At 71.5% G+C, this 44917-nt stretch carries 34 protein-coding genes and 2 pseudogenes; 21 read left to right on the plus strand and 15 right to left on the minus strand.

The genetic code is table 11. The features are described from left to right. Nucleotides 1-3225: WD40 repeat domain-containing protein (locus tag ACWEN3_RS03885; RefSeq protein ID WP_452965364.1), on the minus strand; the 3225-nt coding region annotated here is incomplete at its 3' end. A gap of 82 nt (nucleotides 3226-3307) precedes the next feature. Beyond that, nucleotides 3308-4717 (minus strand): lipase/acyltransferase domain-containing protein, encoded by a 1410-nt coding sequence (locus ACWEN3_RS03890; protein ID WP_452965291.1) that lies wholly within the window; start codon nucleotides 4715-4717, stop codon nucleotides 3308-3310. Nucleotides 4718-5041: 324 nt separating this feature from the next. Here ACWEN3_RS03890 and ACWEN3_RS03895 point away from each other — a divergent pair, with 324 nt between their 5' ends. The 3 genes from ACWEN3_RS03895 (at nucleotide 5042) to ACWEN3_RS03905 (ending at nucleotide 8623) form a co-directional block, all read left to right on the plus strand. Further along, nucleotides 5042-5863, plus strand: a complete 822-nt coding sequence (locus tag ACWEN3_RS03895; RefSeq protein ID WP_452965293.1) for an alpha/beta fold hydrolase — start codon at nucleotides 5042-5044, stop codon at nucleotides 5861-5863. Nucleotides 5864-6161: 298 nt separating this feature from the next. Then, entirely contained in the window at nucleotides 6162-7496 is a 1335-nt protein-coding gene (locus ACWEN3_RS03900; protein ID WP_452965366.1) for a PP2C family protein-serine/threonine phosphatase, read from the plus strand. Nucleotides 7497-7597: 101 nt separating this feature from the next. Continuing rightward, nucleotides 7598-8623: an MASE1 domain-containing protein gene (locus tag ACWEN3_RS03905; protein ID WP_452965296.1), complete on the plus strand. Its 1026-nt coding sequence runs from the start codon at nucleotides 7598-7600 to the stop codon at nucleotides 8621-8623. Between the two features lie 110 nt (nucleotides 8624-8733). Here ACWEN3_RS03905 and ACWEN3_RS03910 read toward each other — a convergent pair whose 3' ends face one another. After that, nucleotides 8734-10875, minus strand: a complete 2142-nt coding sequence (locus ACWEN3_RS03910) for an ATP-binding SpoIIE family protein phosphatase (RefSeq protein WP_452965299.1) — start codon at nucleotides 10873-10875, stop codon at nucleotides 8734-8736. Nucleotides 10876-10971: 96 nt separating this feature from the next. Then, complete coding sequence (locus ACWEN3_RS03915; protein WP_452965301.1) at nucleotides 10972-12777, minus strand: hypothetical protein; 1806 nt, start codon at nucleotides 12775-12777, stop codon at nucleotides 10972-10974. 264 nt (nucleotides 12778-13041) lie between these two features. Between ACWEN3_RS03915 and ACWEN3_RS03920 the strand changes: the two genes are divergently transcribed. Next, nucleotides 13042-13245, plus strand: a complete 204-nt coding sequence (locus ACWEN3_RS03920; RefSeq protein WP_452965304.1) for a hypothetical protein — start codon at nucleotides 13042-13044, stop codon at nucleotides 13243-13245. A 527-nt stretch (nucleotides 13246-13772) separates the two neighbouring features. Here the strand turns inward: ACWEN3_RS03920 and ACWEN3_RS03925 are convergent. From ACWEN3_RS03925 to ACWEN3_RS03950, 6 genes are all read right to left on the minus strand, one after another. Continuing rightward, nucleotides 13773-15071, minus strand: a complete 1299-nt coding sequence (locus tag ACWEN3_RS03925; protein WP_452965306.1) for a DUF6895 family protein — start codon at nucleotides 15069-15071, stop codon at nucleotides 13773-13775. Further along, nucleotides 15068-15868 (minus strand): ABC transporter permease, encoded by an 801-nt coding sequence (locus ACWEN3_RS03930; RefSeq protein WP_452965309.1) that lies wholly within the window; start codon nucleotides 15866-15868, stop codon nucleotides 15068-15070. Before ACWEN3_RS03930 ends, ACWEN3_RS03925 begins: the two co-directional genes overlap by 4 nt. Further along, nucleotides 15865-16815 carry an ABC transporter ATP-binding protein gene (locus ACWEN3_RS03935; protein ID WP_452965311.1) on the minus strand — a complete coding sequence of 317 codons (951 nt, stop codon included), beginning with the start codon at nucleotides 16813-16815 and terminating at the stop codon, nucleotides 15865-15867. The genes ACWEN3_RS03930 and ACWEN3_RS03935 overlap by 4 nt, the downstream gene beginning before the upstream one ends. Before the next feature lie 26 nt (nucleotides 16816-16841). Further along, on the minus strand, nucleotides 16842-18200 hold the full coding sequence (locus tag ACWEN3_RS03940) for a lanthionine synthetase C family protein (protein WP_452965313.1): 1359 nt from the start codon (nucleotides 18198-18200) through the stop codon (nucleotides 16842-16844). Continuing rightward, a complete protein-coding gene (locus ACWEN3_RS03945) occupies nucleotides 18197-21397 on the minus strand; it encodes a lantibiotic dehydratase (protein WP_452965315.1) in 3201 nt (1066 codons plus the stop codon). Before ACWEN3_RS03945 ends, ACWEN3_RS03940 begins: the two co-directional genes overlap by 4 nt. Before the next feature lie 107 nt (nucleotides 21398-21504). After that, nucleotides 21505-21675 (minus strand): gallidermin/nisin family lantibiotic, encoded by a 171-nt coding sequence (locus ACWEN3_RS03950; RefSeq protein WP_452965318.1) that lies wholly within the window; start codon nucleotides 21673-21675, stop codon nucleotides 21505-21507. A 228-nt stretch (nucleotides 21676-21903) separates the two neighbouring features. Between ACWEN3_RS03950 and ACWEN3_RS03955 the strand changes: the two genes are divergently transcribed. The 7 genes from ACWEN3_RS03955 to ACWEN3_RS03985 all read left to right on the plus strand — a co-directional run bounded on the left by ACWEN3_RS03955 (nucleotide 21904) and on the right by ACWEN3_RS03985 (nucleotide 27321). Continuing rightward, nucleotides 21904-22461, plus strand: coding sequence for an RNA polymerase sigma factor (locus tag ACWEN3_RS03955; protein WP_452965369.1), 558 nt, complete (start codon nucleotides 21904-21906; stop codon nucleotides 22459-22461). 8 nt (nucleotides 22462-22469) lie between these two features. Then, a complete protein-coding gene (locus tag ACWEN3_RS03960; protein ID WP_452965320.1) occupies nucleotides 22470-23375 on the plus strand; it encodes a hypothetical protein in 906 nt (301 codons plus the stop codon). A 207-nt stretch (nucleotides 23376-23582) separates the two neighbouring features. Next, nucleotides 23583-24266 carry a hypothetical protein gene (locus ACWEN3_RS03965; protein WP_452965323.1) on the plus strand — a complete coding sequence of 228 codons (684 nt, stop codon included), beginning with the start codon at nucleotides 23583-23585 and terminating at the stop codon, nucleotides 24264-24266. Then, entirely contained in the window at nucleotides 24263-25054 is a 792-nt protein-coding gene (locus ACWEN3_RS03970) for a hypothetical protein (RefSeq protein WP_452965326.1), read from the plus strand. Before ACWEN3_RS03965 ends, ACWEN3_RS03970 begins: the two co-directional genes overlap by 4 nt. After that, nucleotides 25051-25953, plus strand: a complete 903-nt coding sequence (locus ACWEN3_RS03975; RefSeq protein ID WP_452965328.1) for an ATP-binding cassette domain-containing protein — start codon at nucleotides 25051-25053, stop codon at nucleotides 25951-25953. Before ACWEN3_RS03970 ends, ACWEN3_RS03975 begins: the two co-directional genes overlap by 4 nt. Nucleotides 25954-26082: 129 nt before the next feature. After that, nucleotides 26083-26439: a DUF2511 domain-containing protein gene (locus ACWEN3_RS03980; protein WP_452965330.1), complete on the plus strand. Its 357-nt coding sequence runs from the start codon at nucleotides 26083-26085 to the stop codon at nucleotides 26437-26439. Between the two features lie 120 nt (nucleotides 26440-26559). Beyond that, complete coding sequence (locus ACWEN3_RS03985) at nucleotides 26560-27321, plus strand: helix-turn-helix transcriptional regulator (protein ID WP_452965333.1); 762 nt, start codon at nucleotides 26560-26562, stop codon at nucleotides 27319-27321. 108 nt (nucleotides 27322-27429) lie between these two features. On the opposite strand, the gene ACWEN3_RS03990 is transcribed toward ACWEN3_RS03985, so the two are convergent. Both ACWEN3_RS03990 and ACWEN3_RS03995 read right to left on the minus strand, forming a co-directional pair. After that, entirely contained in the window at nucleotides 27430-28179 is a 750-nt protein-coding gene (locus ACWEN3_RS03990) for an ABC transporter ATP-binding protein (RefSeq protein ID WP_452965335.1), read from the minus strand. Nucleotide 28180: 1 nt separating this feature from the next. Then, a complete protein-coding gene (locus ACWEN3_RS03995; protein ID WP_452965338.1) occupies nucleotides 28181-28984 on the minus strand; it encodes an ABC transporter permease in 804 nt (267 codons plus the stop codon). 244 nt (nucleotides 28985-29228) lie between these two features. Between ACWEN3_RS03995 and ACWEN3_RS04000 the strand changes: the two genes are divergently transcribed. The 3 genes and pseudogenes from ACWEN3_RS04000 to ACWEN3_RS04010 all read left to right on the plus strand — a co-directional run. Next, nucleotides 29229-29528: a hypothetical protein gene (locus ACWEN3_RS04000; protein ID WP_452965341.1), complete on the plus strand. Its 300-nt coding sequence runs from the start codon at nucleotides 29229-29231 to the stop codon at nucleotides 29526-29528. A gap of 67 nt (nucleotides 29529-29595) precedes the next feature. Then, complete coding sequence (locus ACWEN3_RS04005; RefSeq protein ID WP_452965343.1) at nucleotides 29596-29829, plus strand: hypothetical protein; 234 nt, start codon at nucleotides 29596-29598, stop codon at nucleotides 29827-29829. A gap of 48 nt (nucleotides 29830-29877) precedes the next feature. Then, nucleotides 29878-30048: pseudogene (locus tag ACWEN3_RS04010) on the plus strand (thioesterase domain-containing protein); the annotation flags it as partial. A gap of 491 nt (nucleotides 30049-30539) precedes the next feature. Here ACWEN3_RS04010 and ACWEN3_RS04015 read toward each other — a convergent pair. The 3 genes from ACWEN3_RS04015 to ACWEN3_RS04025 all read right to left on the minus strand — a co-directional run bounded on the left by ACWEN3_RS04015 (nucleotide 30540) and on the right by ACWEN3_RS04025 (nucleotide 35639). Continuing rightward, nucleotides 30540-31868 (minus strand): class I SAM-dependent RNA methyltransferase, encoded by a 1329-nt coding sequence (locus ACWEN3_RS04015; protein WP_452965346.1) that lies wholly within the window; start codon nucleotides 31866-31868, stop codon nucleotides 30540-30542. A gap of 93 nt (nucleotides 31869-31961) precedes the next feature. Continuing rightward, nucleotides 31962-34013, minus strand: a complete 2052-nt coding sequence (locus tag ACWEN3_RS04020; protein ID WP_452965348.1) for an APC family permease — start codon at nucleotides 34011-34013, stop codon at nucleotides 31962-31964. Between the two features lie 285 nt (nucleotides 34014-34298). Continuing rightward, on the minus strand, nucleotides 34299-35639 hold the full coding sequence (locus ACWEN3_RS04025) for a PP2C family protein-serine/threonine phosphatase (protein WP_452965351.1): 1341 nt from the start codon (nucleotides 35637-35639) through the stop codon (nucleotides 34299-34301). 518 nt (nucleotides 35640-36157) lie between these two features. Between ACWEN3_RS04025 and ACWEN3_RS04030 the strand changes: the two genes are divergently transcribed. From ACWEN3_RS04030 to ACWEN3_RS04060, 7 genes and pseudogenes are all read left to right on the plus strand, one after another. Further along, on the plus strand, nucleotides 36158-39802 hold the full coding sequence (locus ACWEN3_RS04030) for a nitrate reductase subunit alpha (RefSeq protein ID WP_452965371.1): 3645 nt from the start codon (nucleotides 36158-36160) through the stop codon (nucleotides 39800-39802). A gap of 50 nt (nucleotides 39803-39852) precedes the next feature. Beyond that, nucleotides 39853-41475 (plus strand): nitrate reductase subunit beta, encoded by a 1623-nt coding sequence (gene narH, locus ACWEN3_RS04035; RefSeq protein WP_452965352.1) that lies wholly within the window; start codon nucleotides 39853-39855, stop codon nucleotides 41473-41475. Next, nucleotides 41472-42185, plus strand: coding sequence for a nitrate reductase molybdenum cofactor assembly chaperone (gene narJ, locus ACWEN3_RS04040; RefSeq protein ID WP_452965355.1), 714 nt, complete (start codon nucleotides 41472-41474; stop codon nucleotides 42183-42185). Before narH ends, narJ begins: the two co-directional genes overlap by 4 nt. Next, the gene (gene narI / locus ACWEN3_RS04045; protein WP_452965357.1) at nucleotides 42182-42925 is read left to right on the plus strand and encodes a respiratory nitrate reductase subunit gamma; all 744 of its coding nucleotides are present in this window, start codon (nucleotides 42182-42184) and stop codon (nucleotides 42923-42925) included. Before narJ ends, narI begins: the two co-directional genes overlap by 4 nt. Before the next feature lie 25 nt (nucleotides 42926-42950). Beyond that, entirely contained in the window at nucleotides 42951-43283 is a 333-nt protein-coding gene (locus tag ACWEN3_RS04050; RefSeq protein ID WP_452965360.1) for a cupin domain-containing protein, read from the plus strand. Nucleotides 43284-43516: 233 nt separating this feature from the next. Beyond that, on the plus strand, nucleotides 43517-44188 hold the full coding sequence (locus ACWEN3_RS04055; RefSeq protein WP_452965362.1) for an NAD-binding protein: 672 nt from the start codon (nucleotides 43517-43519) through the stop codon (nucleotides 44186-44188). Next, nucleotides 44188-44829, plus strand: a pseudogene (locus ACWEN3_RS04060) (potassium channel family protein); the annotation flags it as partial. The gene ACWEN3_RS04055 and the pseudogene ACWEN3_RS04060, both read left to right, overlap by 1 nt. Nucleotides 44830-44917 lie beyond the last annotated feature (88 nt).

Below are 44917 nucleotides of genomic sequence, written 5' to 3' on the forward strand. Positions count from 1 at the left end.
GGCCCAGAGGCCCCGCTGGTCGCCCCACAGCACGGCCTGCCGTCCGGCGCCCGCCTGCCAGGCGGCGAGCACCGGAGGACTCGCCCCCATCCTGGGCGGTGCCGTGTCGTCCGGGGCGGCCAGCCGGACGGCGGAGTGCTGCCGGTCGGCCGCGTCCCAGCGCCACACGGATCCGTCGGGGCAGGCCATGACCAGTTCGGCGCCCCCGACCGCGGTGACGGCCGCGAGCGGCTGCCGCAGGCTCAGCGTGTCCAGGTACTCGGGCACGCCCTCGGACACGTCCCACAGGACGATGTCCCCCGCCCGCTCCGCCACCGCCAGCCACTGCCGCCCCCGGGCTCCGGTGAGCGGGGCCAGCCCCACGACGTCACTGCCGGCGGCACTCGGCGCGGGCGACAGCCGTGCCTGCCCCGGGTCCAGGACCGCCACCCAGCCGGCGTCCCCGGCCACCGCGAACCGCCCGTCGGGCAGGGCCGCGAGCTGCCAGATCGTGTGGGGTGTCTCCACCCGCTGCGGCGCGGCCGGAGCGGGCGCGCCGTCGGCCCCGGTGTGCCAGATGTGCAGGACGCGGTCGTCATGGGCCGCGACGACCGGGCCCGCGCCCTCGGAGCCGCTCGCGGCCACCGCCGTCACCGGGCTCTCGCCGGCCCGCATCAGCAGGACGGGGACGTGGGTCCGCCAGGGTTCCCAGAGCATCACGGAGCCGTCGCGGGAGCCGCTCACCAGCCAGGGCCGCTCGGGGTGCGCGGCCACGGCCGTGACCATCTGCCCCGCGTCGAGCTGGAGATGCGGCGGTGTGCGCCGCACCGCTCCCCAGCGCACCTCCCAGGCCGCGCCGGTGCCGGCGGGACGCAGGGTGCCGCAGGCGCGCAGGCCGCCGAGCTGGCGCAGTCCGGGCCGGTCGGCGGCCTGGGACCGCTCGATCAGATGCGCCGAGGTGATGGTGCCCAGCACCTCGACGGGCAGGTCGGTGGGCGCCGCCCCTCCCCCGTGCCGGCCCGGGGCCAGGGCGAGACCGCACAGCACCGCGGTCCGCAGCCGGTCCAACACGGCCGGGTACCGGGCGAGTTGCCGCCAGCCCGGTGTGCCGCAGTCGGCGGCGTACTCGGCGAGCCGGCTCTCCAGGTGCGGGCTGAGCGGCCGTCGCTCGGCGGCCTGGTCGACGGCCAGGTCCAGCATCGCGGTGAGCATGGCCAGGCGCTGCCCGGGAGTGACGTCGGCGGCGAGCCGGTCGGCGTAGGTGCGGTGCGCCAGCCGGTAGACGCTGCGCCGGTCCTCCCCGTCCAGCAGGACGTAGGCCGCCGCCTTGGCCAGGAAGTCGGTGAGCGCCCGTTCGTCCGGCGGCCCGTCCGCGCCGGTGGCGTCCGCCGCGGCCAGGGCGGTCGCCGCCCGCAGCCAGATCCCGTCGACGCGCGGCAGTCCTCTGCCGTGGGCGAGGGCCAGGGCCCGCAGGAAGGGCAGGGCGGTCGGCTGATCCCGGGTGATGCGTTCTACGGCGGCTCCGAACAGGCCGGTCCGGTCCTTGCGCAGGAGGCGCTGGAGCGCGTCCCGCGAGGCGGGGTCCTGGGACAGCACCTGGGGGTTCTGCTCGATCTCCTGAACGAGCAGCGATACCTGGAGGAACTGCCAGGATCCGTCGCGCACATGCTGCTCGACGGCCTCGCGGACCGTCGCGGCGACTCTCTCCGGCCAGACGGGGTCGGGCACCGGATGCTCCCGCAGGACCCTGCGCACGCCGTCGGCGGCGTACTCGGCGGCCGCGACCGGGTCGGGCAGGAGTTCCATGACCCGCGCCCTTTCGGTGTTCGAGCCGAGCACGGTCGGAAGGTCGACCCGGCTGCCGTCGCCGTGCGGGGCGCCGTCGCCCGGTGCGGGGCGGGTGCCGATGATCAGGGTGACGCGGGGGTGGTCGGTCGCCGCGCGGAGCAGGAACGCCGTACGGACGGGGTCCCGTGCCTCGTCGAGCGCGTCGGCGAGAATGAGGAGCCTGTCAGCGGGACCTGACGGTGCGTCGGACGCGGTCGGCGCGTGGTCCCCGGACAGCACCCCCGACGCCCTTAACTCCGGTACCTGTTCGAGCCGGGTCCGGATCTCCTCCGGGGTGCTTCCGGTGAGCCGGAGCACGGCGCCGAGCCGGGGCCTCGCGGTGTCCCCGGGGCTCACCCGCCTGAGCCGCCGCAGCTCCTCGCCGAGAAAGGCGGACTTGCCGACGCCCGGCGCGCCGGGGACGATCAGGACGCGCTCGGTTCCGGGCTCCGCGCACCACCGCTCCAGCTCGGCGAGTTCCGCCGTCCGTCCGGTGAAGTGCGGTACCACCTCCAGGATTCCGGTGTGCTCCGGGTCCTGCGGCGGCTGCTCCGTGAGCGGGACGGCCAGGGGGGCGGCGTCGAACTCCCCCTGCAGACGCTGCTGTTCGGCCACCGTCGTCACGCCGGGCAGCGGGACGCGGTCGCGCAGCGCCAGCTTCAGCTCGTGGCACGACTCGCCGCCGAACTCGGCGTAGTGGCTGTCCTGTTTGAAGTGCCGTCGCAGGTCGTGGAGTTCGAAGACCCTGTCGTGGCTGGTGAGCCCGTCCAGGTAGGCGTCGAGCGTCTTCCGGAACGTCCCCAGGTACGCCTGCGCCGAGCCCTTCCCCGTCGCGATGAGCAGGATGGAGTAGGGGTCGTCGTCCGCTCCGGGCGGGCGGTCGAACCGCTGCTTCACGCCGGCGGCGAAGTCCGCCGACTTGCACGCCTCGATCACCACGATCGCCCAGTGGCCCTCTCCCGAACGGCGGTTGCGCCACTCGGTGAAGAGATGGTGGGCGAACATGTCCGGCGTGATCTGGGCGTGCCCCTCGCGTTCCCTCGAACCGGGGAGGAGCAGGGTCGGGCCCATGGTCCCGACGCGGCCGTGGCCCAGCCAGACCAGGGCAGACGGCCGGTCCTTGAGCTCGTGGCCGGGGTTGTCGCCGTACTCCCCGGACCAGCGGGCCAGTTCGTCGTCGGCGGCGCCGAGGGAGTCCACGGTGGCGGGCCGGGTCCCGGCCACCGGCTGCCCCTCGTCCGCCGGGCGGGCCGCCGGCTGTCCGCCGATCCGCCGCAGGACGTCGAGGACGGCCGTGGCCTCGGCCGCGGTGTCCGCGTCCGGGTACCCGGCGACGGGGCCGACGGACAGCACGTGCACGTCGAACGCGTCGGCCACCGTGCCGTCCCGGCCGGGCCCCGGCCGGCGCGGGACGGGCACGGGCAAGGCCTCGGGGCTCCCGGCCGGGTCACCTGCCGCGGTCGGCTCGAAAGCCGCCGACACCAATTCCGGTGCCATGGCGTCAGCCGTCGTGCACCGTGTCGAGCACCGGTACGAGCCGCCGCTTCGGCTCGTCGCCGCCGGTCACCTCGACCTCGTACATGCCCGGGCGGTCGGGGCGGCAGGCCGCGGCCAGGAGGCCTGGTCTGCCGGGTACGGGTTTCAGGGCCGGGTTCAGCACCTCGTCGAGGCCGTTGACCCCACGCACCGTGCACTCCAGGTCCGCCCCCCGTCCGACGCCGTTCACCTCGACGGCGAACGGCTCGTGCAGGGCGGCCCACTCGGGCGTGTGCAGCTCGAACTCGGCCTCGTCGCCGAGCATGGCGCCCCGCTCGCCGGGGTGGCGCAGCCCGTGCATCAGCCCGGAGGCCATGTCGAGGACACTGCGGCTGCGGATGAGGTGGCCGTGCTCGTGGTAGAAGTGCACCGGCCGTGCGGTGTCCGGGAGTTGGGCGGCGTGCTGGTAGACCGTGCCGTCGCCGGTGCGGCGGTCCCGCTGGGGCCGCCCGTCCGCGCCCGGGAGCAGCCGGCCGTCGTTGTAGCGCTTGAAGAGGTACCGCTCGAGTACGGCGGTGCCCTTGGTGAGCCGGTAGCTCGTCCAGGTGCGCTGCCCCATGCCGACCACCGTGATGTGCTCGGGCAGGGAGGTCCCGGCCCGGCTCGTCCGCCAGTCCACGGTCGCCTTCGCCAGTTCGCGCCGCCCGCCGATGGACACGATGTCCTCGACGCCCGGCACGCGCATGTCGCCGTCCACCTCGTAGGCCCGGTAGCTGGGCAGGAGGTCGTACAGGCCGGGCATGGTGGGAGCCACCTCGCGCAGTGCCTCGGGGGGCACGGGGAGCGGCATTCCCTTGCCGGAGTTGAGCATCAGGACGGCCTTGGCCGACCCGTTGAACGGGGTGCCGACGGTCATCACCGCGCGGATGTCGTCCCGGATCGCACGGTCGTGGTGCAGGACCTCGCGGGTGAGCAGGCCGCCCATGGAGTGGGCCACGAAGACCAGCCGGGCCGGGCCCGCCTCGGGGTTCTCGACGAGGTACTGCCGGTGCGCGGGATGGGCGCGCCACGCGTCCAGGTGCCGGCGTACCGCCCGGGCGAGCAGGGCCCCGTTGTACTCGACGGACAGCCGCCAGTCGTAGGGGAAGGCGAGGAGGGCGGCGCGGTCGACCACACTGCGCCGCATCTCGGTGACGAGGGCGCTGTACGGATGCGCGGAGCCGAGCCCGGGCAGCCACTCGGCGCTCTCCAGGAGTCCGGTCACCTCGACGCGTCCGGTGCGGCCCTCACGTTCCTCGTCGGTGACCGCGAGCTGCCGCAGGCGTCCCGCATGGGCTCTCGCGGTGTACTGGAGCAGTCTTCTGACGCCCCACAACGGTTTGCCGGTCTCGGCGTCCCTGAGTTCGCTGCCCATGATGCCGGGCACGATCACCACGGCATCATGCAACTTTCGCCCCGTGTTCTCTCGCATGAACTTCGCCTCGAACGCTCTGACGGCCTGCTTCCCCTGTGGCCGATGTCACGGACGGGTCCCCGAGGCTAGCACAGCGGACCACGCTCTGTGATCGCCTCAACTCACCCGACTATCCGGGTAGTTGCTCCCACCAGTTCGGTTGGATCACTCTGGTCCCAGGCGTCCCGCGACGGCCGTCCACCCGTGCGCACAGACGTGATGCACGGTGCCGGCCGGGTCGTCGCGGGGCGTCGGTCCCGCTCCGTGCGCTCCCCTGACGGAGCCACTCACCGAAGGGCGACCCCCTTGCCGAGCCCCTTGCTGAAGCAGCGCGAGAAACCCGGTCTGTGGACCGCCGGCCCCGACGACGGCCGTCCACTCGTCCTCGTGCACGGCATCCGTCTGTCCGCCCACATGTGGAGCGCAGTCATCGCCCGCCTGGTCCCGGACTTCCGGATCACGGCCTGCGATCTGCCGGGCCACGGCTCCGCGGGCGACCTGCGGTTCACGCTGGACGCGGCGGTCGAGACGATCGGCGCGGCCGTCGCCGAGGCCACCGCGGCGACCGGGCGCAGGCCCGTGGTCGCCGGCACCTCGCTCGGCGGCATCACGACCCTCGCCTACGGCGCGCTGGGCACGGGCGGTGCCACGGGGCTGCTGTGCCACGGCTGCACCCTCAGGCCCGACGGGCCGCTGCTCCTGCCCCACCGTGGCGCGGCCCTGCTCCAGCGTCTGCTCGGCGAGGACCGGGCCCACCTGCTGAACGAGTGGGCGCTGCGGGCGAGGCTGCCGGAGGAGAGCTTCCGCGGGATCACGGCCGGTGGCATCTCCCGGCACGCCTTCCCCGAGGTCCTCGCCGAGGTCGCCCGCTGGGACTCGCTGGACCTGGCCGCGCGGGTCACGACACCGGTCGTCCTGGCCAACGGGCTCGGCGACCCGCTGTTCCGTGTCCAGGAACGCCGGTTCCTGCGCCGGATCCGCGAGGCGGGCACTCCGGTCCGGCTCGTCCACGTGCCCGGCCCCCACCTGCTGTCGCTCACCGACCCGGACGTCTTCGGCCGCGTGGTCCGCCGTGGCGTCCAGGCGCTGTCGGCCATGGCGTCGGAGCATCGGCGGACGCCTTCCTGAGCGAACGCCGGCGCCGACACCCGGCCGGCCCTCCACGAGGCTGCTGCTGCCCGCATGGGCGGTGGCGCGGCTCGGCCGGTGCGGTGGCCTCGCCGAGACGACCTGCGGTTCTTCGCGTGCGGGCGGGAGCCGGCGTGTCATGCTGATTCTTGAGTGACAACCGTCGGCCCGACTCACCGTGCCACGCCCCGGCGCGATGACTCAGGGTCGCAGGAGGCGAAATGCACCGCTCAAGCGTGCGAGCGGACTGCCTGCCGAGGGTGACCGGGACCGGGCCTGCGGCCGTGGGGCGCCGATGATGGCAGGAACCGGCGAAGGGGCGTCATCCAGGCCGCCGTACGCTCCCGAACTGCACGAACGTCTGCGCGCCGAACTGGGCCGGATCAACGAGCAGACGCGGTCGCTGCTGGACGCCATGGACCGGCTCCAGGGCCTGCTGGACGCGGTGGTGGCCATCAGCCGGGAGGTCGAGCTGCCCGGGGTGCTGCACCGGATCGTGACCACCGCGATGGACCTGGTCGGCGCCCGCTACGGGGCCCTCGGCGTACTCGACGAGGCCGGAAACCACCTGGAGCAGTTCGTCGTCGCCGGTCTGTCCGAGCAGGAACACGCGGATCTGGCCGGGACCGGCTTCCCCCGCGGTCTGGGCGTCCTCGGACATCTGATCCACCACCCCGAGCCTCTGCGGGTGGAGAGCATCTTCGCCCATCCGTCGTCCGTGGGGTTCCCGCCCGGCCACCCTCACCTGCGCAGCCTGCTCGGCGTCGCCGTCACCGTCCGCGGGGAGATCTACGGCGACCTCTACCTCTCGGAACGGCATGACGGGCGGCCCTTCGACATCCACGACGAGAACGTCGTCGTCGCCCTGGCCGGAGCCGCCGGCATCGCGATCGAGAACGTCCGCCTGTTCGAACGGGTACGCGTCGGAGCCGAGCAGTTCCAGCGGCTCCTGCTGCCGACCCTGCCCGACCTGCGGCCCTTCACCGCGGCCGCCATCTACCGGCCCGCGGCCGAGCCCAGTCAGCTCGGCGGCGACTGGTACGACGCCGTACCGCTGCCCGGCAGCGTCGTGGCGGTCGTCATCGGCGACGTGGTCGGACACGATCTGCGGGCCGCGGCCGCCATGGCCTCCACCCGCAACATGCTGCGCGCCCTGCTGTACGAACGGGGCAGCACGCCCGGCGCGATCCTCGCCCAGCTCGACCGCACCCTGCAGGCCATCACGAACAACCCCGTCACCACCACCACGCTGGCGCGCATCGAGCCGGCCGGCACGGGCTGGCGCCTGCACTGGAGCACCGCGGGCCATGTCCCGCCCCTGCTGCTCGCCCCCGGACGCCGGGCCGAGTACCTCTTCGCCGAGCCCGGGCTGCCGCTCGGTGTCGACTCCGAGCAGCCCCGCCCCGACCACTCCCGGTTCGTGCCCCCGGGCGCCACCGTGGTCTTCTTCACGGACGGGCTGATCGAACATCCCGCCCGGGCCATCGACGAGAGCCTCGACGAACTCACCGGTCTCGCCGCCGCCTACGCGGCGCTTCCCCTGCAGGACTTCGTTCAGGCGCTGGCCGATCACCACCCCAGCGACGGTCACGACGACATGGCCGTCCTCGCCCTGCGCACCCCGCGCGCCTGACCTCGCCTCCTCGCCGGGCCGTCGGTCCGGCGGTGCCGTGGAGGATCGCGGGGATCGAGCGGATGATGGATTCCGGGGCGATGGCGATGCGGAGGTCGCCGATGACTGTCGCGCGGCGAGAACGGCTCCGGCACGGTGGTGTGGCCGCCCTGGAGATATGCGTGGTTGCCGCGCTGTACTACGGCTCGGCCGAGCTGGGACTCATCCAGCAGCTGGTGCGCGGCCAGGTCACCCCGCTGTGGCCGCCGACCGGTATCGCCCTCGCGAGCCTCCTGGTGCGCGGCCCGCGGGTCTGGCCCGGGATCGCGCTCGGCGCGCTCCTGGCCAACGTCTCCCTCGGGCCGTCGGTCCTGGCCGTGCTCGGCATCGTGGCGGGAAACACCCTCGCGCCCGTCTGCTCGTACGCCCTGCTCCGCCGCGCCGGTTTCCGTGTCGAACTGGACCGCCTGCGGGACGCGCTCGCGCTGATCTTTCTCGGCGCCTTCGCCGGGATGCTGGTCAGCGCGACGGTCGGCACCGGGACCCTCGCCCTCTCCGGTGCGCTGAGCACCGGCAAGTTCTGGCCGACCTGGTCGGTCTGGTGGACCGGCGACGCGATGGGCGTCCTGGTGGTGACGCCGGTCCTGCTGGTGCTCCGCACCCTGCGCCGGCCGAGGCAGGTTCCGGCGTACCGGTGGCTGGAGGGGCTGCTGCTGCTCGCGGCCACCGCCTGCGTCGGGTTCGTCGAGACCCGCGGCACGCCCCTGATGTTCCTGGGCTTCCCGCTGCTGATCTGGGCGGCCTTCCGGTTCCAGCTGGCGGGGGCCGCGCCCTGCGCCCTGGCCGTGTCGACCTTCGCGATCATCGCCGCCACCCGCGGATCGGGCCCGTTCCTCGGGCACGACCTGCTCACCGACATGATCACCCTGCAGGCGTTCAACGGCGCCTCCTCGCTGACCGCCCTGCTCGTCGCGGCGGCCGTCAGCGAGCGCAACCAGTCCCAGAAGGAGATCGCGCGCGCCTGCGCGTACCTCGCCGAGCTGGTGGCCAGGATCGCCGCGAGCGGCTACCAGCCGACGCTCGGCGTCGGCGCCGACCGGAAGGACGAGGCGCAGGAGCGCGGCGGACGGACCGGCAGACCGGCGTGACCGGCCCGGCTCCCCGGCTGCCCGGAGCGCTCCCGCGCACCCCGGCGTCCCGGTAGCCGTTCCCTGACTCCGAAGACCGTGCCCCGGTCTTCGGAGTCACCGTCCCGGGGTTATCCGCAGACCGGTGCCGGTGACCTGGCGGATTCGTCCAGCTCGGCCCAGACCGTCTTGCCGTGGCGGGCGTGGCGCGTTCCCCAGCGCGCGGCGAGCTGGGCCACCAGGAGCAGGCCGCGGCCGCCCTCGTCGTAGACCCGGGCCCGGCGCAGATGCGGGGTGGTGCTGCTGTCGTCGGACACCTCGCACATCAGGGTGCGGCCGTGGATCAGGCGCAGCCGGATGGGCGGCCGGCCGTAGCGGACGGCGTTGGTGACCACCTCGCTGACCACCAGTCCGGCCACGAAGTCCAGGTCTTCGAGGCCCCAGGCGGTCAGCTGCCGGGTGACGTCGGACCGGGCCCGGGAGACGGCGGCCGGATCCGCCACCAGCTCCCAGGTGGCGACCTGGCGGCCTCCTAGACCGTTGGTGCGGGCCAGGAGCAGCGCGACGTCGTCGTCCGGGCGGGCCGGCAGCAGTGCGTCGAGCACCGTGTCGCAGGCGGCCTCCAGGGAGTCCGCGGACCGGGCGAGGGCATCGCGCAGCCTGGTGATGCCGGTCTCGACGTCGTGGTTCCGGGCTTCGAGCAGGCCGTTGGTGTAGAGGGCGAGGACGCTGCCCTCGGGCAGTTCGAGCTCCACCGCCTCGAAGGGCAGACCGCCCAGGCCCAGCGGCGGACCGGGCGGCAGGTCGAGGAGGTCGACGGCGCCGTCCGGGGTCACCAGCGCGGGCAGTACGTGTCCGGCGCGGGCGAGGGTGCAGCAGCGGGCGACGGGGTCGTAGACGGCGTACAGGCAGGTGGCGCCGATGTCACCGGCGTCCTCCGCGTCCGGGTCGGCCAGGGCTTCGGCGGACAGCCGGATGACGACGTCGTCCAGGTGCGTGAGCAGTTCGTCGGGCGGCAGGTCGATGTCGGCCAGGGTGCGTACGGCGGTCCGCAGCCGGCCCATGGTGGCGGCGGCCCGGATTCCGTGGCCGACCACGTCACCCACCACCAGGGCGACCCGGGCGCCGGACAACGGGATGACGTCGTACCAGTCGCCGCCCACGCCGTGCTCGGCGCCTGCCGGCAGATAGCGGAAGGCGACCTCGACGGCGGACTGCTCCGGCGTGCACCGCGGCAGCAGGCTGTGCTGCAGGGCGAGTGCGGTGGTGCGCACCTGCGTGTAGCGCAGGGCGTTGTCGACGGCCACCGCCGCCCTGGCGGCGAGGTCCTGTGCGAACAGCAGATCCGAGTCGTCGAAGGGCTGGCGGCCGCGGTGCCGGACGAACTGGGCGACACCGAGCGTGGTGCCCCGGGCGAGCAGGGGTACCACCAGGCTGGAGTGGCCGGGACCGGCGTCCGCCGGGCGGTCCGGGAGGCGGGAGGTGTCGAGGTCGTGCCGGGAGGGGCGCCCGGTGCCCAGCGCGCGTTCCGGGGGTGATCCGGGCGGGTAGGTGTGGAGCTGCTGCGGGGCGATCGCGGGTTCCGTGCCGTCCCCGGCCGCCGGCCGCTGGGCGGTCCGCCGCAGCTCCGGCACGTCCCGCTCCGGGACGTCGGGTCCATGGAGCAGGGAGTCGAGCAGGTCGACGGTGACCAGGTCGGCGAACTCCTCGGCGGCGAGGTCCGCCAGCTCCTCGGCGGTGCGGGCGATGTCCAGGGTGGTCCCGATGCGCATGCTCGCCTTGTTCACCATCGACTGCCGCCACCGCAGTCTGCGGTCCCGCTCCTCCTGGAACGCGAGGACGCCCCGCTCGGAGGCGCGGTCCACGTACTCGGTCGCCGTCGCGAGCAGCCTGCGCGCCGCCGCGCTGACCAGCTCGGGATCGTCCGTCAGCCGGGGCAGCTCCTCCAGCAGGCGGTCGACGATGGCTCCCTGCCCCAGGTGAAAGGCCCGCAGCGTGACGCTGACCGACTTCCCGTGCCGGGCCAGCCGGCGCGCCCGCTCGGCGTCGGCCTCCGGCGGCTCGATGCCGCCCGCGCCGATGCCGTGCTCCAGGCCGAAGAGCACGCCGGCGACGTGGTCGGCGATGTTCTGCGACGCCATGACGTCCGGGTCCTCCCACAGCTCGGGCAGGTCCCGCCGCAGAACCTCCTCCACGTCCTGGGTCAGCGGGCCCGCCTTGAGGCTGAGCTCGTGCGCGGCAGGGGACAGCAGGCTGTCCGCGGAGTGGTCCACGTCTACGACGTTACGCCGGGCCCGCGGCCCCGCATGCGGTGCCGCGGCGCCGGCCGGCGGACACCGCGCGCGTCGTCAGGGAGGGCTGTGTCCGGGTCAGCGACCGGCATAGAGGAACCGCACGTAACACGCGTACGACAGCCCGCGCTGCCGGAGCTTGACGGCTTCGACAGAGGCGCTCAGCGCCCCGTGGAGTGAGCTGTTCTGCTGGAGCGCGACCGTGCGCCGGCTGAATTCCTGCCGCTGCTGTCGGGCATGGTCGCCCGCAAGAGTGTTCTCTCGGGTGAGCCGCTCCTGGCCGTCCTCCATCCGCTTCCGCGCCCTCACTCGCAACGCGTCGGTCTCGGACTCCAGAGCCTGGCGCTGGGCGGCGAGCCGGGTACGGCGTCGGGCGACGTCCTGTTCGACCGACTGCCGCTCCGACGCGCTGAGGGCGGTCGGCTGCCGGGCCTCGGCGGAGACGACCAGGTGTCTGCGCCAGGCATCGAGGGCGATGGCTTTGGCCTCGCCGATGCCGTGGACGTCGACGGCGCGGCCGCTGCTCAGCACGAGCACGGCGCCGGTGCTGTTGCAGTGGGTGTTCTGCACGGACCGGTAGCCCCTGAAGTCAGCTGCCGTCCGGATGCCCGCCGCCGCCAGACGAGCGGTGAGGATCGCCCCGATGCCGTTGGGCGGGGACTGGGCGATCAGCCGTCGACCGAGTTGTTCCCGGACGTATGCCGACTGCTTGTCGGCGAGCGCCTTGGCCAGTGCCTTACGGAGTTCCTCCGCAAGTCCGTCGATCTTCTTGTCTATGTCGCGCTGCTTGCGGACCTTGCCGTTCTCGGCGTCCTTGAGCTCGGCGTGGTACTGGGCTGTGAGCTTGCCCTGGGCTCGTGGGTAGGCGGCGGCCCGCTCCTTCTCCGCCGCGTCGAACTTCGCCCGGTCCTTGCGCAGCTTCTCGGCTTCTTTGACCGGGTCATCGAGCTGGGCCAGTTCCTTCGTCAGGTTGGCGAGGACGGCGCGTGACTGCGCTCGCTCCTGACGGCGGCTCCTGGCGAAGACGGTGAGCGCTACGGCGGCGACGAGGGGCACGCCCGGCCCGATCGCCGGCGCAGAGAACCCAGTGACGACCATCAAGGCGGTCGCGGCCAGCATGAGTGGCCGGAGCACGGCCGTAACGACATCCAGCGGCGTCCGGGTACGGAAACCGTCCGGCGAAGTGACCGAGGGCGCGACCGGCGGCGGCGTGACCTGCGGAGAAACGTGCCCTGCCATCCATCCGGGCAGTCCGCCCGTACCAGAGGGAGCGGCGGTGCCACTGGCCGAGACCGTCGAGGTCGTCGTAGCGGCGGTCCGTTGCCCGGGGACCGCTTGCGCGAGCGGAGGCAGCACGTCCAACGGCTGGTAGGCCAGGGACCGCACCTGGTCGGCGAGGCCACTCACCGTTCGGTCGGGATGGGACAGCAACGTCTGCAGCCTCGTGGATCCCCCCGGGCTCTTGAAGTCGTCCTCGGTGAGCAGCAGGAACTCACCACTCGGCTCATGGAGCCGATTCCACAGGGCGGGGTCGGAGGCGATCGCCTTGAGCGACAGGAAGATGACCCAGGCGGAGAACCGGTCCAGCGCCGCCCCGAAGTCATCATTTCCTCGCATGGGTGACTGGTAGTTGCGGTGCCCTCGCTCGGTGCCGCCCATGCCGGCCAGCGCGGGGACGTACATGCCGTCGTAGTCGACCAGGCGCAACGTGTCGTCGCTTGCAACGAGCAGGTTGCCGTGCTGGAGGTCACCGTGGGCTATCTCGTGGGCCGCCAGGTCACGGGTCAGTGCCTCGAACCGGTCGGCGAGACGGTCGACGGCGAACGGGTGGGCGTGGTTGTCGTCGAGCCAGGAGGACAGGGTGACGGCCTCGGTCCACTCCATCTTCAGGACCGGATAGCGATCCTGCCGGACACTGATGGCGTCGGGCAGGTACTCGAAGCCCAGATTCCACGGTTGGGAGAGTTCGGCCGGATCCAGCCGCCCGAGTCGAGCGCTGATGGCCTGGTAGCGGCGTTCCTGGTCCGGGACGTGGCGGGTGAAGCATTTGATCGCGTAACGCCGGCCTGAAGCGATCGAGGTCAGCGAGAAGACGCTCGCGAAGGCGCCGGAGATGGCGCGAGGCAGACTGAGCTTCTGAGCCCGGACATGTGGCGCGCCGCGCTGGACGCCGTACAGGCCACGCCGTCACTTGTCCTGCCCGATGTCGACCAGCGCGCCGTACGCGGCCTGAAGTTCTCGGCAGCGCTCCCCCAACGGCTGGCCGTGGCCAGCTTGTCCGCGCGACTGGCCGACATCGAGGGCGCCCGCTCGGTACTGGCGGAACCGAAGCGCTTCTCAACCGACCAGTGAGCCTGCGTCACTCCCTCCCCAACGGCGAACACCGATAGCGCAACCCCCGGCTCACGATCCTGAAGCGGCCGCGTCCCTGGCCACAGTTCAGGCGCCCTTCGCCGCAGGCTCCAGAATCGCCACGCACTCCACGTGATGCGTCATCGGAAAGATGTGGCATGAAACGGGATCCGCCATAACCGCAGGTCAACGCAGGTATGCGGCAGCCCAAAACCGCTGTTCGGCGGCCTGGAGCGTCCAACGAGCGTTACGAAGCAGAGTATCGTCCCAGCCGAATCAGGCGTGGCCACAGCACCCGGACCTCCATCAGGAGGATGCCGACCACTACGGCGATCGAACCGGGCTTCACCCTGTCCGCGTCGGAGCCCACACGGCGCAACTGACGCCTGGTCGCCCCGCACCCCCGCGGCACGGCGTGGCGGCCTCGCCGGCCACCGGAGTACTCAGGTCCCACCCGGGAGGCCACGCTCGCGGGAGGCGCTCCACGCATCGGTCGCCGGGTCGCGTGGTGCAGGTGAAGCCCGATGTCAGGGGTGTGTCTGCCACAGGCCGAGAAGTGTCGCCGCGGAGCGGACCAGTGGGTGGTTGCCCTGACCGAGGTGTTCGGCCGCGTGCAGGAGGTCCGTCAGGACGGCCCGGTCGCGTTGCCGGACGGTGAGCGCGAGCAGCGGGTCCAGGTGGGCGCTCCATGCTGCACGCGCCTCGGTTGTGGCGGTGGCGGCTGCTGTGGTCACCTGCCGTGCCCAGTGGCGGATTTCCTCGGGATCGGCGCAGGGCAGCGGGTGTGCGGTGCGGTGCGGGGTACGGACTTCTGCCGCGGCGGCATGCAGGCGAGCGACGGCGGCGAGGGCAGCTGCCTGGGTCGTGTGATAGCAGGTGCCGAAGAGGTAGGCCGTGGCCTTGTCGCCGTCGAGGCCCGCCAGGACCTCGGGGCGGTGCACGGGGCTGGGCAGGGCGCCGTCCGGTCGTTGCGCGCGGGCCAGCACGTTCCACGCCTGGTTCGTCAGCGAACCAGGGCCGTAACCGCCACCCAGGGCCGTTTCGCACAGCAGCAGTTCGGCGAGGAGGTCGAGGCTGCCGCGGGCGAGGTGGGAGCCGAGCAGGACCCGTACGGTCTCGCGCAGCCGGGTCTCCGACCCACCGCCCCCGAGCAGGTCGAGATGGTGGCCGAAGTCCGTTGTGTAGAACAGGACATGGGTGAAGGCGTACGTCTCGCTCTCGGTGAGCCGAAGGACGTCAGGGTCCAGGGCGGCGATGCTCTGGCGGTGGAGCGTGCCGAGGTCGGGCAGTCGCGACGGAGCCGTGAAGTGCCCGCGGTCGGCGAAGTAGCGCAGTTCGATCCTGTTGAGCGCGGGTTTGTAGGCGCGGCTGTGGCCGCCGGCGTCCGCTGCGAGCAGTGCCTGGCAGTCGGCACGCAGGGCCGCCCGAGGACGGCCGAGGAGTTCGAGCAGCCCGATGAAGTTGAGGTGGTAGGGGAAGAATTCGTCGGCGCGGCGCAGCCCGTGCCCGAAGTCCGGCTCGTCGGCGGTCTTCTGGGCGAGATCGAGCGCGTGCCTCGCGAGCGGCGCGCTTGTGGACAGGACGCCCGCCCGCTCCAGTATCCGGAGCAGGCCGAGGAGTTCCAGCAACGGCCCGGGCCGGAAGGGACGGCGGGGCAGGAACTCCTCCCAGCGCCCCGGTGCGAACCATTCCACGTGCGCTTCGAGCCATTGCAGCGCACCCGTCAGCACCTGCCGGGCCGCCGCGTCGTCGTCCAACGCCGACCCAGCCGCCCGGACGTGCAGGGGAAGCGGGGCCCAGGAGTCGGCGTCGGCCGGGGTGCTCATCGCCCGCTCCGTAGCCGCAGTACCGCGAGAACCAGCAGCAGGATGGCGCTCATCGCGCCGAGGTCCGTCCACCAGGGGAGCAGGCCTCCGCCGCCCAGCAGGACCTGGCGGGCCAGGTCGACCGCGTACGTCATGGGGTTGAGGTGCATGATCCAGCCCAGCCAGTCGGGAGCGTCCTGGGCGCTGAATACGGAGCCGGACAGGAACAGCATCGGGAACATGGCCAGTTGAACGGTGGCCTGGAGAGTCTGCACTCGTTTGATGACGGTGGCCAGGCAGAGGCCGATGACGCTGAAGACGACGGCGGCGAGGCCGTAGCAGCCCACCGAAGCGAGGAATCTGCCCGGCGTCAGTTCGACGCCGACCAGAGGGGAGAAGGCGAGCATCACCACGCTCTGTACGGTGACCATGCCCGCGCCGGCGGCAACCTTGCCCAGCGGCAGGCAGATCCTCGGTACCGGGGCGACGAGGAGTTCGCGGAGTACGCCGTATTCGCGGTCCCAGGCGTAGGTCTGGCCGGAAGCGACTCCGATCGAGACCACCTGAATGGCGATGATCCCGGGATAGACGTACGCGCTGAACGACACCGAGCCGACGGAATCGATCATCCCGTCGAAGCCCACCGCGTAGACCAGGACGAAGAAGAGGATCTGCACGGCCTGGCTGAACAGGACCCCGGGGCGTTTGGTCTGCCGCAGCAGATCGCGGTGGGCGATGACGCCGATGGCGCGCAGGGCCACCCTCAGCCGTCCGTCGCCCGCGGCGAGGGACGGGGCGACAGCGGTGGTTGCGGTCATGGCGTGCTCACACTCTCCCGTTGCTGGTACGGCCTGTCCTGCCCGGCAGCCGCCAGGTAGACGTCGTTCATGGACGGATGGCGCACGGAGACGGTCAGGCCCTTGACGTCCAGGGCACGCACCACTTCCGCGATCCGGGCCTCGGGGTCCGGGCAGTGCACCGCGACCCCGTCCGGCTCGACGAGCGGTTCGAAGCCCACCGCGCGCAACTGGCGGACGGCGACCTCGTCGTCCGCGCAGGTCACCACGATGCGAGAGGAGTCCAGGCTGCTCTTGAGCTGATCGACGCTTCCCTGGCGGACGACCCGGCCCTGCCGGAGGATGACGATCTCGTCGGCGTATTCGGCCTCATCCATGTAGTGGGTCGCGTACAGGACTGTGACGCCCAGTTCGTCGCGCAGCCGCAGCAGGTCTTCCCAGACGCCGGCGCGCGCACTGGGGTCCAGACCGTTGGTGGGCTCGTCGAGAATGATCAGCCCGGGACGGTGCAGCAGGGCACGCGCGATCTCCACGCGTCGGGCGAGTCCGCCGGACAGCTCTTCGATGGGCTGGCGGCGGCGCTCGGCGAGGCCGAAGAGGTCGAGCATCAGGCCGATCCGGTCCCGGGCGTCCTCCCGCTTCATGCCGAACAGCCTGGCGTGGAACCACAGATTGCGCTCGACGGAGAGTTCCTTGTCCAGGGTCCGTTCCTGGAAGACCAGTCCGAGACGCCGACGTGCGGCCATGGGCGCCTGCCGTACGTCGTGGCCGAAGATCCGGACCGTGCCCCCGTCGGGCTTCGCGGCTGTCGACAGCACCCCGAGCAGGCTGGATTTGCCGGCGCCGTTGGGACCCAGCAACGCGGTGATACGGCTTGGTGCGGAACTGATGGACACGCCCTGGACGGCGGTCACCTTGCCGTAGCGCACGACGAGGTCGGTCATCTCGAAGGCCGGTGTCTCGGACATGTGCGTTCCCTTCTCCTGGGACTCGGTCACACCAGGCCCAGCGTGCGGTCCCACGGCCGAGGACCGTCATCGACCGGCAGGAGCGAGAGCGCCACGCCCGCGGCGCCTTCGAGCATGCCCGCCGTGTCCACGGCCCGGTGCGGGATCGGTGCGCGAGCAGCGGCCGCGAAGCGCATGAGGTGGCGGAAGCCGAAAGGGGCCTCCTCGTCGGCGCAGGCCAGCACCCGGTCGGTGAGTCGCTCCCGACCGGCCTCCAGTTCGGGGTCGTCGACCACATGCGCGACCCGGGTCACGACCCGCAGGAGGCCGGCGTAGCCGTGGCAGACAGTGGCGCCTTCGATGGCCCACAGCGATTCGTCCCGCCGCAGTGCGGAACGCAGCGCCTCGACGGCGGCGGCGGACCAGTCCGGCCGGCCCATGACCTGTCCCGCACGGAGCAGCGCGGCGGCGACCCCGGGCGTTCCGTAGCACCAGGCAGTACGGGTGAACAGGTCCTGCGGACGCCGTGGAGCCAGTTCGTGCTCCAGGCCGGCGCGGGCGGGCCAGTAGGGTCCCGCGTCGTCGTGCAGTGTCCAGCTCAGCAGCCAGTCGGCGATGCGGTGTACGGCGTCGGCCAGGCCCGTGACGTCGTGCCCGGCCTCGTGCGCCGTGCAGAGGACCGCGAGCGGCCCGGTGATGCCGTGCGCCATGCCCAGGTTGAGGTCCCCGCGCGGATACATGGCCCGGTCCCGCTCGCTGAGTTGGAGTTCGACCGGCACCCACCAGCCCGGGACCTCGTAACCGTCGACCTGTACCGGTGCGGTGATGCCGACGAGATGGTGCAGGGAGGCGGTGAGGGCGGACTCGACGTCGAAGCCGGTCTCGGCGGGGTCGGCCGCCGAGTCGAGGAGGAGACGGGTCGTCCCCGAAATGCCGTTGATCAGGTCGTAGGCCGCCCAGTCGACACCGACGCCACCGTCCTCGGCACGGGCGCGGAAGACGCTCAGCCGTTCGGTCTGGTCCTCGGCGACCCAGGATGCCAGCTTTCGGCGCAACGAGCCGTAGTGGCCGTCGGGGCCGGCGCACGTCTGTGCGGCGGCGAGCAGCGCGGCCGGTCCGGAGAACAGACCGCGGCTGGGAGCCGAGTTCATCACCTGCCCGGCGGCGGCGAGGTGACGGTGGGCGACCGGGCGCCAGGCGTCGTCTGTGCGGGCCAGTTCGCCGTACAGGAGGGCCGTGCCGGGGAGACCGTTGGCGAGGGTCAGCGGCCCCCACATCACGGAGTCGTAGATGGGGTCACGATTGTCGTCGCGGGAGGCGACGGCGGCGACGTGCTCGGGGTCGGCGAGCCGTTCGGCCACGAGGGCGACGGCTTCCCGGGCACGCGAGGTGGTGTTGGCGTTCACGACTGATGCCTCCGGCGGTTGAGGTTGTCCTGTACCGCACCCCGGGCGATGCCCAGCACCGTCAGCTCCCGGGAGCCCTCGCCGCCGAAGAGGCGATTGCAGATCATGTGCAGAAGGCTGCCGACCACCCGGCCTTCCGGCGTGTCGCCGGACGTCTTCACGAAGGCGGCCAGTTGCCGCACCGCCTCGTCCCGTTGGCGGAGTGCGGCAAGGGCCCGGGCACCTGCCGGTTCCGCGGAGAACGCGGGCCAGCCGCCGAAGGGGTCGACGATGCCGCGCCAATGGGCCGACCGGGCGCGGAACGCGGCAGGCAGATCGCGGCGGGCTCCGGTCATGGAGAGCCAGGCCGCGGCGCCGTCGTCACCGCAGTCCTCGGTGACCCTCGGGTTGTCCGGTGAGGGCGGCCCGAAGGCGTGTGCCAGGGCGGCACAGGACACGACGGCCAGGTCGTCGACGCCGTAGTCGTTCGAGGGGTCCTTGGCCAGCCGCAGCAGTTCGATCGCGGCCTCGCTGTCGTACCGGAAGACCGCCTCGGCCAGTCGCTCGGCCGCGGGGCCGCCATAGCGCTCGGTTTCCGGGTCGTACTGGGCGAGCGAGTGGCTGCGCAGCAGCCCTTCGTCCTGCCACTGCTGGAACACCGCGCCGACCGCGGGGGCGACGGAGCCCCACAGCTCTTCGGGACGTGCGCCGTGCAGGCGCAGCCGCAGATGGTGTCCGCCCTCGTCGGTGTAGCGGATGAAGAACCAGCCGTCGGCGCCCTTCCGGCCTGCCAGCTCGACCAGGTGGGGAACGTGATCGCGCAGCAGGTCGTCCTGGGTGCGGGCGGAGCCGTGGAGTTTGAGATAGAGCCACTCACCGCCGAGGCCGTGCACGAGACGCCGGGTCTGGCGGTGCCCTGTGTACGAGCGGCGCGGCGTGGCGGTCCCCCGGCGCCGGGTCATGGGGACGACCAACTCGAAGGTGTGGCCGGCCAGCGGGCTGTCCAGCCAGTCCTCGTACTCGCCCGGGATCTCCTGGGCGATCAGGTCGGAGTGACGCAGCACTTGGTCGAGCAGCAGTTCGCGGTGCCAGTCGTCGTCGAGGTCGAGCAGCAGCCGCTGGTCGGTGGTGACGGCGAGAATCCGGCAGGGTACGTCCCAGGTGGCCCGCCAGTCGGCCAGCGCGCGCTCCCAGTCGGCCCGGTTGGCGTTGCCCGCGCGCAGTTCCTCCGCCTGTGCACGGATCACGTCCAGCCGCCAGACGGCGGGGGCGAGGACGAACCGCCCGTAGCGCACTCGCGGTACGAACGGTGCGTCGGCGAGCGGCCCCCAGTTCCAGGGCTCCCACAGTCGCTGACCCTCGAGACCGATCTCCCACAGCAGCCGCACTGCGTTGGGCGCCTGTGCGGGCGCGCTGACCATGTTCCCGAGTACCGGCACGATCTCCCGGCCGGTGGGCACATGGACGGCGGTCAGCCGGTCCAGTGTCGCGCCGATGCCTATGTCGCTCAGGCGCAGCTCCTCCACGCCGGGGACATCCGGCACGCCGACGCTGATGCGGCGACCGGTGGCAGGGGTGGTGTGGGCGAGGTTGGCGGCGCGTCCCGAACGTGTCCTGAACGCCAGATCGACGGGGACGGCGCCCTCGATGTGCACAGGGTTCTCCCGGTGCAGCGCCGCGAACTCGGCCCGCCAGCGGGGGTCTTGGTCGGCGAACCGGGCGAAGGTCGAGCCGGCCCGGTGCGAGCCCGGTGACGGGGAGAGGAACACACGGAAGTCGCCGTCGTCCATGGCCTCCACCGAGGGGGCGACAACCTGCACCGTCACCTCGCAGGAGTTGGGCAGGTCCGCACGGTCGGCGGTGTCGTGGCACAGCTCGTCGAGGTCGGCGTCGCCGAGCACGAACTCGCGCAGCCCGGCGCGCTGCGCCTCGGCCGTCAGCCGGGCCATGGCACGGTCCCGTCGAGCCGTGCGGAATTCTTCCGGGGGGATGGCCGCCGCCTCGCTGTTGGGCCAGCCGTAGCCCGCGGGGGCGCCCAGTCCTGTCGACTCGTCCAGCAGCTCCAGAACTGGCACCAGCCGGTCGGCCCCGTAGACGTCGAGAAAACGGCGATGGTAGTCACGCAGGGCGAACAGGCCCAGTTTGGGCCGGGACAGGCGCCACATCACACCGGTGGCCTCCTCGACCACCTTTCGCACCGCATACGGCAGGTGCAGGGAAGTGTCGATCCGGGTGTCGATGTGCAGGGGCGTGTCGTCGGGCTCCACCGACCGTGCCGTCTTGAGCAGTTGGCCCAGATGTTCGCGGCCCTCGCCCACCGGACGGGCGTCGTACGTCTGCCGCGCGTGCTCCACGGCCAGCAGCACCTCGTGTGTCCGGCGGGTCTCCTCCGAGGGGCTGGTCACCTGCTCAAGGAGTCCGAGGACGTGGTGCAGCGGATCGCCGCCGTCCAGCGGCGGGCGCAGCCCGGTGATGAGGATCTCCTGCTTCACCAACTCGGCGAGCAGCCCCCGGATCCGCTCGACAGGGGCCCCGGGGAAGGCCTCGGCGGTACGCTGGACGAGTTCTTCGTACGGAAGCGGGGCCACGGACTCGGCCAGGGCACGCTCGACGACGGGCGTCCTGCGCACCGACACCGTGGAACGGGCCTCGCCGCTCTCGCTGAGGCGTACGCCTTGCGTGGAGGACGAGGCGAGGACCAGCCGGCCCCCGCGCAGGACCAGGGCCTGGTGAGCCTGGACGGCGAGCGCGGACAACACGGCCGGGTCACTCTCCAGGCGATGTCCGACCCTGGTGAGCCACTGCATGTCGACGTGGGTGCGGGTGCGGTGTGCGCTGCCCCTCTCCGCCTTGGCGGCCGAGTCGAAACGGCCGGTCGCCACGCCCGCGAACAGTCCGAAGGGGGTGGGGCGGGTGCGCATCCTGATGTCGTAGCGCAGAACGGCGAGCGCGGCGCGGCGCAACTGCCCCGCCTTGGTGCCGGCGGCGCCGTGCTCGGCGACGCGGCGGACCATGGCGCTGAGGCTGGGGGAGGCGAGGTCGAGCGCCTCGCTCAGCACGTCGTCCGAGGGGACGGAGGCAAGGAGTTCGGCGCAGGCTCCCAGATCCCGGGGGCCCGCAGCCGGGAGAAGCAGACCGGGTCCGCCCGTTGCCAGCGGCGCTCGGTGCAGGAAGACGTCCTTCGCCTCGAACGGTGTCTCCTGTGACGGTTCCCCCACGGGTGTCCCCTTCTTCGTCCTTGTCGCTGTGTTCCCGGGAACGGCCGGTGGGGCCGGGCGGACGTCCTCCCGCCCCCACGGCGATGTGTCGTGCTGGACGCAGAACGTCAGCAGCAGTGGCTGCAGCCGGAGCCGCCGCCCTCGCTGGTGCAGCCCGGGGTGCACCACGAGACGCTCGTGATGGCGGGGCCGGCAACGGACTTCTCCACGCCGATCTCGAGGTCGAGGTCGAACAGGTTCGAGTCGTTCTGCGACAGGCTAGATGCCTTGATTCCCATGGTGACTCCTCTGCAGGAACCGAACGGATGTTCGTGGGTCGCGATCCGTGGATTACGCAATCACGATCCTTCGCGACCAATCAACGGGCTTGATCGGGCTTGGCAGCGTTGGCAGTTCCGTGACAGGCAGTAGGCGTCACCGTGCGTGCGCAGCGCATTCCGGCCGGAATTGATCACGTCTGTCCGTGCTCGGTGAACCGATCAGGGATTTCGGGATACGTACATGATGTGTGCTCGGACGAAGCTCTCCTCAGCGCCGTCGCCCGCGGCGACCAGGCTGCCCTGCGTGTCCTCTACGAAAGGCATGCTGCCGCCATGCTCCGGTTCATCCGAAGACTCACCTCGGACCAGGGAGTGTCCGAGGAGATCCTGCAGGAGGCCTGGCTGGCCGTATGGCGCTCCGCGGACGGCTTCCGAGGTGAGTCCTCCGCGCGGGGGTGGCTCATGGGCGTGGCCAGACGCCAGGCTCACAACCAGCTCCGCAAGTCACGGCCGCAACCAGCGGATCTGTCCGAGGCCCAGGATGTCCCGGACCCCGCACCCAGCGTGGAGGACCAGATCGTGAGGCAGGCCGAGCGCACCGAGGTACAGGCCGCGGTACGCGCCCTTCCCGGACATTTGCGCGAGGTTCTCGCGCTGGTACTGGTCGACGAACTGCCCTACCCGGAAGTGGCCACCGTGCTCGCCATTCCGGTGGGCACCGTCAAGAGTCGGATGTCCCACGCGCGAAGACGCCTGGGGAACATGCTCGCCGCCACGCGGCTGGAAGGAACGGGGCGACGATGACAGAGCACTTGGCAGACGACATCCTGGCGCGTCTTGCGTTCCCCGGGCCCGACGAGCCAGAGCGCAGACGGCACCTGGAGAACTGCTCCGACTGCTCGACACGGATGGGCGCTTGGCAGGACATCGGCTCGGCGATGCGCACCGAGGCGGCCGAATCGGTCGTCTCTCCGCCCTCGTTCGACGCTCTCCTCGGGTCCGTTTTGGCCGACGCCGGCCCACGGGACGCGGCCAAGCGGCCCGAGGCGGGCCCAGGCACATCCGAAGGCCCCGAACGCGTCCCCGGCCTGCCCCACCCCTGGCGGACGGCATGGCAACTGGCTGTGCGGCAGGGTGTGTTGATGCCGGGCACCTGGGCGCCGTTGAGCGCCGTCGGGTTCCTCGGGGCGACACTGCTGGCGTCGACATCCGTACAGGAGCGGTTCGCGGTGCGGCTGTTCGGCGCGGCGGTGGTGCTGCTGGTGATGTTCGGCGCACTGATGGCGGCATCCCCCCGGCGCGACCCCAGGCGCGAACTGCTCTTCACCCTGCCGGTGTCGCCCGCAGCGGTGTTTCTGGCCCGCCTGGCGGTGGTGCTCTGTGCCGACGTGGCGATGGCGATGGCCTCTTCTACGCTGGTGCACGGGCCCGGGTGGTGGGCAGTGGTGTCGGGCTGGCTCGGTGAGTCACTGCTCGCTGCCTCCCTCGCGCTCGCGCTGGCAGTCCGGTTCGGTCCCGCGCAGGGCGTCGCGGCCGGCGGCGCGTTGTGGCTGCTGGGCGTGGTGAGCGGTCCCGAGGGGGTGTTCTCCACCCCCGTCGACTCGCTGACGAAAGCCCTCCTGTCGACGACACCGTGGACATTGGTCCTGGCCGTGGTCCTCCTGGCCTGGGCCGCCAGCGCCATGCGGTCGTTCGGGCCGGCCACGCCGCCGCAATAGCAGGGCGGGGGTGGGGCGCACCTCCTCACGTACGAGCGGTATCGCACGCGTTGGCGATTCACTCATTGGAAGTGTGAACCGTTGCCGCTCGCGCCGCTACGTACGAGGTGTACGCCGCTCCTGCCCGGCGCCCCCGTAGCCGAGCATGGGCGGCGGTACACCCCGCGCTCACCGGGCGACCGGGCAACAATGGGAGGAGCTGGAAGATTGACCGCCGCGACGTGGTGGACGTACGAGAGACGCCGATGTGGCAGACAGGCTTTCGTCCTGCCGGTGCTGGCGGCGCTGCTCTCCTACACGGCGGTGGCGGCCGGCCCGGGCGGCGGCATGATGCTCGGCCGGGTGCTCCTGGACTGCGCGCTGCCCACCGGCGCGGCACTTGCCTGCGCGGCGGTGGTGGCGCGCGATGCTCTGCTGGAACTGCATATGTCGCTGCCCACCCCCTACCCGCACACCGTCGCCTGCCGGATCGCCTGGCCCGCCGCAGTCACGGCGGTGACCGCACTCGCCCTGGTGACGCTGGTGGCAGCCACCGGCCATGAGCTCGATGTCTGGTCCATGCTTCTGAAGCTGGCCGGGTTCACCGCACTGCTGAGCGGCGGTGCCGTGTGGGTGACGGTGCGGACCAGGTCGGCCGCTCCCGCCACCGGCCTGGTCGTCGCGACCGCCATGGCCAAGCTACTGCTGGTCGACCGGGTGGTGCCGGACGGGGCCGGGCAGGCGGTGCCCGCACTGGTGGCGGGGATCTGGCTGATCGCTCTGGCACTGCGGGACCTCGCCCCCGGCGGGCGTGCGGTGCGCGACGGAAGTGTCCTGGGCCGAAGGCCGAAAGCGGGAACCCGAGCCGGCCACAGCGCCGGAGAACTCGTCGGCGCCGAGGAGGCGACATGACCGTGCTGCTGTGGACACTGCGGTACGAGGCCCTCATGGCGGCCCGTCGCAAGGTGGTGTGGGGCACGGTCCTGCCCCTGGCCCTGCTGAGCCTGCTGCTGGCCGCGACCTCTCCGGTCGTCACCGGCCAGGGCGACCCGGCCACGCGGGTCGGCGCGGCCGCCGTACTCGTCAACACCTTCTACACCCTGGGTGTCGGCCTCGCGCTGGCCGACCGCCTGCGCCGCCGTGAGGAGTGCGGCATGCCCGATCTGCTGGCAGCCACCCCCGCCGGACCGTTGCAGCGGACCGCCGGGACACTGGCCGGTCCGCTGCTGACCGCCCTTGCCCCGGCCACCGCCCTCTTTCTGCTGTACGCGGTGGTGGTCTCGGCGGCCGAGGGGTCCCTGTCGCCGCTGAGCTCGGCCGCGGCCTCGCTGGTGTTGGTCATACTCCCGGCGTCTATGCTGGTCACCGCCTTCGCCGGACTGCTCGGCGTACTGCTGCCGGTGGCCGCAGCCCGCGCCGTCACGGTCGTGGTCTGGCTGTGGGCCTGCCACTTTCCGCCGGCGTTCTCGCCCCTGCCGACGGCAACCGGCACCGTCCTGTCCCCCCTCGGCGGCTACCCGCTGGTCGCCTGGGCGCACGCGCCGAAGGTGTGGGCGGCCCGGCAGGGCACCGGACCGCTGCGCCCCCAGGTCGGGGACGCGACCGCACTTCTGAACGTCACCCTCGTACTCGGCACGGCCGCGGCTTGTTACGCACTCGGCCATCTCGTCACCCGCATCAGAGGGCAGGGAACGTCATGAACATCACCACTGAACAACTGACGAAGGTTTACCCGGGTGGCCGCCGCGCGCTGGACGCCGTCGACCTGGACATCGAGAGCGGCACCGTCGGTCTGCTGGGCGCCAACGGCGCGGGCAAAACCACGCTGCTGCGCATCATCACGGGTGTGCTGCGCCCCACTTCGGGACGCGTGCTCGTCGCCGGGCACGATCTGTCGACCAGCGCCGGTGCCACCGCCGCCAAACGGTCCTTGGGCTATCTGCCCCAGGAACTGTCCTTGTACCCCGATCTGACCACGCGTGAGTTCCTCGACTACATCGGCGTGCTGAAGGGCATCGACGACAAACGTGAACGCCATCGGCAGGTCGACGACCGAATCGCCGCGGTCGGTCTGGAAGAGCGGGCCTGCGAGAAGCTGGCCGGATTCTCCGGCGGCATGAAGCGCCGGGTCGGCATCGCACAGGCGCTGATGGGCAACCCCTCCGTCCTGATCGTCGACGAGCCCACCACCGGCCTCGACCCGCACGAAAGGATGCGCTTTCGTACACTTCTCGCCGGCCTCGGCCACGGCCGTACCGTCCTCCTGTCCACCCACATCCTCGACGACGTCGCCCAGACCTGCCCCGAGGTGGCGGTGCTCGCCTCCGGCCGCCTGGTCTTTCACGACGACACCACCGCCCTCGTCAGCCAGGCAGTCGGCTGCACCTACGTGTACCCGGCCGTCGACCCCATCGCCGGACCACCGGCCGGCGCCGAGGTGGTGAACGCGGTGACCACCGCCCGGGGAACCGAGTACCGCATCGTCACGAACCATCCGCCCGCCGGTGCCCGTCCGGTCGAGCCGTCGCTCGAGGACGGTTACGCCGCCCTGCTCGGCGCCGACGGAGCGGCCCGCCGCACCAGCACACAACGACAGTGAGGGAGCAAGCAAATGACCGCGACATACCGGTGTACGACCACCACAACGACAACCGACGCCGACCCCTTACCCGAGTCGGCCACCGCTCGTCAGCGACCACGCCCGGCGGCTGCGCTCATGGTCTCGGCCGTGGCGGGCATAGCACTGCTCGCCCTGACCGCCTGCGGGAGCGGCGGTCGCACCCAACCCGAGACCAAGAACCCCGTGCCGCTGCCGAGCCCGACCTCCACCAAGCAGTCGATGAGCGAGAGGAACCTCGGCTATGCCTGGCCGCTGACCGTCGACCACGGCACCGCCGAGTGCCGTCGGGGGGACCAGGCGGTTTTCACCGTTCCCGACGGCACCACCTACGCGCTCAACGACCGGGCCCGGCGGGCCGGTTACCGCGACATCGAGCCCGTGCGCGCATCCGGCAAGGGTGGCGCCGAGGTGAGCCTCGGCACGCTGCTCAGCAGGTCCCTGAAGCTCTGTCGGGCCGGGAGATGACCCGGTCGAACCGGCCGCGCATCGACCGTGCAGTGATCGATATAGCTCTCAATTGACCAATATTGATCACGTAAATGATCGAGAATGACTACGGGGACGAACACCACGGGGGAAGTCGCCTTGCAGCGCCAGCGCCAGCACCACGACCACGATCCCAACACCACCGAACTTCGCGTCCTGATCCACTCCGGACTCAGGGCGCACTTCGACTTGCCGCACACCCCGCTCAGCCTGCTCCGCTCCGGCCTGGACAGTATCGAGTTCGTCGACGACGAGGACCTGACCGCCCCCGGAGGGACGCTCGATCTGCCGGTACTGATCCCGGTCACCAGCGAGTTCCAGGCCGAGGGGCTGCGCGCTGTGCGGGTGCGGCACCCCTTGTCCATGCTCATAGGCGTGACCAACGATGTCTCGGGACAGCGCACGTACTATGCGATCCGTTCCGGTGCGAACTTCGTGCTCAACTTCGCTATACCTGGCGAAAGCCAGATCGACATATTGTGCGCGCAGATCCGGGCGCACCGCCTGACCGCCGCCGACACCACCGCCGTCTGGCTCCCAGACATCCCGGGCGCCCCCGACAGCCGTGGGCTCACCGGCTCCGCACTGCATGAGGAGCTCGGTGCCCACGACGGCGAGAACCGGGAACGTCTGGAATCCGCGCATTCGATCCTGTCCCCCAGCGACAAGGAGCTGGTGCGCCTGCTCTGTACATCTATGACCGTGACCGAGATCGCGCGGCGCCACTACTGTTCCGAGCGGTCCATGTACCGCCGAATCCGTAAGCTGTACGACGGTCTGGGCGTCGGCGGCCGCACCGAGCTGATGTCGGAGGCCGCCGCACTCGGCCTGATCCGGCCGTTGACGGCGCACGCCTGCTGAGGTCCACCGACAGGCACCTTTTGCACAAACCGGAGCCACCAGACCCGGATCCGGCCCTCCGATGGCCCCGTGACGTTCGACGCCGGGGCCATCGACCGTCTCCGCCAGTCAGCGGATGCCCGCATCGGCGGTTTCCACCAGCCGGAAGAATCCGGCCTCCACGTCCCCGTCGACGGCAAGGCCCGCCAGTGGCCCTTCGTAGCGTGTGCGGCCGGCCACCAGCACCTGCACCCGGTCGCAGACGTGTGCGACCTCTGCCAGCTGGTGGCTGGCGATCAGCACAGCCACTCCCTCACCGGCGAGCGAACGGATGATCCCGCGCATCTCACGGATGCCGACGGGGTCAAGACCGTTCGTGGGCTCGTCCAGGACGATCAGCCTCGGCCTGGCAAGCAGAGCGACGGCGATACCAAGCCGCCAGCGCATCCCAAGCGAATACGCCCCGATCCTCCGGTCCCGCGCCTCCGTCATCTTGACCAGGCGTAGCGCCGGTTCGATCCACTCCTCGGGCACGCAGCGCAGTCGGGCGTGCACCTTCATCGTCTCGTCGGCCGTCAGCGTCGGCCAAAGTCCGGGCACTTCGATCAGTGCACCGACCTCGGCCAGCGAATCGCGCCCGATGGGCCTGCCGAAGATCTCGATGCTGCCCGACGTCGGGCGCTGCAGGCCCAAGAGCGCCTTCATGAGCGTCGTCTTACCGGCACCGTTGGGTCCGAGCAGGCCGTACACCTCTCCGGACTCCACAGTGAGGTCCACACCATCCAGGGCGCGGTGTGAGCCGTAGTGCTTGTGCAGCTGACGGATCGTGAGGGCCGGCGTCGCGTGCTGGCCCGACCTTCGGGGTGTCGCCGTGGTCATGTCAGATCTCCTTGCGCCTCATGTGCATACTGCCCGCCACCAGCAGGACCCCCGTCAGTACGACGGCGAGTCCCACGGCGAGCGGGATGGCGGACATACTGGTCACCGGGCTGTCCTTGGGCAGTGGCACACCGTTGGGCCCGATGCCGGCGAGCGGCAGCACCACCCGCATCGGCCAGGCGAACGGAACCGCATACCAGAAGACTTTGTCCGAGACGAGCGCCCCGCACAGCAGGCCCGCAACTCCCACTCCGATACTGGGCCCCATACCCCACACCACCGAGACCAGCACGGACAGGGCCGTCATGGAAAGCCCCACCAGCCAGGGCAGGTAGACGGCCGCGACCACCGTGCCCATGGCTCCGGGGAAACGTCCGCTGATCATCGCGCCGAAGGAGAGCATCACCACCAGCACGGTGGAGGAGAGGAAGCCAAGTACGCCCAGAGCGGTCACCTTGCCGATGAAGTACCTCTCGCGCGGCACGCCGTACGACAACAGCAGCCGCCAGGCGTCCTGGTCGGCACGGACCGACAGGGCAGCGGCCAGGCCCGCGGTCATCGGTACCAGCACACCCCAGAACTCCAGCGTCACATTCCGAAACACCTCGAAGGTGTGCCCCGCCTTGGCCTCAGGAGAGCCGAGAGCGCCGAGGAAGAGGGGAACGGTGATGATGACGGGCGCCAGGACGTGGTACCAGAAGAGGAATCCCCTTCTGTTGCGGGCGAGTTCGGTGCCCGTCACGGTCACCAGCGGAGGGTTGTCACGCTGCCCTGCGAGGGGTTGGACAGCTGCGCCGTTCGCCATGGTTGTCTCCTGCCTGGCCGCTTCTGATTACGCCGAGTACGTAGCGAGGAACAGCGGGCTGGTTCACGGTCGAGAGACCGCGGCAGTTGGCAGACAACTGACACCGGCCTGTCAACTGCTCCGACAGAAGCGGTTTTCGGCGTCCTCAGATGCGAGGGTCGTAGCTGTCGTCGGCCCGGCCGAGGCCCCGAGGGCCTTCGGACCGGCGCGCCCCGGCTCCACACACCGTCAGGGAGGAACAGCCTTGAAGACGCTCCGCCGCACGCTTGTCGCCGGTGCCATGGCGCTCGCCATCGGGGGCATCGTCGCGCCCGTCGCCTCTGCCACCACCATGTCCCACACGGCCGAGGCCGGAATCCAGCGGATCTGGCACGCCACGGTCCAGTGCCAGATCGTTCGCATCAGCGACAACCACGTCGTGGGTTACGAGAGGGCCGACGGCACGGGCAACACCGAGCAGGCGGCCATCAACGACGCGGCGCGCAACATCCCCGTTCCGGCGGGCCACTACAAGCGCCACTGCGACGCAAAGCGCACCTGGTAAAATTGGGTAAAAGGGGGGCGATTCATCTCGCCTCCCTTTCCTGCCCCTTGGACAAGATGGGTGAACCATGCCTGAAGACCCAAGCGTCTACGAACTGCGGCTGGGCGTGTACGCAACGCGGGAACAGGCCGAAGAGGTCAAGGAACGCATCGCCAAGCTGCTGTGCCCGGATCCTGACCACGCCCCGCCGTGCCCGATCCCGTGGTCGGTGTCCCTCCTCGACGCATCGGATCTCGATGATCCCGACACCTACGCGGATCTGGTCGAGCAGGCGAGGATCGAGAACCGCAGCCGCCCGTGACGTCGGCGGGCTGCCCAGGCCGCGGCCGGCGTCGCCGGCGTCCGGCGCAACGAGCCATTCTTCACCGATCTGCACGCTTTTGCCGACCTTCTGTTCGGTCGGCTACGGGAGTTGGCGGACCGCCCGATGGCATTCTTCGGCCACAGCATGGGGACGGTCCTGGCCTTCGAGGTGGCCCGGCGTTTCGAGCAAGAACTCGGGACGACAAGGTCCGATTGACCGACGACGGCCTGACCGGCGCCGCCGACCCCCGAACCTCCCACCGGGAGGCGGCCGCTCGGCGCGAGCACAGCACAGGCGCCTTCGACACCGGTTCGAATCCGCCCTGCGGGTCTTGCCAGAACCCGAGCGCCGGCAGTCGCTGCTGCCGCTGATCCACGCCTTCCGGTAACCCGGCACACCCGTCCGCGGCTCCGCCGTCCCATCCCAACGCTTCCAGCAAGCCGTCCGCGAAGCCGAGATCGGCGGCGCCGGGGAAACACCACATCTTTTCCGCCGCGCTGATCACCGAGTAGGTGACCGACCTGCGTCAGCTGAATCTGCTGTAGGCCGATGAAGCAAGACGAGAGAGGCCGGCGCCCGGACGCTGGGACCACCACCGATCAAGATCGAGCGGGAGGCGGAACGAGCGTCATGTGAGCGTCAGGAAGTGCGCTCAGCCTGAAGACATCGCTGCGATCCGGCTGACCCGTCACCATGAGAACCGCAGGTCAGGAGCCCTTCGCGGCAGGCTCCAGAATCGCCACGCACTCCACGTGATGCGTCATCGGGAACAGGTCGAACGCCCGCAGCGTCCGCACCCGGTAGCCGCCCTCGCGGAAGTACGCCAGGTCGCGGGCCAGCGCGGCCGGGTCGCAGGCGACGTAGGCGATGCGGCGGGCGCCGAGGGAGGAGATGTGGGCGACGGTCGCGCGGCCCGCGCCGGCGCGGGGCGGGTCCAGGACGATGAGGTCGACCTCGGTGATGCCGGTGCGCGGCAGGACCGACTCGACCTTGCCCTGCTCGACGCGGACCCGCGGGAAGCCGGCCAGGTTGTGCCGCGCGTCCTCCACCGCCCGCTTGCCGGACTCGATGCCGAGGACCGCGCCCTTCTCGCCGAGGCGGTCGGCGAGGGCCCCGGCGAAGAGGCCGACGCCGCAGTAGAGGTCGATGGCCATCTCGCCCTTGCGCGGGAGCAGGCCCTGCATGACGGCGGTGACCAGGGTGTCGGCGGCCTTCGGGTGGACCTGCCAGAAACCGCCGCTGCCGACGCGGTAGGTGCGGTCGTCGGCACGCTCACGCACGAACGCGCGGCCGTGGACGCGGTGGACGCCGCCGTCCTTCTCGTCGACGCGCATGACGGAGACGGGCCGGTCCAGCTCGACGAGCGGCAGCCGGGCGCCGGGCCGGGGCTCCAGGATCACCATGCGGTCCTGGGAGCCCGTCGCGGCGATCGCGTCGACGGACGCCATGCCGGTCCAGTCCCGCTTCTCGATGCCCAGCTCGGACACGCCCTCCGCGGCGATCATGCAGTGGTCGATGCGCTCGACCTCGTGCGAGCGGTGCCGGCGCAGACCCGCGTGGCCCTCGGCATCGACGGCGTACTGGACCCGGGTGCGCCACTGCGGGACCTGTCCGGCCGGCAGCTTGTCGCCCTCGGCCGGCAGCACGGTGCCGTCCCAGCCCGCCTCCTCGGGGGTGAGCCCCGCGAGGCGCCTGAGCTGTTCGGCGACGACCTCGCCCTTCAGCCGGCGCTGGGCGCCCGGCTTGGCGTGCTGCCAGTCGCAGCCGCCGCAGCGGCCGGGGCCGGCGAAGGGGCAGGGCGCCTCGATGCGGTCCTTGGAGGCCTCGAGGACGCGCACGGCGTCCGCGCGGAGGTAGCGGGCGCCCTCCTCGCCCTCGGTCACCTTCGCCACCACCCGCTCGCCCGGCAGCGCGTGACGGACGAAGAGCACCTGCCCCTCGGCGGTGCGGGCGATGCAGTGGCCGCCGTGGGCGACGGGGCCGATCTCGACCTCGTACTCCTCGCCCACCAGAGACTTGGTCGGTTCTGCCTGCATGGTGGGATGACTCCAGATCGAGAAATCGACAAAGGGCTACGGGCCTGGTGGGCCCGACAACAGCCCACCAGTCTACGGCCTCGCCGCGCCGCCTCAGTCCTTGGCCGCCGTCGGCTCCTTCGGCCGCTCCGCGGCCGGACCGCGCCGGACCGCGCCCGGCGCGCTCCACTCCTGCCGCTTGCGGGCCCGGGCCCGCGCCACCTCGGAGGAGGCCAGCTGGTAGGGCACCGAGGTGACCATCACACCGGCCGTGAACAGCAGGCGGCCCTTGAGGCGCAGCGCGCTCTGGTTGTGCAGCAGGTGCTCGTACCAGTGGCCGACCACGTACTCGGGGATGATCACCGAGACCGCGTCGCGCGGGGACTCCTTGCGCAGGCTCTTGACGTACTCGATCACCGGGCGGGTGACCTCGCGGTACGGCGAGTCCAGGACCTTCAGCGGGACCTCGATGCCGCGCCGCTCCCACTCGTCGCGCAGCGCCTTGGTCTCGGCCGGGTCGACGTTGACCGTCAGCGCCTCCAGGGTGTCCGAGCGCATCAGCTTGGCGTAGGCCAGGGCACGCAGGGTGGGGCGGTGGATCTTGGAGATCAGCACCACCGAGTGGATCCGCGACGGACGGACCAGGTCGTCGTCCGGCTCCTCGGGGGCGGCGATCTCCTCGGCGACGCGGTCGTAGTGCCTGCGGATGGCGGTCATCGTCGCGTAGAAGATGCACATGCCGAGCAGGGCGACCCAGGCGCCGTGCGTGAACTTGGTGACCAGCACGACGACCAGCACCAGGCCGGTCAGGAAGGCGCCGAACGCGTTGATCGCGCGGGAGCGGATCATGTGGCGGCGCTTGGCCTGGTCCGTCTCGACCCGCAGGTGCCGGTTCCAGTGCCGGACCATGCCGGTCTGGCTGAGCGTGAAGGACACGAACACGCCGACGATGTACAGCTGGATCAGGCGCGTGGAGTCCGCGCCGTAGAGGACGGTCAGCAGGGTCGCGGCGCCCGCGAGCAGCACGATGCCGTTGGAGAAGGCGAGGCGGTCGCCGCGGGTGTGCAGCTGGCGCGGCAGGTAGCGGTCCTGGGCGAGGATCGAGCCCAGCAGCGGGAAGCCGTTGTACGCCGTGTTCGCGGCCAGGAACAGCACCAGGGCGGTGGCCGCCGCCAGGACCACGAACAGGAAGCTGCCCTTGCCGAAGACCGCCTCGGCGACCTGGGAGATCACCGGGTTCTGGACGTAGCCGGAGCCGATCGGGTGGCCGTTGTTCAGCAGGTCGGTGGCCGGGTTCTCGGCCATGCGGACCTTCGTGGTCATGGCGAGGGCGATGATGCCGCAGAACATGGTGACGGCCAGCAGGCCCATCGCCGCGAGCGTGGTCGCGGCGTTCTTCGACTTGGGCTTGCGGAAGGCCGGGACGCCGTTGGAGATCGCCTCGACGCCGGTGAGCGCGGCACAGCCGGAGGAGAAGGCACGCAGCAGCAGGAAGATCAGGGCGAAGCCCGCGAGTCCCTGGTGCTCGGCCCTGATGGCGTAGTCGGCGGTCGGCGCCCGCATGGTGGCGCCGAGGATCAGGCCGCGGAACGCGCCCCAGGCGATCATGACGAAGACGCCGCCGACGAAGACGTACGTCGGGATCGCGAAGAGCTTGCCCGACTCCTTCACGCCCCGCAGGTTCATCAGGGTCAGCAGCACGATCACGACGACCGCGCAGAGCACCTTGTGCTGGACCACGAAGGGGATCGCGGAGCCGAGGTTCTCGATGCCGGAGGCGATCGACACGGCGACGGTCATCACGTAGTCGACGAGCAGGGCGCTGGCGACCGTGAGGCCGGCCTTGGCGCCCAGGTTGGTCGTGGCGACCTCGTAGTCGCCGCCGCCGCTCGGGTACGCGTGCACGTTCTGCCGGTAGGAGGCGACCACGGTGAACATCAGCACCACGACCGCGACGGCGATCCACGGGCTGAAGTGGTACGCCGACACGCCCGCGATGGACAGGACCAGCAGGACCTCCCCCGGCGCGTAGGCGACAGAGGACAGCGGGTCGGAGGCGAAGACGGGGAGTGCGATGCGCTTCGGCAGGAGGGTCTCACCCAGCCGGTCACTGCGCAGTGCGCGCCCGATCAGGATCCGTTTGGGCACGTCGGTCAGTTTGGACACGAGAGAGGATCGTAAGCCTTCGAACAGGCAGCCGCCCACCCCCTCCCCCATATCTGCCCCCCGGGTGAACTCGTAGGGGAATAAAAGTGCGGATTCCGTGGTCCGGTCGCCGGTCGTGCCTAGATGGCAAACCCCGCCTGTCTGCGACCCTTCGGAGGTCCCATGCCCCCGGCCGCTGAGCTGATCGGGGCCGTGGTCGCCCTGACCGGCCTCGGAATCCTGACCTTGTACAGCGTGCGCAGCATCACGCGCCGGTGAGCGCTGTTCTTGTGAGCGTTCTGTGCTCTACGGCACACGCGGGGTCCGCACGGCGAGCAGGGCGACATCGTCGTCGAACACCTGGCCGCATCCGGCGAGTAGGGCGTCGCACAGGTCGTCCAGCGGGGCCCTGGCCAGGCGGGCGGCCTGCTCCGCCAGGCCGTCCAGTCCGGCGTCGATGTCCCGGTCGCGCCGCTCGACCAGCCCGTCGGTGAACAGCAGCAGGGTGCCGGCCGGCGGGAGGGGGTGCTCGTGGCTGAACCGGGGTACGGACGCGTCGATGCCGACCGGGATGCCGTGCCGGACGGGTGCCAGGTAGCGGGTGTCGCCGTCCGCGCCGATCAGCAGCGGCGGCAGATGCCCGGCGTTGCTCCAGCCGAAGGTGTACTGCCCGCCGGGGTCAGGGCCACGTTCGAGGCGGCCGAGCACCAGGGTGGCCGTGGGCGGCTCGTCGAACATCGTCAGGGCGTGGTCGAGCCGCGACACGACGAGGCCGGGCGGCTCGCAGCGGTCGTAGGCGAGCGCTCGCAGCATGTTGCGGATCTGGCCCATCAGCGGGGCGGCCTCGACGTCGTGGCCGGTGACGTCGCCCACCACCACGCAGGCGGCGCCGTCGGGCAGCGCCATGGCGTCGTACCAGTCACCGCCCAGCCTCGGCAGCTCGGAGGCGGGCTCGTAGCGGGCCGCGACGCGCAGCGGGGAGAGGTCGGCCATGACGGGCAGCATGCGGCTCTGGAAGTGCTCGGCGGCGTGTTTGAGGTGCTCGTACAGGCGGGCGTTCTCGATGCTGACGCCCGCGGCGCCGGCCAGCGCCGTCAGCAGGCCCTCGTCGTCGTCGTGGAACAGCGTGCCGTCGTTCTTGTCGGCGACGTAGAGGTCGCCGTAGACGGTGTCGCGCACCAGGATCGGAACGCCCAGCAGGGTGCGCATGACCGGGTGCCCGGGCGGAAAGCCGGCGGAACGGGGGTGTGCGGTCACCTCGGCCACACGCAGCGGCTGCCGGTCGTCCACCAGCGTGTGCAGCAGGCCGTGGCCCTGCGGCAGGCCGATGTCGGCACACAGGTGCGGGTCGTCGATGCCCGCGGTGATCAGGTCGGTGACCTCGCCGCGCTCCCCCAGCACGCCCAGTGCCCCGTAGCGCGCGCCGACGAGGTCGGTGGCGGCTTCGACGATGCGGTGCAGCACCGTCCGGGTGTCCATGTCGGCGCTGATCGCCAGGACGGCGTCCAGCAGCCGCTTCAGCCGGTGCCGGTCCGAAGCGGGCTGATGCGGCCCCGCGGACACGGCGTCCCGGTCCCGCTCCTCGGCGGCGGCTGCGGCCTCCGGCTGTGGGCCGCCGAACGGCGGCTCCGACGGGGTGTGCGCCATGGTGCTGCCTCCCGGCGCCGCGCACGGGCGCCGTCGTCCCATCGCCCTGCCCTGCCCTGCCCTGCCCTGCCCTGCCCTGCCCTGCCACCCTACGCGCTCACCCGACCCCGAGCAGGTCCCCACACCCACCCCGAAAACCGCGTCCTCCGCCCCCTCACCGGACTCGGAGACCCTCAGAAGCCAATAGCTGCCGCCCGCAGGCGGCGACCAGCACGATTGGCCGACCGGGGCCCGGGTGACCGGCACCGGCCCGCCCCCGTCCCGTCCCGCGCGGCGGCCCAGGGCGCCCTGCCCCGAGCCGGCCTCGCGCACTGCCCGACGCCGGCCTCGCCCCCGCCGCGACCACCCCCACGATGTCCGTTTTGTCGGGATCGACGGAGTGTCGCACCCGCTCGGTCCCGCCATCGCGAAGGCATGGTGGTCATCGGCCCCCCGCAGGCGTGCGGCACGGGACCCCGGCGCCCGAGGAGGCGACTGATGTGAGCACCGAGCGGGCCGAAGCCGCAGCCGAGCGGCTGATGCGTACGGCGCAGTACTTCTTCCCCGGCACCCAGTCACCCGACCGGCGGATGCTGTACCGCGAGGGCGGCCGCGCGGCGGAGGAGTTCTACCGCGAGCGCTGGCGCCACGACCGGGAGGTGCGCTCCACGCACGGGGTGAACTGCACGGGGTCGTGCTCGTGGCGGGTCTTCGTCAAGGACGGCCTGATCACCTGGGAGACCCAGGCGACCGACTACCCCTCGGTGGGGCCCGACTCCCCGGAGTACGAGCCGCGGGGCTGCCCGCGCGGCGCGTCGTTCTCCTGGTACACCTACTCGCCCACCCGCATCCGCTACCCGTACGTGCGCGGCCCGCTGCTGGAGCTGTGGCGGGAGGCCAGGGCCCGCACGGCCGACCCGGTCGAGGCGTGGGAGTGGCTGACCGCGGATCCGGAGCGCTGCGCCGCCTACAAGCGGGCCCGCGGCAAGGGCGGTCTGGTGCGCTGCGACTGGCGCGAGGTGACCGAACTGGTGGCGGCCGCGCAGGTGCACACCGTGAAGCGGTACGGCCCGGACCGGATCGTGGGCTTCTCCCCGATCCCGGCGATGTCCATGGCGTCGTACGCGGCCGGCACCCGCTACCTGTCGATGATCGGCGGCACGATCTCCTCCTTCTACGACTGGTACGCCGACCTGCCCATGGCCTCGCCGCAGGTGTTCGGCGACCAGACCGACGTGCCGGAGTCCGGCGACTGGTGGAACGCCGGCTACCTGATCGTGTGGGGCACCAACCTGCCGATCACCCGCACCCCGGACGCGCACTTCATGACCGAGGCCCGCTACCGGGGACAGAAGGTCGTGGTGGTCTCCCCGGACTACGGCGACCACACCAAGTTCGCCGACGACTGGCTGGCGGCCGCCCCGGGCACCGACGGCGCCCTGGCGATGGCGATGGGCCATGTGATCCTCACCGAGTTCTACCGCGACCGGCAGGTGCCGTACTTCACCGAGTACGCCAGGACCTACACCGACCTGCCGTTCCTCGTGCGGTTGCGCGAACGCGAGGACGCCCATGTGCCGGACAAGTTCCTCACCGCCGCCGATCTGCCCGGACCGCCCCCGGACGCGGCCGAGTTCAAGACGGTCCTGCTGGACGGGCGCACCGGCGAGCCGGTGGTGCCGAACGGCTCGCTGGGCTTTCGCTGGTCCGAGTCGGGCAAGGGCCGGTGGAACCTGCGGCTGGAGGACGCCGACCCGCTGCTGACGCTGTACGGGCGGCCGGAGGCGGAAGCGGTGGCCGTGGACCTGCCGCGCTTCGACACCGGTGAGGGGGAGTCCGGCGCCGTGCTGCGCCGCGGTGTCCCGGCGGTGCGGGTCGGCGGGCACCTGGTGACCACCGTGTTCGACCTCGTGCTCGCCCAGTACGGCGTGGCCCGCGAGGGGCTGCCCGGCCGGTGGCCGGCCGGCTACGACGACGCGAGCGCGCCCTACACCCCGGCCTGGCAGGAGGGCATCACCTCGGTGCCGGCCGCGGCGGCCGCGCGGGTGGCGCGGGAGTTCGCCCGCAACGCCGAACGCACCGACGGCCGTTCGATGATCGCGATGGGGGCGGGCACCAACCACTGGTTCCACTCCGACCAGATCTACCGGGCGTTCCTGTCGCTGGTGATGCTCACCGGGAGCCAGGGCGTCAACGGCGGCGGATGGGCGCACTACGTCGGGCAGGAGAAGGTGCGGCCGCTGACCGGCTGGTCCCATCTCGCGTTCGGCCTGGACTGGCAGCGCCCGACCCGGCACATGGTGGGCACGCCGCTGTTCTGGCTGGCCACCGACCAGTGGCGCTACGAGGCGTTCCCCGCGGACACGCTGGCCGGCCCCCTGGGGCAGGGGCGGCTCACGGGGCGCACCCTGCCGGACTGCAACGCGCTGGCGGCCCGGCTGGGCTGGATGCCCTCGCACCCGGCCTTCGACCGCAACCCGCTGGACGTGTGCGACGAGGCCGAGCGGGCCGGCAAGGACGTACCGGACTACGTCGTCGAGGAGTTGAAGGCGGGCCGGCTGCGGTTCGCCGCGGAGGACCCGGACGACCCGGCGAACTTCCCGCGCGTCCTGCTCGTCTGGCGCGCGAACCTGTTCGCGTCGTCCATGAAGGGCCACGAGTACATGCTGCGGCACCTGCTCGGCACCGACGACGCCGTCACCGCCGCGGAGACCCCGCCCGGCCTGCGCCCCAAGGAGGTCACCTGGCGCGAGCAGGCCCCGGTCGGCAAGCTCGACCTGTCGGTGGCGGTCGACTTCCGGATGACCAGCACCTGCCTGTTCTCCGACGTGGTGCTGCCCGCGGCGACCTGGTACGAGAAGTACGACCTGTCCTCCACCGACATGCACCCGTTCGTGCACGCCTTCAGTCCGGCGATCGCGCCTCCGTGGCAGACCCGCACCGACTTCGACCTCTTCCACACCCTCGCCGCCGAGTTCTCCCGCCTGGCCAAGACCCATCTGGGGGTGCGCAGGGACGTCATCGCCGCGCCGCTCGCCCACGACACGGCGGACGAGATGGCGCAGCCGCACGGCCGGGTGCGCGACTGGAAGGCCGGGGAGTGCGAGCCGGTGCCGGGCAGGACGATGCCGAAGCTGATCGTGGTGGAGCGCGACTACGGCGAGGTGGCCGCGAAGATGGCCGCCGTCGGCCCGCTGCTGGACCGGCTGGGCACCTCCACCAAGGGCCTGACCTGGAAGCCGGACCAGGAGATCGACCACCTGCGCCGCAGCAACGGCACGGTCCGTGGCGGCATCGCCGACGGGCGTCCCTCGATCGCCCGCGACGACCAGTTCTGCGAGGCGATCCTCGCCCTGTCCGGGACGACCAACGGCCGCCTGGCCGTCGAGTCGCTGCGCGCGCTGGAGAAGCGCACCGGCGTGGAGCTGGCCGATCTCGCCGAGGAGCGCTCCGGCGACCGGATCACCTTCGAGGACACCCGCACCCAGCCCCGCGCGGTGATCACCTCGGCCGAGTGGTCCGGCACCGAGTCGGGCGGCCGCCGCTACTCCCCGTTCACCGTCAACGTCGAGCGCCTCAAGCCCTGGCACACCCTCACCGGCCGCCAGCACTTCTTCCTCGACCACGACTGGATGGCCGAGTTCGGCGAGCAACTGCCCGTCTACCGGCCGCCGTTGAACATGGTGGCCCACTTCGGCGACCCCACCCGCTCGCCGGACGGCCGCCCGGAACTCGTGGTGCGCTACCTGACCCCGCACTCGAAGTGGTCGATTCACTCCGAGTACCAGGAGAACCTGCACATGCTCACCCTCTTCCGGGGCGGCCCGGTGATCTGGATGAGCCCGGAGGACGCGGAGCGGATCGAGGTGGCCGACAACGACTGGATCGAGGCGTACAACCGCAACGGCGTGGTCGCCTGCCGCGCGGTCGTCACGCACCGCATGCCGCGGGGCACCGTGTTCATGTACCACACCATGGACCGGCACCTGAACGTGCCGAGGACGGAGACCTCCGGGCTGCACGGCGGCGGCGACAACTCCCTGACCCGGCTGCTGATCAAGCCGACCCATCTCATCGGCGGCTACGCCCAGTTCTCCTACGCCTTCAACTACATCGGCCCCACCGGCAACCAGCGCGACGAGATCACCGTCATCCGCCGGCGGTCCCAGGAGGTGCAGTTCTGATGCCCGCAGACACCGTCGGACCCCGCGGCAGAGCCCCTGTCGGACGGGTGATGGCGCAGGTCGCCATGGTGATGAACCTCGACAAGTGCATCGGCTGCCACACCTGCTCGGTCACCTGCAAACAGACCTGGACCAACCGGCCGGGCACCGAGTACGTGTGGTTCAACAACGTCGAGACCAAGCCCGGCTCCGGCTATCCCCGCCGGTACGAGGACCAGGAGAAGTGGAAGGGCGGCTGGACCCTGGACCGCCGCGGGAAGCTGAAGCTGAAGGCGGGGGGCCGGCTGCGCAAGCTGGCCACCCTCTTCCACAACCCGGACCTGCCCTCGCTCGACGACTTCTACGAGCCGTGGACGTACGACTACCAGAGCCTGACCACCGCGCCGCTGTCCGACAGCTTCACCAGCGCCCGCCCCAAGTCCCAGCTGACCGGCCGGAACATGCGCCCGGAGCACGGGCCGAACTGGGACGACGACCTCGCCGGAGCGTCCGCGTACGCGGCGGCCGACCCGAACCTCGCGGGTCTGTCGGAGCGGGTGCGCATGGAGTTCGAGCACGCGTTCATGTTCTATCTGCCGCGGATCTGCGAGCACTGCCTCAACCCCTCCTGCGTCGCCTCCTGTCCCTCCGGGGCGATGTACAAGCGGGAGGAGGACGGCATCGTGCTGGTCGACCAGGACCGCTGCCGCGGCTGGCGGTTCTGCGTGTCGGGCTGCCCGTACAAGAAGGTGTACTTCAACCACCGCACCGGCAAGGCCGAGAAGTGCACCTTCTGCTACCCGCGCATCGAGGCCGGGCAGCCCACCATCTGCTCCGAGACCTGCGTGGGCCGGCTGCGCCACCTCGGCGTGCTGCTCTACGACGCCGACGCCGTCCTGGAGGCGGCCTCGGTCAAGGACGAGAAGGACCTGTACGAGGCCCAGCTGTCGGTCTTCCTCGATCCCGAGGACCCCGAGGTGCAGGCGGCCGCGGAGCGCGACGGCATCGCGCACGACTGGCTGGAGGCCGCCCGGCGCTCCCCGGTGTACGCGCTCGTCAAGAAGCACCGGGTCGCGCTGCCGCTGCACCCGGAGTACCGCACCATGCCCATGGTCTGGTACGTGCCCCCGCTGTCCCCCGTCACGAACGCGGTGCACGCCACCGGCCACCACGACGACGACCCCGACCGGGTCTTCGCCGCCATCGACGCCCTGCGCATCCCCATGGAGTACCTGGCCAACCTCTTCACCGCCGGGGACACCGCGGTGATCGAGGGCGTGCTGCGCAGACTGACCGCGATGCGCGCCCACATGCGCGCCCAGCAACTCGGCGACCCGCCCGACCAGGTGCTGCTGGACGCGGCCGGCACGACCGCCGAGGACATCGAGGACCTGTACCGGCTGCTGGCCATCGCCAAGTACGACGACCGTTACGTCATCCCGAGGGTGCACGCGGAGGGCTCCGGCGCCCTGATGGCCCAGCACTGCTCCCTCGACTACCCCGGCGGCGTGGCCGACCGCGCCACCCACGACGCGGACCAGCGGACCGACGCGCCGCCACCGCTGCCGGGCACGGCCCCGTCCGGCGGCAGCCGGTTCCGCGACAGCGACGGGCAGGTGCGCTTCAACCTGCTCGGCTGGAACGGCGACGGCCCCGCCCCCGGGCTCTTCGGCGCCGAGGGGAGCGGCCGGTGATCCCCCGCCGCGCCCGCCGGCCGGCACCGGACACACCGCTGGTCCACCGCGTCGCCTCGGTCCTCCTGCGCTACCCGGACGAGACGATGCGGGCCTGCCTCGCCGACGTCGCCACCGCGCTGCCCGCCGTCCGCGACCCCGCCGACCGCGCCCGGCTCGCCGCCGCCCGCGACCACCTGGGCCGCCTCACCCCCACCGAGGCCGCCCAGCAGTACGTGGACACCTTCGACCACACCCGCCGCCGCTCCCTCCATCTGACCTACTACCGGCACGGCGACACCCGCGGGCGCGGCATGGCCCTCCTGGCCCTCAAACACGCCTACCGCCGGGCCGGACACGAACCGCCCGAGGGCGAACTGCCCGACTTCCTGCCGCTGGTCCTGGAGTTCGCCGCCCTCGCCCCCGAGCCCGGCCACGGCGTGCTGCTGCAGTGCCGGGCCGGCCTGGAACTCCTGCGCGAGGCGCTCCACGCGCGCTCCGGCCCCTACGCGCAGGTCCTGGACACGCTCTGCGGGCGGCTGCCCGAGCCGGGCCGCCGTGAGCGCGACACCTGGCGCCGGCTGGCCGCCGAGGGACCGCCGGGGGAAGAGGTCGGCCTGGAGCCCTTCGGGCCGCCGGAGCAGACCGGACTCGAGCCGTTCACCCCGTCCGAACCCCTGCCGGCACGGCCGACGCAGGGAGCACGTCCGACCGCGAAGGAGAGCCGGTGAGTACCTGGGACCTGTGGTGGTGGGTCATCCTGCCCTACCTCGCCCTCGTCACCTTCGTCGTCGGCCACGTCTGGCGCTGGCGCTACGACCAGTTCGGCTGGACCAGCCGCTCCTCCCAGCTCCAGGAGAGCAGACTGCTCAAGTGGGGCGGCCCGCTCTTCCACTACGGCACCTTCGCCGCCATCGCGGGCCATGTGCTGGGCATCCTCGTCCCGGAGTCGTTCACCCGGTGGCTCGGCATCCCCGAGGAGACCTACCGCTGGTTCTCCTCCGTCGGCGGCACCGTCGCCGCGCTCGCCGTGATCATCGGCGTCGCCGTCCTCGCCTTCCGCCGCACCACCGTGCCCCGGGTGCGGGCCAGCACCAGCCCCGTCGACTGGCTCGCCCTGATCCTGCTGGCGATCGTCATCGTGCTCGGCATCATCCCCACCATGGGGATCAACCTCTTCGGGGAGGGCTACGACTACCGGCAGAGCGTCGCTCTGTGGTTCCGCGGCCTGTTCGCGGCGAGCCCCGACGTGGCCGCCATCTCCCACGCGCCGCTCATCTACCAGGTCCACGCCACCGCCGCCTGGGCCATCCTCGCCGTGTGGCCCTTCACCCGACTGGTGCACGCGTGGAGCGTCCCGCTGTGGTACCTGTGGCGGCCGTTCGTCCTCTACCGCTCCCGCGTCGCCGCCCATCCCACCGAGCCCGGCACCAGCGGACGCCGCTGGCGCCGCATCGGCGTCCGCTACTGACACAGAAACGGCAGCACCCACCGCCATGCAGAAACTCTCCCTCGACGCCCTGGCCCGCGAACACCTGGAACGGGCCACCGCGTCCCCCACCGGCCGCAGCGCCGAGACCGTCCAGGGCGGCCACGAGCGCGTCCTCCGCCAGACCCTCATCGCCCTGCGGGCCGGCACCTCGCTGGCCGAGCACGAGAACCCGGGCGAGGCGACCGTGCTGGTGCTGCGTGGCCGGGTACGGCTGCTGAGCAACGACGAGGCGTGGGAGGGCATGGCCGGGGACCTGCTCCTCGTGCCGCCCGCCCGGCACAGCCTCGAAGCCCTGGAGGACGCGGCCGTACTCCTCACTGTCGCCAAGACCGCGTGACGTCAGCCCGCCGCTGCCCCGGGTGACCCGGCCGTCCCAGCCGATACGTTGGAACACGGGCAACGTACAGCAGGCTCACAGGCACCCGCGCTAGGTCGTGACCACGGTTCACCGGCATGATGTTGCCTGACGGCCGCGAGATGGGCCGCAAGCGTTGCCCGACGAGCCGAAAGAGGAAGATGAGCGGGACGTTCACCCAGGTCAAAGGGCCTATGGGAAGTGTGGTGTAAGCCGTGCACATCGTCATCATGGGCTGCGGGCGAGTAGGCTCCGCCCTCGCCCAGACCCTGGAGCAGCAGGGGCACACGGTCGCCGTCATCGACCAGGACCCGACCGCCTTCCGCCGGCTGGGCCCCGGATTCGGAGGCCGCCGGGTCACCGGGGTCGGCTTCGACCAGGACACCCTGCGCGAGGCGGGCATCGAGGAGGCCGGCGCCTTCGCCGCCGTCTCCAGCGGGGACAACTCCAACATCATCTCCGCGCGCGTGGCCCGCGAGATGTTCGGTGTGGAGAACGTCGCCGCCCGCATCTACGACCCCCGGCGCGCCGAGGTCTACCAGCGCCTCGGCATCCCCACCGTGGCCACGGTCCGCTGGACCGCCGACCAGATGCTGCGCCGGCTGCTGCCGTCCGGCGCCGAGCCGCTGTGGCGCGACCCCACCGGCGGGGTGCAGCTGGCCGAGGTGCACGCCTCCCCGAAGTGGGTCGGCCACAAGATCAGCAAGCTGCAGGACGAGACGGGCGTCCGGGTGGCGTTCCTGACCCGGCTGGGCGAGGCGATGCTGCCCACCTCCCAGACGGTGCTGCAGGAGGGCGACCTCGTGCACGTGATGATGCGGACGGACGACGTGGACAAGGTCGAGGCGGCGTTCGCCGGGGGCCCGGAAGAGGAGGGCGGTCACTGATGAGGGTCGCCATTGCCGGAGCCGGCGCCGTCGGCCGCTCGATCGCGGGCGAGCTGCTGGAGAACGGCCACGAGGTTCTGCTCATCGACAAGGCCCCGACCGCCATCTCGGTGGAGCGGGTGCCGCAGGCGGAGTGGCTGCTGGCCGACGCCTGTGAGATCACGTCCCTGGACGAGGCGGCGCTCCAGCGCTGCAACGTGGTGATCGCCGCGACCGGCGACGACAAGGTCAACCTGGTCGTCTCGCTGCTCGCCAAGACGGAGTACGGCGTCCCGCGCGTCGTGGCCCGCGTCAACAACCCGAAGAACGAGTGGCTGTTCAACGAGGCCTGGGGTGTGGACGTGGCCGTGTCCACCCCGCGCCTGATGTCCGCCCTGGTCGAGGAGGCGGTGAGCGTCGGCGACCTGGTCCGGCTGCTCCGCTTCAGCCACGGCGACGCCAACCTCGTCGAGCTGACGCTGCCCGAGGAGTCGGCCCTGGCCGGCACCCAGGTCGGCGACGTCGAGTGGCCGGAGGACACCTCGCTGGTCACGATCATCCGCGGCACCCGCGTCCTGACCCCCTCCAAGGAGGACTCCCTGGAGCCGGGCGACGAACTCCTCTTCGTGGCCGCCCAGGCCCGCGAGGAGCAGCTGTTTGATTCTGCCACGGCCGGGCCAATACGGTCAGCGACGCCTCAGTACCAGTCCGGACACGGCTCCCACCGCGGCCGATGCGGCCGGCGTCCAG

The sequence above is a fragment of the Streptomyces sp. NPDC004561 genome (assembly GCF_053602155.1).

What these genes read in the sequence shown, in the direction of transcription:
- ACWEN3_RS03900 (WP_452965366.1), top strand. Translation starts at nt 6,162, where the DNA reads ATGGCAGGAACCGGCGAAGGGGCGTCATCCAGGCCGCCGTACGCTCCC.
- ACWEN3_RS03905 (WP_452965296.1), top strand. Translation starts at nt 7,598, where the DNA reads ATGACTGTCGCGCGGCGAGAACGGCTCCGGCACGGTGGTGTGGCCGCC.
- ACWEN3_RS03915 (WP_452965301.1), bottom strand. Translation starts at nt 12,777, where the DNA reads ATGGAGTGGACCGAGGCCGTCACCCTGTCCTCCTGGCTCGACGACAAC.
- ACWEN3_RS03920 (WP_452965304.1), top strand. Translation starts at nt 13,042, where the DNA reads ATGTGGCGCGCCGCGCTGGACGCCGTACAGGCCACGCCGTCACTTGTC.
- ACWEN3_RS03925 (WP_452965306.1), bottom strand. Translation starts at nt 15,071, where the DNA reads ATGAGCACCCCGGCCGACGCCGACTCCTGGGCCCCGCTTCCCCTGCAC.
- ACWEN3_RS03930 (WP_452965309.1), bottom strand. Translation starts at nt 15,868, where the DNA reads ATGACCGCAACCACCGCTGTCGCCCCGTCCCTCGCCGCGGGCGACGGA.
- ACWEN3_RS03935 (WP_452965311.1), bottom strand. Translation starts at nt 16,815, where the DNA reads ATGTCCGAGACACCGGCCTTCGAGATGACCGACCTCGTCGTGCGCTAC.
- ACWEN3_RS03950 (WP_452965318.1), bottom strand. Translation starts at nt 21,675, where the DNA reads ATGGGAATCAAGGCATCTAGCCTGTCGCAGAACGACTCGAACCTGTTC.
- ACWEN3_RS03970 (WP_452965326.1), top strand. Translation starts at nt 24,263, where the DNA reads ATGACCGTGCTGCTGTGGACACTGCGGTACGAGGCCCTCATGGCGGCC.
- ACWEN3_RS03975 (WP_452965328.1), top strand. Translation starts at nt 25,051, where the DNA reads ATGAACATCACCACTGAACAACTGACGAAGGTTTACCCGGGTGGCCGC.
- ACWEN3_RS03990 (WP_452965335.1), bottom strand. Translation starts at nt 28,179, where the DNA reads ATGACCACGGCGACACCCCGAAGGTCGGGCCAGCACGCGACGCCGGCC.
- ACWEN3_RS03995 (WP_452965338.1), bottom strand. Translation starts at nt 28,984, where the DNA reads ATGGCGAACGGCGCAGCTGTCCAACCCCTCGCAGGGCAGCGTGACAAC.
- ACWEN3_RS04005 (WP_452965343.1), top strand. Translation starts at nt 29,596, where the DNA reads ATGCCTGAAGACCCAAGCGTCTACGAACTGCGGCTGGGCGTGTACGCA.
- ACWEN3_RS04015 (WP_452965346.1), bottom strand. Translation starts at nt 31,868, where the DNA reads ATGCAGGCAGAACCGACCAAGTCTCTGGTGGGCGAGGAGTACGAGGTC.
- ACWEN3_RS04025 (WP_452965351.1), bottom strand. Translation starts at nt 35,639, where the DNA reads ATGGCGCACACCCCGTCGGAGCCGCCGTTCGGCGGCCCACAGCCGGAG.
- ACWEN3_RS04030 (WP_452965371.1), top strand. Translation starts at nt 36,158, where the DNA reads ATGCGTACGGCGCAGTACTTCTTCCCCGGCACCCAGTCACCCGACCGG.
- narH (WP_452965352.1), top strand. Translation starts at nt 39,853, where the DNA reads ATGGCGCAGGTCGCCATGGTGATGAACCTCGACAAGTGCATCGGCTGC.
- ACWEN3_RS04050 (WP_452965360.1), top strand. Translation starts at nt 42,951, where the DNA reads ATGCAGAAACTCTCCCTCGACGCCCTGGCCCGCGAACACCTGGAACGG.